The organism is Clostridium thermopalmarium DSM 5974 (assembly GCF_002995795.1).
Taxonomy (GTDB): domain Bacteria; phylum Bacillota; class Clostridia; order Clostridiales; family Clostridiaceae; genus Clostridium_H; species Clostridium_H thermopalmarium.
Map to the genome: position 1 here is coordinate 57,672 of NZ_PVXN01000005.1, position 57,671 is coordinate 115,342.

48 protein-coding genes (2 of these 48 cut by a window edge) are annotated in these 57,671 nt (G+C 30.9%); 9 read left to right on the plus strand and 39 right to left on the minus strand.

The window, feature by feature from the left end; translation table 11 throughout:
* A protein-coding gene (locus tag CPAL_RS00880) for a glycosyltransferase family 4 protein (RefSeq protein ID WP_106023891.1) crosses the window boundary here: on the minus strand, positions 1-1,082 show its 5' portion. 13 nt of this gene lie to the left of the window's left edge; the window shows 1,082 of its 1,095 coding nt (coding positions 1-1,082); the start codon lies at positions 1,080-1,082; its stop codon lies off the left edge, out of view.
* 228 nt (positions 1,083-1,310) lie between these two features.
* Here CPAL_RS00880 and CPAL_RS00885 point away from each other — a divergent pair, with 228 nt between their 5' ends.
* On the plus strand, positions 1,311-2,528 hold the full coding sequence (locus tag CPAL_RS00885; RefSeq protein ID WP_061859248.1) for a transposase: 1,218 nt from the start codon (positions 1,311-1,313) through the stop codon (positions 2,526-2,528).
* Between the two features lie 514 nt (positions 2,529-3,042).
* Here CPAL_RS00885 and CPAL_RS00895 read toward each other — a convergent pair.
* The 21 genes from CPAL_RS00895 to CPAL_RS00995 all read right to left on the minus strand — a co-directional run bounded on the left by CPAL_RS00895 (position 3,043) and on the right by CPAL_RS00995 (position 29,308).
* Positions 3,043-4,194: a glycosyltransferase family 4 protein gene (locus CPAL_RS00895; RefSeq protein WP_061859162.1), complete on the minus strand. Its 1,152-nt coding sequence runs from the start codon at positions 4,192-4,194 to the stop codon at positions 3,043-3,045.
* A gap of 19 nt (positions 4,195-4,213) precedes the next feature.
* Positions 4,214-5,305 (minus strand): mannose-1-phosphate guanylyltransferase, encoded by a 1,092-nt coding sequence (locus CPAL_RS00900; protein ID WP_061859161.1) that lies wholly within the window; start codon positions 5,303-5,305, stop codon positions 4,214-4,216.
* 90 nt (positions 5,306-5,395) lie between these two features.
* Positions 5,396-6,058, minus strand: coding sequence for a sugar transferase (locus tag CPAL_RS00905; RefSeq protein WP_106023893.1), 663 nt, complete (start codon positions 6,056-6,058; stop codon positions 5,396-5,398).
* A 119-nt stretch (positions 6,059-6,177) separates the two neighbouring features.
* On the minus strand, positions 6,178-6,960 hold the full coding sequence (locus CPAL_RS00910; RefSeq protein WP_106023894.1) for a tyrosine-protein phosphatase: 783 nt from the start codon (positions 6,958-6,960) through the stop codon (positions 6,178-6,180).
* Positions 6,957-7,661: a CpsD/CapB family tyrosine-protein kinase gene (locus CPAL_RS00915; RefSeq protein ID WP_106023895.1), complete on the minus strand. Its 705-nt coding sequence runs from the start codon at positions 7,659-7,661 to the stop codon at positions 6,957-6,959. Before CPAL_RS00915 ends, CPAL_RS00910 begins: the two co-directional genes overlap by 4 nt.
* Positions 7,662-7,675: 14 nt before the next feature.
* Positions 7,676-8,365, minus strand: coding sequence for a YveK family protein (locus tag CPAL_RS00920; protein WP_106023896.1), 690 nt, complete (start codon positions 8,363-8,365; stop codon positions 7,676-7,678).
* Between the two features lie 118 nt (positions 8,366-8,483).
* Positions 8,484-9,542 carry a hypothetical protein gene (locus CPAL_RS00925; protein WP_106023897.1) on the minus strand — a complete coding sequence of 353 codons (1,059 nt, stop codon included), beginning with the start codon at positions 9,540-9,542 and terminating at the stop codon, positions 8,484-8,486.
* Between the two features lie 190 nt (positions 9,543-9,732).
* Positions 9,733-10,221 (minus strand): hypothetical protein, encoded by a 489-nt coding sequence (locus CPAL_RS00930; RefSeq protein WP_106023898.1) that lies wholly within the window; start codon positions 10,219-10,221, stop codon positions 9,733-9,735.
* Positions 10,222-10,366: 145 nt separating this feature from the next.
* Positions 10,367-11,266, minus strand: a complete 900-nt coding sequence (locus CPAL_RS00935; RefSeq protein WP_061859154.1) for a hypothetical protein — start codon at positions 11,264-11,266, stop codon at positions 10,367-10,369.
* Positions 11,267-11,371: 105 nt separating this feature from the next.
* The gene (locus CPAL_RS00940; protein ID WP_061859153.1) at positions 11,372-11,926 is read right to left on the minus strand and encodes a sigma-70 family RNA polymerase sigma factor; all 555 of its coding nucleotides are present in this window, start codon (positions 11,924-11,926) and stop codon (positions 11,372-11,374) included.
* A 143-nt stretch (positions 11,927-12,069) separates the two neighbouring features.
* Positions 12,070-13,203: a TolC family protein gene (locus tag CPAL_RS00945; protein ID WP_106023899.1), complete on the minus strand. Its 1,134-nt coding sequence runs from the start codon at positions 13,201-13,203 to the stop codon at positions 12,070-12,072.
* Positions 13,204-13,226: 23 nt separating this feature from the next.
* Complete coding sequence (locus tag CPAL_RS00950) at positions 13,227-14,717, minus strand: TolC family protein (protein ID WP_106023900.1); 1,491 nt, start codon at positions 14,715-14,717, stop codon at positions 13,227-13,229.
* Positions 14,718-14,730: 13 nt separating this feature from the next.
* A complete protein-coding gene (locus CPAL_RS00955) occupies positions 14,731-17,859 on the minus strand; it encodes an efflux RND transporter permease subunit (RefSeq protein WP_106023901.1) in 3,129 nt (1,042 codons plus the stop codon).
* Entirely contained in the window at positions 17,860-19,332 is a 1,473-nt protein-coding gene (locus CPAL_RS00960; RefSeq protein WP_106023902.1) for an efflux RND transporter periplasmic adaptor subunit, read from the minus strand. It lies immediately after the preceding gene.
* Between the two features lie 45 nt (positions 19,333-19,377).
* Positions 19,378-19,827 (minus strand): MarR family winged helix-turn-helix transcriptional regulator, encoded by a 450-nt coding sequence (locus CPAL_RS00965; RefSeq protein ID WP_061859148.1) that lies wholly within the window; start codon positions 19,825-19,827, stop codon positions 19,378-19,380.
* A gap of 243 nt (positions 19,828-20,070) precedes the next feature.
* Positions 20,071-21,003 (minus strand): SLAP domain-containing protein, encoded by a 933-nt coding sequence (locus tag CPAL_RS00970; RefSeq protein WP_061859147.1) that lies wholly within the window; start codon positions 21,001-21,003, stop codon positions 20,071-20,073.
* Positions 21,004-21,028: 25 nt separating this feature from the next.
* Positions 21,029-21,418: a hypothetical protein gene (locus CPAL_RS00975; protein WP_106023903.1), complete on the minus strand. Its 390-nt coding sequence runs from the start codon at positions 21,416-21,418 to the stop codon at positions 21,029-21,031.
* A 148-nt stretch (positions 21,419-21,566) separates the two neighbouring features.
* A complete protein-coding gene (locus CPAL_RS00980; protein WP_106023904.1) occupies positions 21,567-23,555 on the minus strand; it encodes a chitobiase/beta-hexosaminidase C-terminal domain-containing protein in 1,989 nt (662 codons plus the stop codon).
* Positions 23,556-23,587: 32 nt separating this feature from the next.
* Complete coding sequence (locus CPAL_RS00985) at positions 23,588-23,815, minus strand: hypothetical protein (protein ID WP_106023905.1); 228 nt, start codon at positions 23,813-23,815, stop codon at positions 23,588-23,590.
* Positions 23,816-24,722: 907 nt separating this feature from the next.
* Positions 24,723-28,031 carry an Ig-like domain-containing domain gene (locus CPAL_RS00990; RefSeq protein WP_106023906.1) on the minus strand — a complete coding sequence of 1,103 codons (3,309 nt, stop codon included), beginning with the start codon at positions 28,029-28,031 and terminating at the stop codon, positions 24,723-24,725.
* A gap of 62 nt (positions 28,032-28,093) precedes the next feature.
* Positions 28,094-29,308, minus strand: a complete 1,215-nt coding sequence (locus CPAL_RS00995; protein WP_106023907.1) for a hypothetical protein — start codon at positions 29,306-29,308, stop codon at positions 28,094-28,096.
* Between the two features lie 835 nt (positions 29,309-30,143).
* On the opposite strand from CPAL_RS00995, the gene CPAL_RS01000 reads away from it, so the two are divergent.
* Positions 30,144-30,971 (plus strand): YihY/virulence factor BrkB family protein, encoded by an 828-nt coding sequence (locus tag CPAL_RS01000; RefSeq protein ID WP_061859010.1) that lies wholly within the window; start codon positions 30,144-30,146, stop codon positions 30,969-30,971.
* A gap of 182 nt (positions 30,972-31,153) precedes the next feature.
* Positions 31,154-32,374: a S1C family serine protease gene (locus CPAL_RS01005; protein WP_106023908.1), complete on the plus strand. Its 1,221-nt coding sequence runs from the start codon at positions 31,154-31,156 to the stop codon at positions 32,372-32,374.
* 105 nt (positions 32,375-32,479) lie between these two features.
* On the opposite strand, the gene CPAL_RS01010 is transcribed toward CPAL_RS01005, so the two are convergent.
* Together CPAL_RS01010 and CPAL_RS01015 are read right to left on the minus strand one after the other, a co-directional pair.
* A complete protein-coding gene (locus CPAL_RS01010) occupies positions 32,480-34,009 on the minus strand; it encodes an ATP-binding protein (RefSeq protein WP_061859008.1) in 1,530 nt (509 codons plus the stop codon).
* Positions 34,006-34,686, minus strand: a complete 681-nt coding sequence (locus CPAL_RS01015; RefSeq protein ID WP_061859007.1) for a response regulator transcription factor — start codon at positions 34,684-34,686, stop codon at positions 34,006-34,008. Before CPAL_RS01015 ends, CPAL_RS01010 begins: the two co-directional genes overlap by 4 nt.
* A 345-nt stretch (positions 34,687-35,031) precedes the next feature.
* On the opposite strand from CPAL_RS01015, the gene CPAL_RS01020 reads away from it, so the two are divergent.
* A complete protein-coding gene (locus CPAL_RS01020; protein WP_061859006.1) occupies positions 35,032-37,032 on the plus strand; it encodes a fructose-bisphosphatase class III in 2,001 nt (666 codons plus the stop codon).
* Positions 37,033-37,115: 83 nt separating this feature from the next.
* Here the strand turns inward: CPAL_RS01020 and CPAL_RS01025 are convergent, their stop codons facing one another.
* The 3 genes from CPAL_RS01025 to CPAL_RS01035 all read right to left on the minus strand — a co-directional run bounded on the left by CPAL_RS01025 (position 37,116) and on the right by CPAL_RS01035 (position 40,839).
* Positions 37,116-39,107 carry a glycoside hydrolase family protein gene (locus CPAL_RS01025; RefSeq protein WP_242976271.1) on the minus strand — a complete coding sequence of 664 codons (1,992 nt, stop codon included), beginning with the start codon at positions 39,105-39,107 and terminating at the stop codon, positions 37,116-37,118.
* 168 nt (positions 39,108-39,275) lie between these two features.
* Complete coding sequence (locus CPAL_RS01030; RefSeq protein WP_106023911.1) at positions 39,276-40,553, minus strand: glycoside hydrolase family 18 protein; 1,278 nt, start codon at positions 40,551-40,553, stop codon at positions 39,276-39,278.
* A gap of 112 nt (positions 40,554-40,665) precedes the next feature.
* Positions 40,666-40,839 (minus strand): aspartyl-phosphate phosphatase Spo0E family protein, encoded by a 174-nt coding sequence (locus CPAL_RS01035; protein ID WP_106023912.1) that lies wholly within the window; start codon positions 40,837-40,839, stop codon positions 40,666-40,668.
* Between the two features lie 211 nt (positions 40,840-41,050).
* On the opposite strand from CPAL_RS01035, the gene CPAL_RS01040 reads away from it, so the two are divergent.
* Positions 41,051-42,181 carry an amidase domain-containing protein gene (locus CPAL_RS01040; RefSeq protein ID WP_106023913.1) on the plus strand — a complete coding sequence of 377 codons (1,131 nt, stop codon included), beginning with the start codon at positions 41,051-41,053 and terminating at the stop codon, positions 42,179-42,181.
* 78 nt (positions 42,182-42,259) lie between these two features.
* On the opposite strand, the gene CPAL_RS01045 is transcribed toward CPAL_RS01040, so the two are convergent.
* Genes CPAL_RS01045 through CPAL_RS01055 form a run of 3 tightly spaced genes read right to left on the minus strand, consistent with a single transcriptional unit; the run spans position 42,260 to position 44,686 of the window.
* Positions 42,260-43,084, minus strand: a complete 825-nt coding sequence (locus CPAL_RS01045; protein WP_061859002.1) for a TPM domain-containing protein — start codon at positions 43,082-43,084, stop codon at positions 42,260-42,262.
* 48 nt (positions 43,085-43,132) lie between these two features.
* Entirely contained in the window at positions 43,133-43,702 is a 570-nt protein-coding gene (locus CPAL_RS01050; protein ID WP_061859001.1) for a LemA family protein, read from the minus strand.
* A 57-nt stretch (positions 43,703-43,759) separates the two neighbouring features.
* Positions 43,760-44,686, minus strand: coding sequence for a lysylphosphatidylglycerol synthase domain-containing protein (locus CPAL_RS01055; protein ID WP_165815332.1), 927 nt, complete (start codon positions 44,684-44,686; stop codon positions 43,760-43,762).
* 224 nt (positions 44,687-44,910) lie between these two features.
* Between CPAL_RS01055 and CPAL_RS01060 the strand changes: the two genes are divergently transcribed.
* The gene (locus CPAL_RS01060; protein WP_165815331.1) at positions 44,911-45,489 is read left to right on the plus strand and encodes a zinc dependent phospholipase C family protein; all 579 of its coding nucleotides are present in this window, start codon (positions 44,911-44,913) and stop codon (positions 45,487-45,489) included.
* 122 nt (positions 45,490-45,611) lie between these two features.
* Here CPAL_RS01060 and CPAL_RS01065 read toward each other — a convergent pair whose 3' ends face one another.
* From CPAL_RS01065 to CPAL_RS01075, 3 genes are all read right to left on the minus strand, one after another.
* Complete coding sequence (locus CPAL_RS01065) at positions 45,612-46,025, minus strand: hemerythrin domain-containing protein (RefSeq protein ID WP_106023916.1); 414 nt, start codon at positions 46,023-46,025, stop codon at positions 45,612-45,614.
* A gap of 146 nt (positions 46,026-46,171) precedes the next feature.
* Positions 46,172-47,431 carry an HlyC/CorC family transporter gene (locus tag CPAL_RS01070; RefSeq protein ID WP_082787900.1) on the minus strand — a complete coding sequence of 420 codons (1,260 nt, stop codon included), beginning with the start codon at positions 47,429-47,431 and terminating at the stop codon, positions 46,172-46,174.
* Positions 47,432-47,638: 207 nt separating this feature from the next.
* Positions 47,639-48,877 carry an HlyC/CorC family transporter gene (locus CPAL_RS01075; protein WP_061858996.1) on the minus strand — a complete coding sequence of 413 codons (1,239 nt, stop codon included), beginning with the start codon at positions 48,875-48,877 and terminating at the stop codon, positions 47,639-47,641.
* Between the two features lie 82 nt (positions 48,878-48,959).
* On the opposite strand from CPAL_RS01075, the gene CPAL_RS01080 reads away from it, so the two are divergent.
* Positions 48,960-49,439 (plus strand): DUF2935 domain-containing protein, encoded by a 480-nt coding sequence (locus CPAL_RS01080; protein ID WP_061858995.1) that lies wholly within the window; start codon positions 48,960-48,962, stop codon positions 49,437-49,439.
* Between the two features lie 138 nt (positions 49,440-49,577).
* Here CPAL_RS01080 and CPAL_RS01085 read toward each other — a convergent pair whose 3' ends face one another.
* The 4 genes from CPAL_RS01085 to CPAL_RS01100 all read right to left on the minus strand — a co-directional run bounded on the left by CPAL_RS01085 (position 49,578) and on the right by CPAL_RS01100 (position 53,448).
* Entirely contained in the window at positions 49,578-50,474 is an 897-nt protein-coding gene (locus tag CPAL_RS01085) for an HD domain-containing protein (RefSeq protein ID WP_061858994.1), read from the minus strand.
* 111 nt (positions 50,475-50,585) lie between these two features.
* Positions 50,586-51,053, minus strand: coding sequence for an MORN repeat-containing protein (locus CPAL_RS01090; RefSeq protein ID WP_106023917.1), 468 nt, complete (start codon positions 51,051-51,053; stop codon positions 50,586-50,588).
* A 108-nt stretch (positions 51,054-51,161) separates the two neighbouring features.
* On the minus strand, positions 51,162-52,286 hold the full coding sequence (gene mnmA / locus CPAL_RS01095; protein ID WP_106023918.1) for a tRNA 2-thiouridine(34) synthase MnmA: 1,125 nt from the start codon (positions 52,284-52,286) through the stop codon (positions 51,162-51,164).
* A 193-nt stretch (positions 52,287-52,479) separates the two neighbouring features.
* Positions 52,480-53,448 carry a YceG family protein gene (locus CPAL_RS01100; RefSeq protein ID WP_061858992.1) on the minus strand — a complete coding sequence of 323 codons (969 nt, stop codon included), beginning with the start codon at positions 53,446-53,448 and terminating at the stop codon, positions 52,480-52,482.
* 318 nt (positions 53,449-53,766) lie between these two features.
* Between CPAL_RS01100 and trxB the strand changes: the two genes are divergently transcribed.
* Both trxB and CPAL_RS01110 read left to right on the plus strand, forming a co-directional pair.
* The gene (trxB, locus tag CPAL_RS01105; RefSeq protein WP_061858991.1) at positions 53,767-54,702 is read left to right on the plus strand and encodes a thioredoxin-disulfide reductase; all 936 of its coding nucleotides are present in this window, start codon (positions 53,767-53,769) and stop codon (positions 54,700-54,702) included.
* Between the two features lie 3 nt (positions 54,703-54,705).
* The gene (locus CPAL_RS01110) at positions 54,706-54,942 is read left to right on the plus strand and encodes a glutaredoxin family protein (RefSeq protein ID WP_061858990.1); all 237 of its coding nucleotides are present in this window, start codon (positions 54,706-54,708) and stop codon (positions 54,940-54,942) included.
* A 109-nt stretch (positions 54,943-55,051) separates the two neighbouring features.
* Here the strand turns inward: CPAL_RS01110 and CPAL_RS01115 are convergent, their stop codons facing one another.
* Positions 55,052-56,272, minus strand: a complete 1,221-nt coding sequence (locus tag CPAL_RS01115; RefSeq protein ID WP_061858989.1) for a NupC/NupG family nucleoside CNT transporter — start codon at positions 56,270-56,272, stop codon at positions 55,052-55,054.
* 135 nt (positions 56,273-56,407) lie between these two features.
* Positions 56,408-57,671, minus strand: the 3' portion of a protein-coding gene (locus tag CPAL_RS01120) for a pyrimidine-nucleoside phosphorylase (RefSeq protein WP_106023919.1). 62 nt of this gene lie beyond the right edge of the window; only the last 1,264 of its 1,326 coding nucleotides appear in the window; its start codon lies off the right edge, out of view; its stop codon occupies positions 56,408-56,410.

Genomic DNA, 57,671 nt, shown 5'->3' on the forward strand with positions numbered 1-57,671 from the left:
TCAATAATCTTTTTTGCTGTTTCTATCCAAGAAAATCTTTTAACATTATCTAAACCTTCATTAATAATATAATTTCTATATATATCATTATACAATAAAAATTTTATTTTTTTGCTTAATTCATCCTCATCACTTGAATATACCAATAATGCTCCTTTCCCAACTACCTCTGGTAAAGAAGATTCATTTAAAACAATTGTCGGACATCCACATGCCATGGCTTCTAAAGGTGGTAACCCAAAACCTTCATAGTATGATGGATATACAAACAAACTTGCATTCTTGTACAATAATTTAAGCTCATCATCTGTTACAGCTCCAGTAAACCAAACCCTATCATTTAATTTTAATTCATCTACCAATCTAAAAACATACTCATAATTCCAACCATTTTTACCTGCAATAATTAAATTATGTGGTATTTGTTCTTTCAACAGATTAAATGCCTTAATTAGCCCATCTATGTTTTTTCTTGGTGAAATTGTACTAACTGTCAAAATATATGGATTTGATATTATTTCATTAAAACCATTTCTCAATTTTTTTTCATTTATTGGTTCTTGAGAAAAATCATTAAAGCCATTATAAATAACAGTAGTCTTATTTTTGGCATAAGGATAATATTTTTCAATTTCACTTTTTGTAAAATTTGTAATAGCAATTATTTTATCTGCTTTTTTAACTGATAAATCTGTAATAAAATTCTTCCATAATCTTGTTTTAAATGTAAATTCATTTTTTAAAGTTTTAAAAGCTAAATCATGTATAGTAATAACAACTTTATTTTTCGAAAATATTGGTGCCATAGTATCTGGATAATGTATTATGGCATCAGGATATTTTTTGTATATAAGTTTTGGCAATACAAATTGTTCAACATAATTACGTTGTTTGCTATTGTTAATATTTTTTATAATTATTAAATCTTCATTTCTTGCAAAATCAAATCTTTCTTTATCTTGCTCTCTTATAACTATTTTAAAATCTACTTGTCCTAATTTATAAATTCCTTTAGCCACTTCATAAGAATAACGTCCAATACCTCCACTTAAAGAGGTTTGCAAAGCATTAAAAATAATCATAACATCACCCTTAACTTTAAAGTAAACTACAAATTATTTTAGTTAATAACTAAATATACATATATAATATAACAAAACATCATCTATTCTCAAATATATTTGAGCAAATTGCATATTTTTTAAGCCTTGAAAATACTTAATTTTTATTAATACAAAAAGGAAATTCACCCCAAATGTCGAATATATATAAGTAAGATCAAAATACCAACAAAGGGGTGAATCCTACTTATGTATATTCGACAAGAATGTCTATTTTCCTTCGAAGAAATATTAAAATTTCAAAAAGAAAGTAGACTCCAAATGATATTATCTCAACTTGATTTTAGTAACTTAATAAATAAGCTCAATAAACCTTCTCATAAAAGAGGTCCGAAAGGACATAATCCTGTTTCTTTAATTAATGCATTAATTGCTATGCAAGTAGAAAAAATCAATGATTTTAATAGATTAAAACAGAGATTAGATTCAGACTTATCTCTTAAATATAATTGCGGTTTTGATATATTAAAGCCTGCACCTTCTACATCAACATTTAGTAGATTTTTATCTAAAATATCATCTATGCCTGAACTCGAAGTTGAATTTAAAAGACTTATACTTAAGGCTAAAGATTTAGGCATTATTGATGGAACAAATGTTGCTATTGATGCTACTAAATTAGATTCCTTCGAAAAAGCTAAACCTAAATCCAAAATCTCTGATGATGGAGTATCTCCTAATTGGGGCAAGAAAAAAGATACTGATGGTAATGATATAAAGTGGTTTGGTTGGAAAGCACATATAATAGTAGATTGTAAAAGTGAATTACCACTTTATATAGACATTACTCCCGCAAGTTTTAATGATTGTAAGTATGCTATTCCTTTACTTAAAAACTTTAAACAATATTGGGGTTCTATATTAAATCCCCAATATTACATAATGGATTCAAGTTATGATATTGAGGAAAATTACAACTACATTATAAATAATACTAATGGTCAAGCAATTATAGCATACAATAAAAGAGGTAGTTACGCTCCACCTGAAGGATTTAATGATAATCTGTGGCCTGTTTGTTCTATGGGATATCCTCTTTCATTTTGGGGAATAGACGGAAATTATATAAAATTACGATGCCCCCATGCTACCGGAAAAGTTAACTGCCCTTACGGGCTAAATTGGTGTAGTAATTCAAATTATGGATATTGTTTAAAAGTAAATTATAAGAAAAACCATAGGTTGTTCAGCTATCCATTAAGAGGTTCAGAAAAATGGAATAAATTATATAATTTAAGAACCTCTGTTGAAAGATGCAATAGTAGATTAAAAGAATACTTAAATTTAGATAATATACGCTCCGCAGGAATAGCCAAAGCTAAAACATGGGCATTATTAAATTGCATAGCGTTAGTTGCTGGCACAATAGCTGTAAATAAATTAAACACATTATCCACAAGTGCTTAGTGGCAATAAAATATAATATTTACCATAAAATCACAATATTTGCTTGTGGTTTATTAAAGTGCGTCAAAAACACATATTTAAATCAATTTTTATTTAAAATCAAACAAATCAACATTACAACCTGTGGATAAATTATACAGTTTTAAAATTTCTTAATTGTGCAATTTCCTCAAATTATTAACTAGTATTAAGTACATTATTATAACTAATAAGTAAAGCGATACCTTTATAGTTTTGAAAAAAACATTTTCTCCTAATATAACTACATTTTTATCAAGTATAAAAACATAAATTAGTAAAATGACTGCATTAATGATTTGCATATATAAAAATAAGTTTATTAATTTTTTAGTCCACTTGTCTATTTTCAGTCTTCTATAAATCATCATATACAAAATAAAAAGTATAGGAGTAATAAATCCAGTTAATGATTTACCAAACATTCCTATTTTATAGCCCAATATAAAATCTTGAAAAATAGTTGTGATTATTAAAATACAATATATTAAATAGTTCATTGTAATAACTCCGTGCTATTCTTTATTATTTTAATGTATAATTCTTCATGTTCTCGTACAACTCTTCTTATATCAAACTTTTCTCTAACGTCTTTATAAGAATTAGTAATAAAACTATCTCTTAATTCTTTATTATTTTTTATCTTTAGTATTCCATCTACAAATCCATCTATATCATTACTATCAACTAATATTCCATTTCGATTATTTTCTATTACAGTTGGTATGCCGCCTACATTAGATGCTACTATTGGCTTACCACTAGCCATATATTCAGCTAATACAAGCCCAAATCCTTCCCACTTTGAAGTTAAAATCCCTATGTCAAATACAGAAATATATTCAGCGACTTCATTTGTCCAACCAGTTATTTTAACTTTATTAGTCAATCCTTTTTCTACTATTGATTTTTCTACATCCTTTCTTAACTCACCATCTCCAACAAGAATAAAAAAAGAATTTTTAACTAACATTGATATTCTTTCTGCTATTTTTAAGAACGTTTCTGGAGATTTTTGTTTTGCTAATCTTCCAACCATACCTACAATAAATGCGTCTTTAGGGATATTAAGTTCACTTAAAATTGTATTTTTATCGAATTTCCCATTATACTTATCTACATCAATGCCATTATAAATTGTAATCATTTTAGATTTAGGTGCTATATTATATTGAATAGCTAGCTGTTGTTCATAATCTGATATATTAATTATTTTTTTTGTAAGTTTAGCACAAATACGTTCAATAGTAGCATAAAATTTCTTTTTTTTATTGCTGATATTCATAGAAAATGACCAACCATGAGCGTTATAAATACAAGGGACTCCAGTTACATAGGCAGCAATTCTCCCTAATACTCCAGCTTTGCTACTATGAATATGAATAATATCTGGCTTTATCTTTTTCACTAGTTTAATTAGTTGTAAACACGCTCTTAGGTCACTTATTAATGAAATTTGTCTTTTCATATAAACATCATGAACTTTTATACCCAATTCTTCAACTTGCTTTTTCATAGGGCCATAGCTTGGGCATGCTAACTCTACTTGAAATTTGCTTTTATCTGTATTATTAAAAAATAATTTTATATACTCTAAAGTACCACCTATGGTAGCCTGAGTTATATGCAAAACCTTTATTTTTTTCAATTATTTCACCTACACATTTTTATTTTTTATTGGATACGTGATACTTTTCCCTTATCTCCTTTATATTATCAATACTTTCTCTATTTCCAATAAAAATTACATCATCACTCTCAACAACAAATACATCACTAATTCCAGTAACTATTATAGGTTTATTATTGCCTACTACAATATTATTGCAACTATCTATATTTTTAACATCTCCAACACAAATGTTATTATTTTCATCCTTCTCCCTATATCTCTCCAATGCATACCAAGTTCCTATATCATCCCATCCGAAGTCACTTGGGATAACATAAATATTATTTGCATTTTCCATTATTCCATAGTCTACTGAAATTTCATCTACCTGATGATACTTTTCTTCTAAGACTTCATTGAAATTTTCTTCATTTGTTACTGCAATCTCATTTAAAATATTATATGTATTATTTAAGTACTTCTCTGTAAGATTTAATATAGTACTTGTTTTCCATATGAACATACCACCGTTCCATAGATAATTGCCATCTTTTAAGTATTCTTCAGCCTTTTCTATATTAGGCTTTTCTACAAACTTTTCAACTTTATAAATGTTTTCAAATTTCCTACTTGAATTTTGTTTTTTAACTTTCCACTCTCCACTTTCATCCTTTAACTTTATGTATCCATACCCGGTTTCTGGCCTATCTGGTCTCATTCCTAAAGTTACTATAGCATCTTTTTCTTTTTCAACAAATTCATAAGCAGTATTCAAAGTTTTTATAAATTTATCATCATTTGATATTAAATGATCTGAAGGTAATACTGCAATAGTTGCATCTTTATAGCACTTATCTATTATAAAAGCTGAAAGCGCAATACAAGGAGCCGTATTTTTACCTACTGGTTCAACAATTATATTTCTCTTTGGGAGCATTGGTAATTGCTCTTCAACTAAATTTACATATTGCTTTGCTGTAACTATAAATATTCTATCTATAGGAATTAAGCTTTCTAATCTTTTTACAGTCATCTGTATCATAGTATCTTCACTTAATAATTTTAAAAATTGTTTTGGTTTTTCCTCAGTAGAAAGAGGCCAAAATCTTGTCCCCTTTCCACCAGCCATAATTAACGCTGTTAACATTTGTTCACCACCACTTGAGTATTAATCTATATGTAACCTAAATTATCTTCCTAAGTTCTTATTCTTTTACATTTCAACTTTCCTTAATCTTCACGCCGCATTCTCATCCCCAAACAACACCCCTACTGTTTTAAAGATAAGCTTTAAATCGATCCAAATATTTCTCTCTCTTATATACTTAACATCTAATTCCATCCACTCTTCAAAACCTATGCTGTTTCTTCCGCTTACCTGCCAATAACAAGTGAGACCTGGTTTACCGAGTAATCTTAACTTTTGATAAGGTGTAAACTGAGCGACTTCATTTGGAAGGCTTGGCCTTGGTCCAACTAAACTCATTTCACCCTTTAGCACATTGTAAAGTTGAGGTAGCTCGTCTATACTTGTCTTTCTTATAAACTTGCCCACTCTAGTTATTCTAGGATCATCTTTTATCTTAAACATTGGTCCAGATACTTCATTTTTATCTTTAAGTTTCTCTTTGAGTTCTTCTGCATTTACCACCATGGAACGAAACTTATACATTTTAAATATCTTACCGTCTTGTCCTACTCTATCTTGCTTGAAAAATATAGGTCCCTTTGAATCAAGTTTGATGCATATAGCAGTAATTATATACACAGGGGATAGAAGTATAATTCCAAGCAATGCTCCTAAAAAGTCTATAATTCTCTTCACAATAAAGTAAGCTTGACTTTTTTGATACTCAGTTGCCTTTTCTCTTATTTCAGTAAAATCTAATTTTTCCTCCATACTCATCCCCCTTTTTTATATTTGTTTATATCTTGTCATATCGTACCAATATTATAACACAATTTTCCTTACAGTTTATTTATAAAAGTTCCAATAAAATCTAATATATTTACTATATTTTAGTTAGCAGTAATTTTTCTCCTAAATATACTAAAAATGCTTTTTCTTTCTACAATTTTCTTATTTATATAAGGCAACTCTTCCTTTTCTGCCAAGGCCAAAGCATTATTAATCACTCTATCATAAACCAGTTTATTTTCTTTCTTCAGTATTTCTAAACTTTCTTTTATTTTAGGAGACCTTCTTCTTGTGGAATGAGCATCTGATGCAACAAAATCGCATATTCCATGTTTTATAAGCTGCATGGATGTTTTTTGAATCTTTTTGCCGAAAATTCCAGTTATGCTTCCAGAGCTTAATTGAAAAAAGCATTTTTCTTCTATAAATCTATTGAGCAATGTTATATCATCAATAACATAGGAATATCTTTCTGGATGAGCAATAATTGGCTTAATGCCTTTAAGCTTAAGCTCATATATAATGTCTATGGCATTGCTTGGCAAAGTATTCGGTGAAAACTCTATAAGCATGTAATTTGTATCGTTTAGTCCTTTTACAATTCCATCTTTATAATATTGAAGAGTATAATTGTCTAAAAATATTTCTTGCCCGGGTAATATTTCTACTCCTATGTTTTTCTCTTTAGCTACAGTATTTAATTCTTCTATCTTTTTTAATACTTCCTTATAGTCATTTTCAAAATATCCTCTATAAAAATGAGGAGTGGCAATAACTTTATTTATACCATCCTCCTCAGCTATTTTTAACATTTCAAGAGACATTTCTATGTCTTTGGATCCATCATCAATACAAGGAAGTATGTGACAATGAATATCTATCATTTTCTCTTCTTTCTCCTTTTTTTATGATTATCATCACCATCGCCGTAGTAGTAATAATAAGTATATCCATAACTTTTACCACTATCTTGAGGTACCCTAGTTAAAATCACTCCTAATATGTTAGCTTTTACTTTAAGCAAAAGTTCTTTTGCTCTAATTAAAGCTTCCTTTTCTGTCTGCCCTGAAGCTGCAACAAGAAGAACTCCTTCTACTTCTGTAGATAGAATTTGAGCATCTGTAACCGCTAGAACAGGAGGACTATCTATTATTACCGTATCAAATTTTTCTTTCATTAAATCTAAAAATTCCTTCATTTTTTTAGATGAAAGCATTTCTGCAGGGTTAGGAGGGATTGTCCCAGATGTAAGCAAGTAAAGATTTTCTGAATACTTTACTATAACATCATCTAAATCCACTTCCCCTATAAGATAATTTGATAATCCCTTTTCATTTGATATGCTAAACTTTTTATGTACAGCAGGTTTTCTAAGATCGCAGTCAACAATCAACACTTTTTTATCAGACTGAGCCATGGTTAAAGCTAAATTGCCTGTAGTTGTAGACTTGCCTTCTGAAGGTCCTGAACTTGTTACAAGTATGGTTTTTATGTCTTTATCAAAGGATGAATATTGTATATTTGTTCTTAAAGTCCTATAGGCCTCCGCCGCTATGGACTTGGGTTCTTTTTCTACAATAAGCATTAAAAAATTTCCTCCTATTCTGCTAAGTGATCTGGTATAATTCCAAGTACAGGTATTTCTAAATACTTCTCTATGTCCTCTTGAGTCTTTATTGTATTATCCATATATTCTAAAACAAATACTACTCCCACAGATACCATAAGCCCTAAAAAAAAGGCAATAGCTACATTTAATTTTTTATTAGGCTTTACAGGTTTTTCCGGCAATCTAGCCTTGTCCAGTATTTGAACATTTCCGTTTGGTATTATTTTAGCAGATTTCTCTATAAATAAAGCTGTAAGCTTCTCAGCTATATCTTTAGCTTGATTCGGATCCTTGCTTTGAACCTTTATGTCTAAAATCTGCGTATCCTGCTGTGGAGTTACCTCAATCATACTTTGCACTTCTTTTGCAGTTAAGTTTAATTTTAAATCTTCTGATAATTGTTCCGCAATATCAGTTCCTTTTGCTATGGTTGCATAGGTTTTAACCAATTTTTGATACATAGCTATATCATTGCTATCATAAGATATATTATCATTTTTAGATTCTGAGTTTTTTCCAATAAATACACTTTGGGTAGCTTCATAAGTTGGCTTTATCATAAAGAAACTTATGATTGCCGATAGTAAGGTTGCTATTAAAGTAACGGATATTATAAGTTTCATCCTTTTTCTTAATATACCCAAAAGCTCCCGAAGATCTAAGGTTATTTCTTCTTCCATTGTATTTTTTTCCTCCGTTCTAGTTTGTCTGTAAATCTACATACATTATACCATCTTAGTAAAACAATTCCCATAGTTTATGAGTTAATATTTGCTTGATTTAGATTAATTTAAAAAATTATAAGCCTATATTATACATATCTGCAAGTATGAATATTACACTTAAAGTTACATTGTTTAAAATTTTTTCTTTTAGTTCGTCCTTTTCCTTGCTTGATAATTTTCCGTATAATTGTCTTAATTCCTTCTCGTCCTTTGAAGGATCATAATTTTTATCATTAATAGCCTCCGTAAGACTTGAAAGCATCTTTGAAACTATTTCTTTTTCCTTTTCATTATTTAAAGCTCCATAAACTTTAGTTAATTGAGTTTTAGCCTTAGTTAAAAGAGCTATTCTTTCAGCTTCTTCCTTCGTTTGTGTAGAATCGCCGTTTGATGAACTTCCACCGTTTGATGAGCCACCCCCTGAGCTGTTTCCTGGAGCATCACTTTCATATTGTATTTCTATATCAAGCTTTCCATCTATATTTAGCTTCTTATTTTCTACTTTATTAAACTGTATTCCTTTTTTATCCCCTGATAGTATAGTAATAGCATTACATTTTACATTTTCTAATTTAACCTTTCCCATAGTACCTGGATCAAGAACTATATCACCGTCTATTTGTAAATTCGAAACATTTACACTGCTTGCTTTTACCACTATTCTTTTATATCTATCCTTTGAAAGTTTACTTCCATCTAAAGAAGTGCCTTCTTTTAAAACCATCAATTCTCTTACTATTTCTCCATTTTCTTTTTTTATGTTCTCCATTAAGCTTGGCTTGTCAGCTTCCTTAGCTTTCTTTACTTCACTGTTTAAATCAAAAATTTCTTCTTTTAAAGTTTTTTCTATAAGAATATTTTTCACTTCATCATAGCTCACATACTTGCCTTCACTATCATGAAGAAGATAAATCTTACCGCTGCTGAGCTGTGCTTCAAATTCCTTATAAAGCTTGTCTTGCTGACCTAATGTATTGTTTATTAATGAATCGCTTAACTCATTGAGATTATACTGATATGTATTTGTATTATCTTTCAAAACATATGCATCTACTGCTGCAAAGGCTTTTATTGAAGCAACTGATGTAATAGTTAATGCTGTTAAAAGAGTATATATAAATTTCTTTTTCATGAGACTCCCTCTTTTCTATTTATTATACATTTGCTCAAAAACACTATTATGCTTATCGGTATATTTATTTTCGTGCATATTTCAGAGTTTCTTTACAGGAAAAAACATACAAAAAACATCTATCCTTAAATATTCTTAAAGAATAAATGTTTTTTGCAGAATTATTCTTTAACCTGTATATAAAAAAATCTTATTCTATACTTATTACTTCAAGGTCTCCCTCTTCTTCAACTGGAGTTTGTCCTTTAGACTTATCTACGTATTTAACTTGTCCATTTTCAAGTTGTACACTTTTTATTGGTGCTGTTATGTTAAGTGATGGTGTAGAGGATAAGTCAATAAATGTATCTAAGTTAAATTCTTTCCCTTCTAATGTATAGTTTATAAGAGCAGAACTTGCTACACTAAACTCTACATATTTTCCTGAACTGCTGTGAAAAGCATAAATAGCATATTTATTCTTCTTTCCATCAAATTCTTCATAATATGGATCAGAGCCTGAAATAGTGTAATTAACAGCTGCATTATTTAGAGTAGTCTTGTCGTATTCGTACACAATCCCTGTTGACTTATCCTTGATTAAGTATGCATCAGTTACTGCAAGGGCAGTTATTGTTGTACCTAATGAAAGAGTTACTCCAAGAACTAGAGCTGATAAGCTTTTGTTGAATCTTTTCATAAATTTCCCTCCTATGTTTTTTATATGTATTACTACTTATATTGACAAATTTAAGTTTATATCGTTTATTATACCATTATGTGTACATTAATGTAAACATTAGCCTCTATACTTAATTAAGTATAGAGGCTAATGTTTATGTACCTTATTTTACCTTTTCTATTTTTATAAGGCTGTTTACTTCATCCTGAGTGTAATCCTTATTTATTACATTTATAAAAACTTTTTCTCCTGTTTTCTTCTGTCTTAATTCAAGCACATCACTTCCAACTGAGACTTTATAATTTTCTGGAGTTTTTGTGTCTAAATAAACAGCTACTAATGTAGAATATGGCAGATTTTTACCTATCTCAACTGTATATTTAGGCATACCTTTATTTGCAGTTGCATTATTAGCAGTTCCATTTTTGCCATTTGCTTCTGCCTGTGCTTTAGCTTCGGATTTGCTATAAGATAAGCTTAGTTTTAAGTCTCCGCTTATTGCTTTTCCCCTTTTTGATTTAATATTATTTGATATTTCAAGAGTGTGAGGAGCATTAACCCCTTTTAAGTATCCATTAGGAAGTTTTATTGTTAACTTATCTTTTAGTGTACTGTCATCATATCCCTTTATTTCTGGAGTAATTACAGTTCCCTTTGGAAGAGGCTGTCCATCCAACTTATAGTTAGAAACCTGCAATGCACTAGATGCACTTTTGTCATCAAGAACTTCATCTGTAAACTTCATAAAAATATAGTCTGCACTAGTATCTCCATCACTTGAATCCTTTGCTTGTATCATAAAATCTTTGTCTATATCAGCAAAAGCCCATAGCACTCTAAATTCCTTGTCTTGAGCTGTCTTTTGAGTAGAATCTCCTTTTGCATTTGTTTCTTTTGATTGTTCTTTTGATTGCTCTTTTGAAGTTTCACTTTGTTTAGTTTGTTCTTTTGTGTTTCTTTGTTTAATTGAGCCTAACTGAGTTAAAAATATAGAAGATATCATGGCAATTGTTACTACAGCAATTACGATTATTGATAGCTTTCTCTTTTTTTGATTATTCACCTTTCTTCCTCCTTATCGTTAAAATCACATACCTAGTATATCATTATTGCTTATTTTTGAAAATACTTATATACCTTAATAAAGATGATAATCAAGTATATAGAATTATAATAGCTTCCTTAACTTTTTTAATATACTTTTCTTTCTTTTTTGAAGGGTTACATACTTTATTCCTGTTATGATGCTGTATTCTTTTAACCCTCCATATCTTTTATATGCAAAAGTTATAAGTTCTCTTTCTTCCTTTGTAAGTTTGTTAAGAGCCTTGTTAAGATTTTCATGCTCCTCTTTTTTTATAACTCTTTCTTCTACACTATCTTTTAAGGCTTCCTCCCCTTTTAAAGCTTTTCCCTCATCTAAAAGTTTTTCATAGCTTGTATCATAATTTTCTTTACTAACTTTTCTTATACTGTAGTAATAATTATTTTTAATAGCATTGGATACATATGCTGTAAAACCAATTTTGCTATCTATTTTATATCCCTCTACAGCCTTCATTATAGTGAGATATCCAATTTGAATCAAGTCCTCTCTATCACTTCCCTTTATATAAATACTGCTTGTCATCTTTAAAATTAAAGGAGTAAACCTTTTTATAAGTTCATTCATTGCCTTTTCATCTTTGGACTTCGCTTTTTTAACTAACTCTTCTATTTCCATATGGGCACCTCCGAACATAAGTTTGTTTACATTTTTATTATATACGAACACATGTTCATTGTAAATATGTTTTTCCTTATTTTCCAAAAAATAAAAAAGAACCATCTTTTTAGATGGTTCTTTTTTGATTTTCACCTCAGATTCTAATAGCTTTCAATATAGTTTTTAAATTCTTCAACAGCAATATAATAATTAAGTTTTGCTGTGTTATACTCATATAAAGCTGAATCTACATTTTCCTTTGCTATATCAACATTCATTTGAGTGCTTTTGCCAGCCTTATATTTAGCTTCTTCTGCTTTTAAATTTATATTGGCATTTTCATAGGTAAGTTTTTTCATAAGTACTTCATTTTGCAGATTTAATATGTTGTTGTAGTCCGTTCTGATTTTAGCTTCTATATTCTTTTTCTCATCTTCTATATCATATTTAAGTGTTAGAAGTTCATCCTCCAGCTCCTCTACTCTAGCTTCATAATCTATAGATGCTAATTTTTCAAGTTCGCTTGCATCATCATCCACATAATCTTCCACAATATCTTTCTCTTTTATATCTATTTTTTGCTCCTCTATAAGTTTCTTTATAGTATAAGACTTCTCAAGTTTTGTAGATATAACTTTATTAATATCATCTAAATTGTACTCATTATATGGAATTTCTACTTTCTTAAAATCAAGCTTTTGAGTTACTTCATTGCCAATGTTTATGTTTAACTCCATTCTAAGGTTTTGCTCTTCATTTTGAAGCTGTTTTAGTATCACTTCAGCTTCCTTTAGATTTGCCTCATCTTCTATTATTGTATATTCAGCATCAATTCCAGCTTCAATTCTCTTCTTTTTATTCTCCAAAACCTTTTTCAATCTTTCAATCTTTTTCTTTTGATTTTCTATCATAGCATCCTTATTTAAAATCTCATAATACATTTTAGTAGTATTTAATACTACCTCATCCTGCTTTCTACTTCTCTGCCATTCTAAATCCTTTATCTCTAAATCTCTTCTAAAAGGTGTAACATATTTACGTATGTCTTCCTCGTATGCCGATTCTCCGTCCTTATCCTTTAATGAATCACGATACCACTTTTCCTTAACTTTAATTTTTTGTTCAAATAGGTTAAGCTCTGAATTGTTACTTGTAGTAAGACGTATTAAATCATTTAAATCTACTGTACCAGTTACATTATTAGAAGCACCAAATACAGTGGCAGCACCTGCTGCAATAACCAGGGCTGCTATTATTAACAGGGATATTTTTTTAGCTATTTTATTCTTTTTCATTTACACTCATTTCCTCCTTTATTCTAGTACCCTGGACCTATTTTGCTTGCTGCCTCCAGCTTTTTTAAGGCGGTTTTATATTTTATCACTGCATTATCATAATTCATCTTTGCACTATTCACCCCAATCTCTACGTTCCAAAGCATAGGTAGTGCTACTCTTCCAGCCTCATAATTCTTTTTAACAGCATTATATTGAACTTGTGCTGCTTCTAGCTTTTTATGGGCCAAATCTATTTCAGCCTTCTTCTGCGTCACGTCTAAATAAGCATTTTTTATATTTTGTCTTACTTCCTTTTCAGCCTCTAACAGTGCAGTCTGTGCTTCATTAAGAGTTCTTTCAGCATCCATCCAATCGTAATCATCCTCATCAAGATAATCTTTAATTATATCAAAAGTTCTTTCTGCTTCTTCGCAGTCTAGCTTAGCAGCAATGATTTCATTTCTGTTTAAAAGAGCTGAAGATAGGTACTCATCATAGTCCTTTGGCTCATTTATATTAGTATCAATGCTTTCAGTAAGTTCCACTGTTTTTTCTAAGTCTATTCCAAGTAACTGCTTTAATTGAATCTTTCCATTTTCTATTTGCCTAGTTAAATTCTCCACCTGAAGTTTTAACTTCTCAAGTTCTTTTTCTGCTATATTTTTATCATTTTCAGACACTCTTCCATTTTCATACTGAGCCAAAATATTATTGTAATCTTTTTGCTGTTTTTCATAAAGCTGCTTTTGTATTTTTAACCCTTCCTGTGCAAATAGAATATTATCGTAGGCTGTTTCTACTCCATATTTAATGCTCTCACTTACAGCTTCTTTTTGATACTTCATTTTTTCTAAATTAGTCTGAAGGTTATGCCATATAATATCTCTTGCTTTTACAAATCTATTATATTCCTGCTCCTGAGTTAGCTTTATTGGAGTACCATCTGCTGGAGATGCTAGCCCCATTGAAACATATAATGCTTTTTGTTGTTCAAACTTGGCTAATTTTTTCTTTATCTCATCGCTTTCCTTGTCTAAGGATTCCTTATCTAAAGATTGAAGTTCCTTATTCACTTTATCTATATCAGCTTTAATTTCTTCTTCTGTCCTAGTACCGCTTGATTCACTGCTGCCATTTTTAACTTCCTCTAACTCCTTTTTTAAGTCTTCTAATCTTTTAGATAGCTCATTATACTTTTCAAGTTTATCAGATATCTCCCTTTGTTTTGCTTTAAACTCTTCACTGCTTATTTCTTCATATTCATCTTTATAATCTTCAAAGCCATCTAAAAGCTTAGTGATTTCATCACTTAATTTTTTGTATTTTTTAAAATTTCTAAGCATTGTATTCATGCCTGCATCTAATCTTAGAATATTATTATTATTTTCCAGGGCCATATCTAAAGCCTGAGTTCTTGTTAAAACTACAGTTTCTTTTGAAACCTCAGCACTTGTATTAAGCGCTGAGGTTATGAAAATAGTAGAAGCCACTATAACTCCTAGTATTCCCGAAAGATATTTCTTGTTTATCACAGGTACCACTCCTTTATGAGCTCTGGCTTACAGTCTCAATTTTGCTCTTTTTCTTTCTATTTGCAAATTTACTTCTTAAGTCATCAAATAAACTGTATACAACTGGAATATATACTAGAGTTAAAACAGTAGAATACAAAAGTCCACCGATAACTGTTGTTGCAAGTGGTGCCTCCATTTCTGCTCCTTCCCCTATACCAAGTGCCATTGGTATAAGACCTAATATTGTAGTTAAAGTTGTCATGAATATAGGTCTTAATCTTCTTGGCCCTGAATTTAAAATGGCTTCTGTTCTGCTTTCTCCTCTGCTCCTTCTGATATTTATATAGTCTATTAAAACTATAGCATTGTTAACAACTATACCAGCTAGGATTATAACTCCTATAAAAGCGATTACAGATACATTTCTTCTTGTAATGGCAAGAGCTAATGCCCCTCCTGCAATTGCCATAGGCACTGTAAACATGATTATAAAAGGATTTAGTAGAGATTCAAACTGTGATGCTAATATCATATAAACAAGGGCTACGGCAATCAAAAGAGCCTTTGCAAGTTTAGTAAAGGATTCTACCATCTGCTCATTTTCTCCGCCCATGTCATAGCTGTATCCTTCTGGCAATTGTATTTTTGAAATTCTTGCCTCTATGTCTTTAACTACGCTGTTAAGATCTCTTCCATAAATATCACTTGTAACTGTTACAAGTCTTGACTGGTTATCTCTGTTTATAGAAATAGGTCCCCTTTCTATTTTAACATCTGCTATTAGATTTAGTGGAATGCTGCTGCCTGAATTTGTTGAAATCATTATGTTTTGCAGATTGTTAATACTTTCCTTGTACATATCGTCCCCTTTTAAAACTACATCTATCTCATCACCATCAGTTTTAAATGTAGTGACAGTTTTTCCTTTTATAGTTGAGCTTATCTGTGATGATATTTGAGCAGCTGTAAGACCATATTGAGAAGCTATGGCTCTATTTAAATTTATTCTGATTTCTGGTTTACCATCTGACATACTTGTCTTAACTTCTCTTGTACCATCCACCTTTGCTACTTCAGCTTTAAACTGTTCTCCTATTTTCTTAAGAGTTTCTAAATCATCTCCCTTAATTTCTATGGATATAGGAGATCCCATTCCCGCCATAGACATAGAAGATGTTTCACAGCTTATCTTTGCACCAGCTATATCACGTGTTTTTTCTCTAATCTCATCTGCTATATCACTATCGCTTCTTTTTCTTTCTTTAAGAGACTTTAATTTTACAGTTATGTTAGCTGAATTTGTACTTCCACCCATAATACTTGAGATTCCAGAACCTCCTATTTGGGTGAAAATAGTATCTATTTCCGGAATTTTTTCTACTTTTTTTTCTACAACCTTAGCCATTTCTGCAGTTTCTTCAATACTTGCTCCATCTGGAAGGGTTACGGTTACAGAAACTTGTCCTTGGTCCGTTGTTGGAAAAAACTCTGCCCCAACAGTAGCTAAGGTTGCTGTGCTTAAAATGGATATAACCAAACCTAAAATAACCGTTTTTTTCCTGTGTAAAATTGCCCAAGCTAAAATTTTTCTATATTTCTTTTCTATTTTACCAAATAAAGCATTAAACTTACCGCTTAACCAGAATATACCTTTTCTATGCAAAAGCTTTTCCTCTTCATTTATTATCTCTTCCTCATGAAGCACTTTTGATGCCATCATAGGTGTAAATGTCAAAGACACCACAAGAGAAGTCATAAGAGAAAATACTATTGTCAATGAAAAATCTCTAAATATTTCTCCCACCATTCCACTAGTAAGGGCTATAGGAAGGAAAACTACAACAGTGGTTAAAGTTGAACCTAAAACTGATAGTCCTACTTCTTTTGTAGCTTCTATGGCCGCTTCTCTTCTATCATGTCCTTCTTGAATATATCTATATATGTTTTCCAGTACAACTACAGAGTTATCCACCAGCATACCTACTCCAAGGGCAAGTCCACCTAATGTCATAAGGTTAAGAGTTATATTTGCAAAGTATAAAATTGCAAAGGTTGATATGATTGAAACCGGTATAGCTGTACCAATTACAAAAGTACTTTTTATATTTCCTAGGAATAGGAAAAGTATTAATACTGCAAGTATACCTCCTGATACAGCACTGCTTGCAACATTAGATATAGATTTATTTATATATTCTGCCATATCTATTAAAACATTTATTTTTACATCTGGATATTTAACCTTTAATTTTTCAATCTGGTTATTAACTTTTTTTGAAACTTCTACGGTGTTGGCATCAGATTGCTTCTGTATGCTTATGCTAACTCCGTTTTTACCATCAATCATAGCAATAGATTCTATATCTTTATTATTAATAGTTACATTAGCTATATCCTTAAGTAAAACTACTCCTCCAGTCTTTAGAGGTATAGGAATATTTTGAATATCCTCTAATGAGGTGAATTCTCCCATGGTCCTTACCAATAATTCTTTGTTTCCTTTATTTACATTACCACCTGGAGAATTTAAGTTTTCTGCTGCTAAAATCTGTCCTATGTAATCTAAGCTTAATCCATAACCTTGAAGTTTTTCCTGGTTTAAAGCTATTTGTACTTGTCTTTCAAGCCCACCGCTAATATCAGCTGAAGCTACTCCTTCAATTTTTTCAAGCTCAGGCTGTATGTTATCCTCTACATAGGCTTGAAGTTGCTGCAAATCCTTTTTCCCTGTTATACTAATGGTCATTATAGACTGAGCGTTAGGATCTATTTTTAAAACCATAGGGCTTCCTGCACCATCTGGAAGTAACCCTTTAACCATGTCAACTTTTTCTCTCATGTCTAATGCAGCAAAGTCCATATCTGTTCCATCATTGAACTGAGCTATAACAATGGAATTACCTTCAACTGTTGTAGATGATACTTCTTTTATGTTTGGTGTAGTTGCAATAGCTTGCTCTATAGGCTTTGTAATAAGCTTTTCAACTTCTTCCGGGCCTACATTTGAGTAACTTGTGGATACAACTGCAACGGGTATATTCATGTTTGGAAGTAAGTCTATAGATAAGTCTGTAATGGAAACTATACCAATAAGGAGTATTGCAATTACTCCCATTAGTATAGTTACAGGCTTTTTAACTGCAAACTCGGGTATTCTCATCTATTTTGCACCCCCAACTACTTTTACCTTGTCTCCATTTTCAACAAGTTCCTGCCCCTTTACTATTACTCTATCATTAACCTTTAGTCCACTTTTAATTTCAACATATTCTCCATTATCAAGACCTGTTTTAACTTCCTTTGCAACAGCCTTACCATTTTCCTCAAGATATACAATTTGCTTTTCATTATCAACAGTAACTGCTTCGCTGTTTACTACCATTACATTTTTCTTCTCATCAGTATTAAATTCAACCTGAGCAAACATTCCTGAATTTATTTTATGCTCCTTATTGTCTACTTCTATTTCTACTTTATAAAGGTTGTTTTGTCCATTTGCTACAGGGTTTATCAATGTTATAACTCCTGTAATCTTCTTATCAGAAACAGATGGTATTTTTAAATTTATTTTGCTTCCTGTTTGGAGTTTAGTTACAAGCTTTTCTGTTACATCTACCTTTACATAAACCTTATCAACAGATTTTATTGTAACAATAGGTTGAGCATTAGATGCTATTTCTCCTTTTTCTACGTTTACAGCATAAACAACACCCTCTACTGGAGAAGTTATTACAGCATCCTGAAGAGCTTTAACTGCCTGATCATAAGCAACCTTAGCCTGATTATATGCTGCTTGTGCTTGCTTTACTCCAGTATTAGCCTGATTATATGCTGCTTTAGCTTGTTCTACTCCAAGCTTTGCCTGTTCATATGCCTTTTGGGCTTGTTTTAATCCAACTTCAGCTTGGCTAACTGTGTGACTTGATTGATTATAGCTTTCTTTAGCCTGGGCTAATTGTGCTTCTAATACCTTAATAGAATTATCTGAAGCTGCAAGCTCTGCCTGCTCTAATTCTACCTTTGAAATAATTCCTTGCTCATATAGTTTTTTGCTTCTTTCTAAATTTAATTTTGCATTTTGAATTTTTTCATAGTTAGCATCATAATTTGCTTTAGCAACATTATAAGCGGCTTCAACGGATTTTATGCTGTCCTTTGCTTGTTTTAAAGCTGTCTCTGCCTGTTCTACTCCTACAGCTGCTGTAGATACTGAAGCTTGTGCTTGTTTTATAGCTATAGATGCATTGTTTACACTATCCTTAGCCTGCTCTACCCCAACGGCTGCTGAATCCATAGATGCCTTTGCTTGGTCTACTCTATTTTGTATGTCTTGCTTATCCAATACAGCTATTGTCTGTCCAGCTTTAACATGCTGTCCTTCTTTAACAGAAAGTTCCGTTACCTTTGCAGCTACCTTTGGAAATACTCCTACATCGTTCTTTCCATCAACCTTTCCAGTAATTGTAGTTGAATTGTAGATTGTATCCAGTTTAACTTTTGCAACTTCAACTGGAGTGTATTCCTCTTGAACAGATGCTGCCAATGTGTCACTGCTTGATTTTAATTTGCAGCCTGACAATAGCAGTCCTGCAAGCAAAGAAGCTGAAATTATTCTTAAATAACTCTTTTTCACAAATCTTCCCCCCTGAATAAAATTATAATTTTACCAAATATGATTTTATGTATTATCTGATTCATTGTGAGCATCTAAAAGTTCTTGCATATTTTCAAGTCCATTAATTATTAATTGAACTTTCTCATATGACGCCTTTTTTATTATGCTCTCTAAATAATCCTCTACTTTTTTATTAATCTGCTCTGCAATTTCCTTATATTCGTCCTCTAGTTCTATATAAGTTACCCTTCTATCTTTATCAGATTTTTCTCTTTTTATAACCTTTCTTTTTTCAAGACCATTAAGCATAGCTGACATGGTACTGTTTGAAAGCTGCATTGCTTTGCTTAGTTCTGATATCTTCATTTTTTTATCTTGGGATAATAGCGTTCCAATGACCATCATTTGGGGTACCGTAAATCCAAAGTCATTAAGCATACCTCCCATATTTTTGTGTATTGTTTTATTTACTGATGCTAAGAGTCTGGCTATCCTAACCCCATCTTTATGCAATTTCTTTTCTCGCCCCTCCATTCTTTAAGATATTGAATATAATAAGTTATATATTAACAAATTTATCCTATAATGTATATAATTCGTATTCAAACATTTCGAATACGAACTAACTTATATTTTACCATTGTTTGGCTAATAGTCAATATCCATTTAATATAAATAAAAACCATGCATATAAAGGAACATATTTTCCTTATATGCATGGTTTTTTAATTTTACATTATGAAGATCTAAAATCTATTACATGAAGTCAACAGTACACTCTTTTAGATTAACATTTTCAAGAGAAATTGTTCCTGCTGGAAATATAAATCTATGGAGTCTCGCTTTTGCTGATCCTATTTCTATTCCTTCATTCTCCAAGTCAAATTTTGCTTCAATAAGCTTATTTCCTTCTTTGTCTGAAATCCTTATAGGAAGTTTTTGAACCTTTATGTCCTTATTCATACCATTTCTAAATAGTACAACTAAAGTAACATTGTTTTCTCTATCTTTCTTTAAGCTGTATGATGAGATACTCACTTGTCCAGGTTTTATTGAAGGAAGGTTATTTAAAAAATTCTCATATTTTTGTTTTTCCTCATAACTAAGGTTTTCTGGCAAGCTCTCAAATTCCACTTTAATAACCTTTTCTGCATTAGTTCTACTATCAAAGGCAACTCTATACTCATCTTTCTTTAATGTTTCTATCTTTACATTAGCTTTATCAAAATAAACCTTCCACGGCCTTACACTTCTTGGAGGAATTTCTCCCATTTCTCTTAAATCAATTAATTGACTTCCTACTATATTGTTATCTTTGTCTATTATATGTAATAAGGTTTTTTCAAAAGTTATGGGCCTACTTAAAGCACTTCTTATATATACACTAGCTTCATATCTGTCTCCATCATCAAATATATAAGCAGTTCTAATATCTACTCCTCCAAAAGTAAGAGGTGGAAACTTTTCTATCTCTTCCTTTATTAAATCCTTCTGAAAGTCTGATGCTGTAGCTTCTGATACTGGATCAAGAGAAAGCTTAGCATTTGTAAGCTTTGTTTTATCTTCTAAGGCTTCTTTAGTTTCATTTTGTGACTGCTCTTTAGCTTTTTTGGACTTTTCTATTAAATTAATTACATTATCTTTTTTAGCCTTATTTCCTCTAAAAAAGTTATTTATAAACTTTGCCATATGGTAACTCCCCTTTATGTTATCTTTATTTTTCAATCAGGATATTAGCTACATTTTTGCCGCTTTGAACTGCTTGAACATTTATTGTCATGCCAGCATAATCTCCTTGAAGATTATTATATTTTTTCTTTAATTCTTGAGCATATTGATTTGCTACCTTTTCTATGTCTTCTTTTTTAGCTTCTTTTTTTATAACCATAGTGGCTATTATAGTTTTATCCTGTATGTATACCTTACTTCCAGATACTATACTTTCCTTTTGTATCTTCTCTGTCATAGCTTTATCTTCAATCTTCGTGCCTGACTCCTTTGGAACTTCTACCGGTTTTTGTTTTCCGCAGGCAGCAAGAGATGCTGAAATAACTAAAGCCGAAACTATAAGTGATACTTTTTTATTTAATGATTTTGTATTCATTGTAAAAAATTCTCCTCCCACTTTAATGCTTTTTCACTTATTTGTGACTATAGTTCTTAACTAGTATAGTATATCATATTTTCTATGTAATGGCATTAGTTAAAAATGAAAAGGATAACTATAAAAGTTACCCTTCTCATTTAATCAATTAGTTTGCAAATTTTACTGTATAATCCACTCCATTTATTGACACAACTAATTCTGATACTTGTGATTTTAATGTATCAAAGTTACTATTAAAGTAACAATCAATCATACCGCTATAAACCATAATCTTCCTATCTATTTTTTTATTCATCCATTCTATAACATTTTGATTTTTTAAAGTAAATCCATCAGCTAAAGTTACAGATTTAAGTTCATAGTGTATTGGCATATCAATATTTTCCCAAATATATCCTATAGCATCATCATTTTCTTTTGTTATAGTCACAATTTGGTTTTCTTCTGTAATATCAATACTAGTATTATCTTCTGATATTCGATTTAAGATTTCTGGAACTCTGCTTTTTGTAAATTCTTCAATGGACTGAGTAGTTATATTGACATTTGAATATTGACAAATAATTGCGTCATATTTAGCTGCCATTGCTGTAAGTTTAAAGTTTTCTTTATCTACTGTAATTGGACCTGTATAAAGAGTGCTATTTAAATTTGTTTTTGAACCATCAGTAGTATATCTTATCTTAGCAACTTTACCAATCTCTGTTACATTTACATTTTGTCCTTGATTACTTACAGTAAGTTTAAATACAATCCAATCTGTTCCGTCAGAACTGCCTTCTGGAACATTAAATGAATTATCTGCAACTGTACTATTTCCTTTAAATATTTGAACCTTTGCAGCAGAATTTCCTAATGGAGTTGTTGACGCAAATTCATGAGCATAGAAGTAATATTCTCCATCTATAGGTCTATAGATTGTTGTAGTTTCTATTCCATATCTATTGTACGCTCTACCATTCTGCTCTAACTCAGCATATTTTATTCCATTATACTCATATTTCCTATTTGCAAGGGAAATGGAAAATTTGCTTGTTCCATCTAGTGATGGTGCTACAAGATATGAATCCAGATCACTTATTACTTTATCATTCCAAGTAAGAACTATTTTTATCTGTTCCAAACTTACTGCTCTAATTATAATTTCATTTTTGTCTGTCAAAATAGAATCTGTAGGTACAACTGCATATAAATATCCCGTTACGTATCCTTCACCTGATAATTCACCAATGTATTGACCTGCTGGCAAGCTAACAGAATAGTATCCATTTTCATCTGTTACTGTTTCAGCTACTACTTCTCCATCCTTATTATTAACTCCAGATCTAAATTTGATAGTTACTCCTGAAGCACCTAAATGGGATACATCATCAATTATTCTTCCACTGATTCCTGTTGATTCCAAAGTTATTTCATTAGAAGTTTTTCCTTCTCCTTTAAGTTTTGTACTTCCTTCTCTTGGTGAAACAGTAATTTTAAATTTCTTTCCTGATGAACTTGCGCCTACTACACTTGAAAAGGATAATGTTTGTGATACTTCGTCATAACTTAAATTTTGCAACTCAATAGCTTCTCCGTTTAAAGTAGCTGTTATTACAAAATCATTTATTGATAAGCCTTCTATGAATTCATTAAATTCTATATCTACACTTGTTGGTGTAAGATTTTTAACATTTTTTATAGAAGTAGTTGTTTCTTCTGGCATATTTTCGCTAATAATTTCGCCATTGATCCATATACTAACACCACTGTCTAATACAATATTTTGAGGTCTAATAGATAAATTAGAGCCTGTTCCTCCAATATGCACTCTTGCAGTATTAATAGCACCATTACCAAGAATATTTGCTGCTGCATTTAGCACAAGAGTTTCTATTCTAGCTCCTTCTGGAATTTGAAGTATTGCTGGTGTTTCTAACTGAACTTCTATAACTTTTGTATCTCCTTCAGCTACTATTCTTACTTGCCCATCATTTTTATTAACTATTATAGTGGCAAGTGTTGAATTTCTAAAATGTATACTATTATTTTCACTACCCCTTACATATGTGTCTCCAGTTACTGTAACATTCTCAAGTATTATATCACCTTCACCTATACCTTCTGCAAGTATTAAGCTCCCATTTATCGCCATATTTTTCAAGGTTACTCCAGCTGCATTAACTGTTACATTTCCACTAACCTGTTGTATTCCTGAAGCTGGTCCATAAGTTCCTGGAGCATTATATACGTTTTGCGTATTATCGTCTTCATTATTATCATCTTCATTATTATCGTCTTCATGATTGCCATCTTCATCATTATCATCTTCATTATTGCCATCTTCATTATTGCCATCTTCATGATTACCATCTTCATGATTGCCGTCATTATTGTTTTCATTATTGTTTTCATTGTCATTCCGCGACTAATTAACTTATTTTTGTTGGGAAGAAATAAATTAATTACTTTTCTATTAAATTTAAAATAAAAGAAAAGGCTGCCATAGAAAGTCTCTATGACAGCCTCTTGATTTGAAGTGACTTATTAAGTTATGAAAATTATAGATTTGAATAAATTGAATTGAATTGAAATTGTTTAGAAATGTTTCCGTTCATATATTTTAATATATCAGTAGAAATGCTTCCCTCAATTCTACTAAAATACTTTTAATTGCTTTATTATACCGACTAGGTTCCTTCGCTACCTTCTGTTTTATCCTCACACTATGTTACCATAATGCTACAAGCGGCCAGAAGATCATCACTACTATGAACCTGCTGAGCCTCTGTATACATCACTGGAACTGCATTTCCTATTTATACAGAGCATCAAACGTTCCGTTTTGTATATCCCTTATTTTGAATGCCTTAGGCCTCCACTAACGAATTAAGAAGATTGAGTTTAATAACCTGAATTTTTCTCAATCCAATATATTATTTAAAATATATTGTTTCATGCCAAGCTCAAGACAATAATATTTTAACAGCATGAACTAAACTTAATACGCATTAACATGGATTAGGTTACCCTGACCATAGCAAACTTTTAAGGAACCCCGCATAGGACTTTCACCTATTACGGCTTCACCTGGCTTCACCTATGTTATAAATGCAGTATAACATAGATGCAGGAGTATTAGACTCTAAGCTAAAAGGTTATTGCTTAGCATAGGAATTTCACCTGTGAAATCTACAAAACAGTTAGAATTTATATTTTTTTCACAGAAGAGAGTATAGATGAAAGCATCTATACTCATTTCTTCTTAAATAAATTCCACTCTTTTCGTTACGAATAACTTATAGAGTAACGTTTCGCACTTTTATTGTTGAGCAGGTAAAACTAGATTTAAAACATAAGTTACTGTTTCCTTACCGTTTTGAACAGTTACTTTAAGCTTTTCACCATCTAAATCTTCAAGAGTAATTTCATTAAATGATTCTTTTCCTGCTAAACGACTTATTTCATTCTTAATACCTTCAACTGTTGTCTGTCCATTTACATCTGTTACTAAAGCTCCATTAAGCTTTATGAACTTATCAATTGGAAGAACATCCTTTAGATATGCACCTGTTTTTCCATCCTTAACAGTTGCTGTTATTATATTTGTATTTGTATTTACAGTAACATATTCGCTAGCTAATTCTTCAATTTGATCTTCTATAGCTTTAATTCCTCTTATAGCTAAAGGTACATATTCTACATCAGTATCAACTACTGCACCGTTAGCATCTGAGTTACCATCCTTATCAACTGCCAAATCATATACTTTATTTGTTTCAGTAGTAATTCCTAATCCTAAGAAATCAAGTGCTTCATCATAATCGCTTTCTTTTGCACTAAGTGTTAATACAACTTTATCAGAGCCATTTGTGGTAACGTTAGTTATTCTTACATCCTTATCATCAACCTTGAATAGATTAATGTTTTTCTCTATGTTAGTCGTATCTAGTGCTTCTTCAAATGTTAATTCAACAGTAGCTGTTACGATACCATCCTTTGTCACAGGATCTCCGTCTGGATTAGTAACACTGAAGCTAGTTAATACTACTGCATCATCATAGTCATCTCTATCATCTATCTTAGTATTCTTTACAACAACATTATTATCATCAATTTTAGCTAATTCTGGAGCTATTTCATCCTTAACTGTATAAGTAGCCTTAAGTAATGTATCACCATATTTGTTTTCTGATTTATTACCATCAACTACAACTACAACCTTATGTCCATTATGTTTTCCGTCATATGATAATTGATCAGCTTCTTTTAATGTATAAGTTACAGTTGTCTTTCCATTAGCTTTTTCAACCTTTGTAGAAGCTGGTATTATCTCATTTCCAGTTCCTTGTTCCTTAAGTTTTACATCATCTCCGTCAAACTTAACTTCATCATCAAATACTATCTTAATAGTTTCTCTATCTACAGCTACTGGCTCATCATTATCTTCATCTAATCCAATTGAAGCAGCAGATCCATTAACTGTAATATCTCTTAGTAATCCAGTTCTATTTCCATTAGCATCTTCAACTTTATTTATATCTAATGTAAGAGTTGCACCTGTAAAATTAAATTGATCATCAAGATCCTCCTTATTTCCTGGAAGTCTTAATTCAGCTTTAGTAGCATTATCTACTGCTTTTACGCTAGCTCCATCATAATCTGATAAGTTAATCTCATAAGTCTTTCCACCCTTAACTATTGTTAAATCATAGTTATCAAGATTATTGATAGCATATCTGCTTCCATCTGCTAACATCTTAGTACCAAAGTCAACAACAATCTTTTGGCTACTCTTTGATGCATCATAGAATTTTGCACTTATATCATCTTTAGTAACGGCTTGAGTATCTTTTGCTGTGAATTTCTTAGTAACCTTTTCAATCTTATTTCCTGCTTTATCTTCAACATCTTCTATAGTTACTTCATATTCTTCTCCGTCTTCTAAATCTTTTGATAACTCTAATGTAACTTCATCACTATCTGTTAATTTTGCTTTAGATACTCTTACTGCTTTTCCGTCTTTATCTTTAACTGTATAATTATCTTCATCTGTAGCTGAATCTAAATCTAAATCTTCAGAGAAAGTTAAGATTATCTTTTTATTTGAATCATCATCTTGTTCAACTTTCTTTATTTCTGGTCTATCTTTATCTTTAGATACATTAGCTTTTATATTTAAGCCATCATTTTCTTTTTCCCATAAGTCTTCTAAAACATCAGCATCTACAAAAACATAAGCTGTTTCTGGAAGTGAATGATCAGAATCGAAATATAAAGTAAGTTCATTTCCATCAATAACTACTGCTTCTGCAGCATTTTTGCTTGTAGTATGATAGAATGATTCAAAGAAGTCATCATCACTTACATAAGTATATCCTTTACTTTCAGGATATTTTTCGCTAATCTTATCTACTTTAGCATTTGCAATCATAGTATCATCTTTATGATCAGCAAATTTAATATCTTTATTAAATACTAAAGTTATTTCTTGGTCTTTTGCCTTCTTATAGCCTACAATAGCTAAATCTTCTGTGTTAAAGTCAGCTTTTAAGTCTAATTTAGCTTTCTTTAATGAATATCCAGCATAATCTTCTGCTTCTGATTTAACATTAAGAGTTAGCTTTTCTCCATCTTTTAATTTGCTATAAAGAACGATATTTAATTCTTTACCATTGTTGATAGGTTCAACTTTTTCTATTGAATATCCTCCCTCATTAACTTCAAAAGCATCTTCTAAATCTTCGTATATATTTTGTGGTGTTCTATTTTTAGATACTATTGGTTCACTTAAATGTACTTTTATTGTTCTAATACCAACAACTTCTGCAGATGTAACTTCTGGAATTTCAAAGTCAGAAACTTTAAATTCTTTGCTTATTTCTGTTCCAGTGATGTTTTCATCAAGAACTAATTTATAAGTAGCTTGGTTTTGATATTCATCATCATCATCACCAATTTTGCTAAAATCTACTGTTAATATAGCTTCATTTGAACCTTCTTCTACATCAACTGACTTGAATACATCTTCTACTTCATCATCATCTTCATTGTATAGAGTATAGTTATCTAAATCTTCAGCTTCATCTTTAGCATCCCCATCTAAAGCTTTATTAAATGTAACTTTAACTTGAGCAGCATTTATAGATTCAACTGAAACAACCTTTAAATCCTCATCTTCATCATTATCACCGTTAGGTTTAACTTCGTCACCCTTAACAACTACTCCATCCTTAACTACTGCTTTGTAAACTGTTCCTGGAAGAGCTGTTTCTTTAGAAGCTTCTGTAAATTTATTTACATCGAATTCTTCTCCGCCTAAGATTGCATCTTTAGCTGCTTCTGCTATAGCATTAGCATCGATAAATCCAGTTTTATCATCGTGATAAGAAACTAAAGTAGCTCTAGCTGCATCAAAGCTCTTATATAGAACTGCACCTTTTTCGTTTCCTAAGTAATTTTCTACTGCTGATTCTTGTAATTCTGTTAAATCATAATTTAAATAAGTTCCTTCTGCATTTTTAACTACTAATCCATCAACCTTTGCTAATGCAGTTGTTCCAACTGCTGAAGCGATTAATGTTCCTATAGCAGCTGTTGATAAAACGCTAACTACTTTTTTATTAGCCATCTATAATTCCCTCCTAAAATCTTTATATTTAAATCTTTATATTTAAATCTTTATGATTTCAATTATTTTATTACTAATTGTGCTTCAACTTGCTCTTGTGTTAAAGTCTTGTTAACAACTCCGATGAATACTTTTTCTCCATCTTTGTTTGTTCTAAGTTCTAATGCTGTTCCAGCAACTTCTACTGTGTACTTTTCTGGAGTTGTAGTATCTAACTTAATTTGTACTAATGTTTGCATTGGAATTGCATTAGTATCTACTGTTACTATTTCATGTGCTGGTATTTCTTTATCTTCATCTCCAATTTTAGTAACTTCTGTATTTTCTATAACTTGGTCTTTTGTTAGAGTCTTGTTAACAACTCCGATGAATACTTTTTCTCCATCTTTGTTTGTTCTAAGTTCTAATGCTGTTCCAGCAACTTTAACTTCATAGTTTTCTGGAGTTGTAGTATCTAATTTGATTTGTACTAATGTTTGCATTGGAATTGCATTAGTATCTGCTGTTATTACTTCAAATGTTGGGATTTCATCAACTGGTGCTTCAGTTACTGTAACGATCTTTAATTTAAATCCATCATATCCTTGTTTCTTAACAGCATCTGTTGGGTTATCATTCATTCCCCAAACGTCTATCATATAAACACCTGGTTCTACGAATTTAATATCATCTGAAGAATCTTCAGCAGTTTCATATCCATCTGGATCGTATTTCCATTCACCCTTTGAATTTAAAACATGAATTTTATAGTTGTCTTGTCCAACAATCTTTGCAAATTCGTTAACTGTGTAGCTATCTTTTATTTCTACATTATCTAAATTTACTCTATTAGCGAAATATCCATCTTTTTGGATTGAGAAATTCTTTGTGAAGTAGTTGTCATAGTCTCCATTTTTGTTTTCCTTAGCACCCTTTTGTCCTGCTCTCTTTACCCAGATAGAAGCCTTATATTTTCCAGCTTTTAACTTAGCAGCAGCTTGTGGCATAAATGGTTGACCAGCTTCAACAGCTTCTGAATATCCATTTGTTAATTCAGACCATTCTTTTGTTTCAAGGTTTTGAACCCAAATTCTGTATTGAACTTGTCCTTGGTAATCTTTAGCTGTAACAGCGAATGTAAAATCATCCCCTTCTTCAGCCATTGATATTGATGGTACTGCACGATAAATGCTTGGTAAGTTTTGTGCAGTTGTTTCAGCAAATGCTGGTGTAACTGTTCCTACTCCTGTAGCAACTACTACTGCAGCAAGAAGTAAACTCATCTTTCTTTTAATCACTTGTGTTCCCTCCCATTTTGATAGTTTATTTTTTAAATTTTTATAATTATTAACTTTGTGTTGAATAATATATGTAAAATCGGGAAATATAAATATAAGTAAATTATATTTCCTTGATATTACAATCTTTTAGAACCTAACTTAAATATTCTATAAGGATGTTACATTTCCTTTTTTATATTAATAAAGCATTATCATTTTACTAATATATTCATGTAAATGTATATGTAGGATTTGTTACTATCATTAATATATTTTTTATTATATAGGTTTTTGTCCCATTTATCAACTATTAACAAAGAAATTGTTTATGGTAATTGTTACTATAATATTAATTATTTTTCCATTTTAAATTGATTAATATGGGATTATATCCATCTACAACTATATTTACGAATGAATTTAATAAAAAGTTCGAATAAATTTAATATTTTTTTTCATAAATTTTGCCTTATCGAATTGATTTTAAACTATTTTACCACAAAATGCAATATAATATAGTATATTTTTTGTATTATGGAACTATATTCCTAAAAGTCTACTTTTTAATAAAAGCTTATTATGAATTATACATTTCTTATAATATATTTCCTATCTTCTAAAATATTCATATTACCTTCTGTGAACTATTCTATATAATATATGACTTTATTTTTAACTTATTCCAACAAATCTATTATTTTTCTAATGCAAATACTATGCTTTCTATTTCTGTCTATTTTTCTTATACTAAAGTTTTAAATTTTCTTCTAAAGAATATTAATATTAGTAATTACAAAAAATACTTCATATGTAAGTATTCATTTAAACCATGTATTAAAAAGGAGTTGTGGCTTTGTATAAACAGGAAGATAGAAATATTTTTCTTAAACTCATACATAAACTTATAAGAGATGATATTTTTGCCTTAGCTTCTCAACTTGCATATAGCCTTTTATTGTCCTTTTTTCCCTTTTTAATTTTTTTGTTTACTATAGCAGCATACAGCTCTGTGAGAAGCCAAGATGTTCTCATAAGTTTAAAAAATATTCTTCCTTATAATACTTATAGTCTAATTTATACTACTGTAATTGAAATATTTGATTTTAAAAAAAGCAATCTATTATCTTTTAGCTTTATAGTTACAATATGGGTGGCTTCTAATGGCTTTAATGCTGTTATTAAGGCTCTTAACAAGGCTTATGAAGAGGAGGAGTGCAGACCTTTTTGGAAGCTTCATCTCATAGCTATTTTATGCACATTTGCACTTACTTTTTTGATAATACTTTCTCTTTTTATTCTTGTGCTTGGAAATATAATAGGATATAAACTCAGTGCTTGGTTTTCTCTTTCTATAAGGTTTCATTTTATATGGAACTTTTTAAGATACTTTTTAACTCTAATAATTATGACTTTTATTTTCGCCCTGCTCTACAAATTTACTCCATGCAAAAGGCTCACCTTCTGGGATGTACTGCCTGGATCAGTCTTTGCCACCATAGGATGGATACTATCATCAATGGGATTTACTTTTTATGTAGATAATTTTGCTAACTACTCCAGACTATACGGCAGCATAGGGGCTGTAATTGTGCTTATGGTATGGCTCTTTTTGACATCAGTCATTATTTTAATTGGAGGAGAAATAAACGCCTTATTAAATAAAGAGTGGAAGCACCTGTAGGCACAGTGGAGAAAAAGGCAGTTTAGAAAGCTTAGAGAGTGTAGGAAGCTGAAGCACTAAAAAACTGCATTTTGCAGTTTTTTTAGTGCTTTGTCATTAAATTGTAACAAAAGAGAGATAATATATAATTAAATCAAAGGAAATTGTAAAGTTTGTTTATATATATCAGGAGGGAATTGTTTATGAGTAACTTTAATGATGATTTTAATAAAAATGATTTTGTAGAGGTAAAATCTTGGAAGGAAGGTGAAGATATTTCTTATAGCTCTGATAACATCAAGAAGAATAAGCCCAAAAAAGGCATGGGAAAAAAATTTTTTTCTTATTTAATAGTTGGAGTTTTATGCACTTCTTTAGGAGGTGTGGCTTCTTCAATTGCTACTATAAAGTACTTTAATAATAAAGGTATATCTTCACCAAGTACTGTTCAATCTAATTCCGAAAAAACAAATAACAATACGGTTAAGACTAGTTCTAGCTCAGTACCTCTTTCTGTGGCAAATATTGCAAAACAAGTAGGGCCTGCTGTTGTAGGGGTTTCTACTAAGAGTATAACTTCTATAGATATGTTTGGACTTCCTGAGACTCAAGAAGGCATGGGATCTGGAATCATATTTAATGAGGATGGATATATATTAACCAATTATCATGTAATAAACGGAGCAAAACAGATAACTGTTATCTTTAATAATGGAAAAGAGGGCAAGGAAATACCTGCTAAAGTTGTTAACTATGATTCTTCTTTGGATCTTGCTGTTATAAAGCTAACTGAAGATGTGGAGATCCCTGCTGTAGCTGAGTTTGGAGATTCTGACAGCATTGAGGTTGGAGAACCTGCTATAGCAATAGGTAATCCTCTTGGAAAGCAGTTTTTAGGAACAGTAACTGCTGGAGTTATAAGTGCAGTTAATAGAGAGGTAACTGTTGATGGCCAAACTCAGAAGTACATTCAAACCGATGCTGCTATAAATCCTGGTAATAGTGGTGGTGCTTTGGTTAATACCTATGGTCAAGTAATTGGAATAAACACAGCTAAAATCGGCGGAAGTCAAATAGAAGGACTTGGCTTTGCAATTCCTATAAATACTGTTAAGCCTCAAATTGAAAAACTTATAAAGCCTCTTTTAAAGATTGGTATTAGTGCCTCTAATATAACCCAAAATATTGCTAAAAGAAATAATCTTCCTATTGGAATCTATATTCACCAAGTAGAAGAATTCAGTCCTGCTGAAAAAGCTGGCTTACTCCCTGGAGACGTTATTACAAAGTTTGACGGCAAAACCGTTAAAACCGTTGAAGAAATGAACGCTCTAAAACAAAAACACAATTCTGGAGATAAAGTAGAAATACAAGTAATTAGAGATGGAAAAACCAAAAAAATCACGCTTACACTTTCTGAATAAAAACATTATATAAATATTTTACGAAATAAAATGTTTATAAGTGGAGGTGCCTATAGGCGCCTCCACTTTACCTATTATAAAAATTTCAGTGAATTGATTAGATACTTACATATAAGAAAAATTCTGCGCATTTTTCTTATATAGTGAGAAGTAAAACTTCACTCCATTTTCTGTGTTTTCTACTCCAAAATCGCTGTTGTGAAGCTGTAGAATGTGTTTGACTATACTAAGACCAAGTCCTGTGCCTCCTAGGCTCCTATTTCTGGATTTGTCTATTTTATAAAATCTGTCCCATATCTTTTTCATATCTTCTTCTCTTATTTGCTCTCCTTCATTTTCAATTTCAACAAAAATCTTATCATCTTTAGTTAGAGTTCTTACATATATATTACCCTTATCTTTAACATGCCTTATGGCATTGGTAAGAAAATTAGTTATTACCTCTTCAATTCTGTCCTCATCACCTAGAACTTCTAAATTTTTATCCACGGAGCTTACAATAGTAAAAGTTCTGTCTGTGTCTTTATCTCCTTTTATTTTTTCTAATCTTTTTATGGTTTCATTTATTGTCATATCCAGATAAAATTCATTCATTTCTATTTTGAAGTTTCCTGATTCAAGTTTTGAAAGCTCCAACATATCCGATACCATATTTGCCATCTTTTTGGCTTCATCTATTATTACATCTAAATAGTAATCCCTGTCTTCTCCCTGTACAATGTTGTCTTTTATGCCTTCAGCATATCCTTCAATTAAACTTATGGGAGTTTTTAATTCATGAGATACTGCTGCTACGAATTCTTTTCTCATGTTTTCAAGTTCTTTTTCTTTTTCAATATCTCGTCGAAGCTGTTTATTGGATTCTTTCAAAGAGGATAGAGCATCACTTAAATTTTTAGCTAAAAAGTTCAGGGTTTTGCCTAAGTTTCCTATCTCATCTTCTGTAGTTACTTCGCATTTTTCCGTAAAATCAAGCTTTGCCATCTTTAAAGCTGCATTATTAAGTTCTACTAACGGCTTTGCAATCATCTTGGAATATATAAACGCAAGTATTAAAATGATAATTACAGCAGCTATATATACATATATGTAAAGTTCCTTCATTACTTTTACAGCTTCATCCACTGGCTGGAGAGAAGATACTGCAAATATTACCTTTACAGGAATATTATTAAAAGATACTGGAGCAATAGCTACTATGTTTTTAATATTATAACGGGGATCATTAAATATATAAGTTACAGTCTCACCTTTCATCTGCATATCTATAAAGGCTCTAGGATTAGATGTCCATTCTTCTACTACTTTTTTTATTATACTGACTCTGTTTGAATCCTTAATCTTATCTTGTGAATCTGTTATATAACTTAAAAGTCCATTGCTCTCTAATATAACTATTTTTGCATTATTATCATCTTCAAAATCCTTTATATTACTGAGGTTTTTTTCCATATTACCAATATTCTCTACGTAGCTTTTTTCAAAGTTTTCAAGATTATTCTTTAGATTTTTAGTCTTTCTATCTATATAAAAGTTTTGGAAAAATATAGATTGAAATAACATCTCTATAGTTATAAAAGCTGTAAAAAAAACTACGGTTATTACAAATAACTTTAAAACAATGCTTTTTTTCATTCTTTCACCTCGAATTTATACCCACTTCCCCTTACAGTAACTATATAGTCAGCTTTATGCTTTAATTTTTCTCTCAGTCTCTTTACATGAGTGTCAACGGTTCTAAGACCCCCATAGTAATCAAACCCCCATACTTTATCTAAAATTACATCTCTGCTTAAGGATATTCCTTCATTTTTAGCAAAAAATAATAATAAATCATATTCTTTAGGAGAAAGTTGTATTTCCTCACCATCTATTTTTACTTCATGAGAAAGAGGATTAATTTCAAGTCCATTGAATTTTTTTGTTTCATTTTCCAACTTATTTTTTCCATTGCTCCTTTTTAAAAGTGCCTTTGCTTTAGCCACTAAAACCTTAGGACTAAAAGGTTTTGTCACATAATCATCAGCTCCAAGCTCATACCCTAGAAGTTTGTCTTCCTCCTCACTCTTTGCTGTAAGCATTATTATAGGTATATCTGAAACTTCTCTTATTTTATTACAAACTGTCCATCCATCCATATAAGGTATCATTATATCCAGTATAACTAAATCAACTCTATTATTTTTAAATAAATCCAAAGCCTTTATTCCATTGTCACATTCCAATATATTAAATCCACTATCTTTAAAATAATCTCTTAAAAGCTTTCTCATTCTTTCTTCATCTTCAATTATTAGTATGGTTTCATTCAAAATATTCATCCTCCTCATTTTCTATGTGATGCTTACTAGTTACTTTATGCTGAGTAAAGATTTAAAACATATTATAATTCATATTGTAATCATACAATGCAATTTCTTCAATATTTGAAAAATCACCTTAAAAATTTACTTGATGTGGAATTATATTTTTCATGATAGAATAAATTTATATAGTGTAACTTCAATAAAACGCACTTTTCTTTAATTATTGTATACTTTTTATGCTTTTAAGAGAAATATTGTAGCATTTTTATTTAATATGAATAATAATATATGGTATAATATAATAAAAATACCTGGCATTTTATTAAGTGGAGAAATAAAAGGGGGATAATAATGACCTTCTGTGATGAAAACAACTTAGATATGATAAAAAATGATTTAAGATATTTGCAGCTACTTGCAAAGCAGTATCCAAGCATATCTTCTGCTAGTACTGAGATTGTAAATTTGCAGGCTATTTTGAATTTGCCTAAGAGTACAGAGCATTTTATAAGCGATGTGCATGGAGAGCATGAATCTTTTACTCACGTCCTTAAAAATGCTTCTGGAGTTATAAAGCGCAAAATTGATGATGTCTTTGGCAATTCTCTAAGAGAAAGTGAAAAGGCTGCTTTGGCTACACTTATATATTATCCAGAGCAAAAAATCGAGCTTATAAAAAACACTGAGGAAGATTTAGAGGACTGGTATAAGATAAATCTTTATAGACTTATCGAGCTTTGCAGAGTGGTTTCTTCAAAGTATACCCGCTCCAAGGTTAGAAAAGCTCTTCCACCGGATTTTGCTTACGTAATTGAGGAGCTGCTTCATGAACATGATGGCACTATAAACAAACATGAATATTATAATGGAATTATTTCTACTATAATAGATATCGATAGAGCCGCTGAATTTATTATAGCTATTTCCAAAGTTATTCAAAGACTTGTCGTAGACAGGCTTCACATTGTGGGAGATATTTATGATAGAGGTCCAGGGCCTGAAATAATTATGGAAGCTTTGATAAAACACCATTCTGTAGATATACAATGGGGAAATCACGATATTCTATGGATGGGAGCTGCTGCTGGTTCTGAAGCTTGTATATGCAATGTGCTTAGAATAGCATTAAGATATGCTAACCTATACACCATAGAGGACGGTTATGGAATAAATCAGCTTCCTCTTGCTACATTTTCAACAGAATTTTATGATGATGATGCTTGCAAAAGCTTTATGCCTAGGATTATTGATAAAAAATTAAGCGAAAGAGAGATTGCTTTAATCTCAAAAATGCACAAGGCTATAGCTATTATACAGTTCAAGCTTGAAGGACAGATTATTAAGAAGCATCCTGAATTTTTAATGAACGATCAGCTTTTGCTGGATAAAATAGATTATGAAAAAGGCACAATTAATTTGAATGGAAAAACTTATACTCTTAATGATAAACACTTTCCAACAATTAACCCTAAAGATCCTTATAAACTAACTCCTCAAGAGGAAGAGCTTATAAAAAAATTAAAACATTCCTTTATTCACAGCGAAAAGCTTCAACGCCATATTCGTTTTTTATATACTAAAGGAAGTATGTATTTGATTTATAATTCTAATCTTTTATTTCATGGGTGCATTCCTCTTAATGAAGATGGTTCCTTTAAAGAAGTAACCATTTCTGGAGTTAAATATAAGGGTAAGGCATTATTAGATAAATTTGATCATCTTGCAAGGGAAGCTTATTTCTTTAAGGAGGGCTCTAAAGCAAAGGAATATGCCATGGATATGATGTGGTATTTATGGTGCGGCCCGGATTCTCCTGAATTTGGAAAACACAAAATGACTACTTTTGAAAGATATTTTATAGATGATAAGAAAACTCATGTAGAAAGAAAAAATCCTTACTATAAATATAGAGATAATGAAGAAATAGTTATTAATATTTTAAAAGAATTTAACCTAGATCCAAATACTTCTCACATAATAAACGGACATGTTCCTGTAAAAACTAAAAGTGGAGAGAATCCAATTAAAGCCAATGGAAAACTTTTAGTTATAGATGGAGGCTTTTGCCGAGCATATCAACCTGAAACAGGAATTGCAGGTTATACTTTAATTTATAATTCTTATGGTCTTTTGCTCAGCTCTCATGAACCATTTGGTTCTATAGAAAAAGCTATTAAAGAAGAAAAAGATATTGTATCCTCTACCGTAATACTTGAACATTCTCTCTCTCGAAAAAGAGTTGCAGACACAGATATAGGAAGGGAAATAAAAAAGCAAATTAAGGAACTTGAAATGCTTTTGATTGCTTATAGAAAAGGTCTTATAAAAGAAGAATCTACAGTAAGCGAATAATTTTTATATAGAAAGTGGCTGTGGTTTTTTATAGCTCAAAACCGCAGCCACTTTTTCCCTATTTACTACTCCATATACAATTTTTATATTATCCAATCCACCTTATAATTTACAAGATAGGCTGGATATTCAAACTCATACCACTTATCTACTTTAACTTTGTTTCCTATTAATTTATATTTAGGATATACCTCTTCCGTAAGATCCATATCGTTTAAGGTGTTAAATAGGAAAAGTCCTTTTACTCCTTTTTCATAGGCCTCATGTGCTCTAAATAGATATTCTTCTGCGGACACATATTCATTGTTTGGAATATATTTTCCTTCCTTCATTAATTTTTCTGTTTCAGGAGTTAAATCTTGTCCTTTAAGATTAGCTGTAACTCCTAGGTAAAGTTCTACATTAGTGCCCTTCACCATCTCTACATATCTATCAAAGTTAAAAAAGTCTTCATAACTTATAACAGATGGCACAATTCTGTCAACCAATCCTTCTTTTACCCAAGCTTCTATGTCTAATCCATAGGATTCAGGATTTAGATATGGAAATCTTACTGTTATTTTCTTATCTGGAATTTCTCTTCTAACCTCTCTAATAAATGATGTCATTATATATATTTTTTCTTCATGAGATGCTTCATCTCCCATAACATTAGGGTATCTACAAAAGTCTAAGGTTATTCCATATAAGTTTTCTGTCACAGAAACTTCTTTTAACACATTTAATATGTATTCTCTAAATTTAGGATAATAATAGCTTAATGACTTTCCATTGCTCTGAAGGCAATCCCCATAATTATCAAATAAAGCTCCATTTAAGAATTTTGTAGAATTTGATGAATAAAAGGCTGCCATTCTTAAGGATGCACTTGTCTTAATCCCCATTTCATTAGCTTTTTTAGTTACTATCTCTAAAGGAGATTGACCTGAAATTAATATATTTATAATCTGCTTTTTTGCCAAAATATCTCCATGTCTAACAAAGGATTCATATTTATAAAAATCCTTAAAAGGTATTCCAGCATATTTACTGTTATAGGTTAAGAGTCCTGTAGTACCTAATGTCCAATTTATCTCCTTAGCCCCTGTCTTAGAATACAAGTTTACAGGAAATTGCTTCAAGCTAGATACATCTGGATACTTTCCCCAAAAGAAATCTGTGTATCCATCATTATCATATATTACTCTCGAATATGTAGTATATTCATTCTCTTTATTATATAGCTTAACCTGTTCATTGTTTAGGGCTACTACCTTTATATAGGTTATTTCTGCCTTTTTCCCACTTATTGGAACTATACTTATGCTATCTCCGTCAAAATTATCTGCAAAGGCAAAGCTTTCATTTATATATTTTGCCTTGTTGTTTGAGTCTTTTTCATATGGTATAATAGTTTCTTCTTTTTCATTATGCTTTACTCTAAAACCTTCTGTATCACTTGAATACCCTATATAAACTCCAAACCAGCCCTTAAGCTTTACTGGAAGCTTTATCTCTTCAGCATTTTCCTTATTAGAAATAATAACATATGAAGCATCTATATTAGCCATCTTATATACAGTGTAATTCCATCCGCTTTCTTTTATATTTTTATCTTCTAATCCTATTAACTTATCCACCCTGTTAAATACATACTTTTTATTTCCTTCAGCATTTATACTATCTTCAGGATTTAAAATCTGCATATCCTTAAAAGGGCCATCATTTCTTATTGTAAAGCTGATTTCTTTTTTATTTTTTAACCTTGTATTAAGCTTTGAATAAATGTTTCTTTCCACAATTAAAGTATACTTTTCACCTTCAGTATATCCTCTGATTGGTGGCTTTACTAAAATAGTCTTTTCATCCTTTGCAAATTCCAGTCTTACTCTTACCTTCTCACCTTTCTTGTCTAATACTTTTATAGAATCAACTGCTTCATCATCATATCGTATTTTTTTATTGAAAGTTATCTTCCAAACCTTATCTTTTCCTACCTCTAGGTTATCTGCTGCTCTAGCATCTATTTTTATACCAATTACTAATAGAATCAACATCACTAAAGGTAGTATAATTTGTTTTCCTCTAATACTCACGTCCATCTCCTACTTTCATTGTTTGTTGTCTTTGTCATCTCTTGTAAATGACTTATTATTATTTTACCATATTTTAATAAAAAATTTGCACTAATTTATCATTTAAAACGCTTCGCTTGTAAATTTTAATTTACTAAGCGAAGCGTCTAAACTTTTAAAATACATTTTCTATATCACTTTTGTAACATTGAAAAGTGCATTTAATACAAGCCAGTTTTGAGGGAACCATCTTCCTATTGTCCAATAGCTAACTCCTCTAATTCTAAACTGCTGAGCAAGCCTTAGTTTAACTTCTATGCTCCTTGCGTCCTCAAACCACACTACATGGCGTCTTCCATCAGAGTCATAATAGTTAAAGAATGGTGCTTGAGCCTCTTCATCATATTGTATTACCGCTCCTGTTCTTGCTGCTAAATCCACAGCTCCTGTATTAGATATGGTTCTGGCTGCTGTTCCTCTCCTATATGGAAGAGTCCAATCATAGCCATAATTAGGTATTCCCATAAATATTTTATCCCTTGGTATTGCTGTTACAGCATAGTTAAGAACTCTTCTAACTTCATTTATAGGAGCTACTGCAAGAGGTGGACCATAGGTATATCCCCATTCATAAGTCATAAGTATTACATGATCAGCTAAGGCTCCATGAACTGGATAATCGTGCCCTTCATAAAGCAAGCCTGGCTGATTTGCTGCTATTTTGGGTGCTAAAGCTGTGGTTACTTGATATCCTAAAGGTTTTAATCTGCTTGTAACCCTTCTTAAAAAGTCATTATATTTTTCTCTATCTTCTGGATAGATGTACTCAAAGTCTATATCTAGCCCATAGTAGTTCTTACTTCTTAGCATTTCTATAGCATTATTTATTAATGTATCTTGAAGCTCGGTACTATTAAATATAGTTCTTGCTAAATCGCTGCTAAAGCTACCTCCTTCTTCTATATTGGTAATAACTAAAAGGGGCGCTACATTTGCTGCTCTTGCTGCACTTATTAAAGGAGTGTCATTTATTGAAGATAGACTGCCATCTGGTCTTACCTCATGGCTGAATATGCTTAAATAAGTCAAGTAAGGAAGAGTTTTTCTTAAAGTTTCCATATCTATATTTGGAAAAGCGTAACCATCTACCTCAATGGTTCCAAGCCTTCTCGTAGGTGGGATATTTATTATTTGCCCTATAGAAATTGATGATGGATCTGTTATTTCAGGATTAGCATCTAATATGCTTTGCACAGTAGTTCCATATCTTCTAGCTATGGTATAAAGCGATTCCCCTCTTCTTACGATATGTCTTATGTTCTCTCCCAGTATTACTAAACTTTGACCTATTACTAGCCTTTCGGGATTTTCTATTTCGTTATCTGAAATTATTTTATCCGCGGAAACTCCATACCTTCTGCCAATGTTGTATATTGTATCACCTGCTCTTACAACATGTATAATCAAAAGCCACACCTCCAAATTCATACTAGTTTAATATATGATGGAGTGCTTTGATAGGTGATACTAAATAGCAATTATTATCAAACAACTAACAAGCAATATTATTTTAATATATTTATATAATTTGCCCTTTATAGTACTGAGTTATAAGCTTGTCTAACCTTTGGCTTATCGTCAATACATACTCTGGGGAGGCATCGCTGTCTATAACAGCTTTATTTAATACTTCCCTCAAAAGTTCAATTTCTTTATCAAGGGCTTCTAAGTCTTTGATTTGCTGTTTAGACATAGCATCCCTCCTTATATTTTAATTTATTTTTTTGTTAATAATTATAATTATATCATATATATTATTGTATGTAAATTTTTTCTATAGTCCTTTTGTACACATTAGTTATATAAAATTATTTTGTTGTATAAAATTATTTTAATTAAATATTCTATATTTTTATTGTTATTCATATAAATTTTTATATAGTAATAGCGAGGTAGAAATTGTTATGTTTGTTGTAATTAAAAAATCAAAGCTTATTTTAACTCTTTTAATTATTACCTTTTTATCTTTTGGAGTATATTTTTTATTTCTCCATAACGCCCCTGTAGTTAATACGGATAACAATGATGATGAAGTCACTAAAAAAATTGAAGAAATCTTTGAAATAAGAAACACTGCAATACTTAATGGAGATAAAGAATCTATAAAAAAAATATACAATTTAAAGACAAAGTATGGCAGTTGGGCATACGAACATGAGATAAAAAAACTAAAATACCTTAACAACTGGTCTGAGAAACAGGGAGTAAAATTTATAGGAGTAAATCCTAAAGTAAGGGTACGAAAAATTAAAGGAGGAGAAGGTGTTTATTCTGTTAACCTATTTTGTACTACAGAATATATGTATGTGTATGAAAATGAAAATCCTATAGGTGAAGACACAGATAAGATTAACAAATTCAGAATTGGAACCTCTCACTCATTGACCTTGGAAAACAAAGATAATAACTGGTATATAACCCGTGAATGGTATACAGATCCTTTTGCAGACTCTTTAAATTTAGACAACATAAAGGCTGCAGATATAAAACAATACATATTGTCACAACCTGCCCGAGATCTTTCGGCAATAAATAAGAGAAGAATATCTGCTGTTGAGTATGCTGATAGATACTGTGGAACTGCCAGTGAAGAAAAGTATGGTTTTAAATATAATACAAACTATAAAAACTTCAATCCACAGGGGGGAGATTGTGCAAATTTCGCTTCTCAAATCCTATTTGAAGGTGCAAATTTTAAAAAGAACAGGATTTGGAACTATTCTAAAGGTAATGGAACTAGAGCTTGGCTCAATGCCCAAGGATTTAAAGACTATATGATAAACAGCGGCAGGGCCTCTGTAATTGCTTATGGAACTTACAACCAAGTATATAAAGCTTCTTATAAACTTCTCCCTGGTGATTTTGTAGCCTATGAGAAAAAAGGCAAAGTAACTCATATATCTGTTGTAACCGGAGCTGATTCCCGCGGCTACTCCTTAGTAAACTGCCACAATACAGATAGATACAGAGTACCTTGGGACCTTGGCTGGAGTGATAAAAAAATTAAATTCTGGTTAGTTAGAGTACACTTTTAATTACTAATATGCTGAATTAAGCTTTTCTTAATTCAGCATATTCTTTATTTCTCCACTTTCCATTCTAAACTTTTTTAATTACCATCCTCCTGATGAGCCGCCGCCTCCGCTGTCTCCACCACCGAAGCCGCCAAAGCCGCCTTTTCCACCAAAACTTCCTCCTCCAAAGCCTCCATGACCTCCACGGTTTCCTCTACCGCCTCGTCCTCCGCCAAAGAAGGAGTTCCAAAATATAATGTTTAATAAAAATCTAAATACCCTTCCTCTATTCAATATCATATCTATTAAAAACAGTCCTATTATAAAAAATATAGGGATAGGAGTTCCTCTTCCTTCCTGTATATTGTAATCATATTCTATTCTTTCATTTTTTTCTAAGGTTACTCCATATTCTTTTGCTATAATGTCTGCAAATATAGAATATGCTTTTTTTAATCCTTCTCCATAATTGTCATTTTTAAACTCTGGAACCGCTATATTTTCCATTATTCTATTGCTAAGAATATCTGGAATGGCTCCCTCAAGTCCCTTTCCTACCTCTACTCTCCATCTCTTCTCATTGATGGAAAGCAAAATTAAAAGTCCATTGTTCTTATCTTTTTGACCAATTCCCCAAGTTCTAAATAATTCATTTCCATAACTTGATTCATCATTTCCTTCTAAAGAGTCTATAATTACAATTACAGCTTGCGCTCCTGTCTTATTTTCGAGCTCATTACCTACGGACACCAAATATTCTTTTGTGTCCATATCTAATACACCAGCGTAATCATTTATATATTTTAAATTTGTAGGGGCAGGAAACTTTACCTCCCCTTTAGCACAACTAAAAGGAATAACAATACTTAATATGATTATCAATAAGGGGAGCAAAAACCTTATTATTTTCTTAGAACATTTCATAAATTCACCCCCTTTTTATTAACTACCTTACCATGTATTTACTAATCCTTACTTAGTGAAATCTACCTTCGGTACTTCCTTTGCTCCTTCTGCTGCTTTGTAGTATTGTTTTTCGTCAAATCCAAAAATTCTCGCAACTATACTATTTGGAAATCTTCTTATTGTGGTATTGTATTCACTTACTGCATTATTGTAGTCCTGTCTTGCTATTTTAATTCTATTTTCAGTTCCCTCTAGAGCAACAGTTAAATCTCTGAAGTTTTGATTTGACTTTAGTTCTGGATATCTTTCAACAACTACAAGAAGTCTAGATAAAGCTGATGAAAGTTCAGCATCTGCATTAGCTCTATCTTCTACAGTTTTAGCCCCTCCAAGCTTTGCTCTTGCCTCCACTACATTTCCGATAACTTCGCTTTCTTGTGAGGCATAGCCCTTAACTGTGTTAACAAGATTAGGAATTAAATCATTTCTTCTTTGAAGCTCTGTATCTATGTTTGCTTCTACTGTCTCTACCTTCTGTTCTAAGCTTATTATTTTGTTATAACCGCTTATTATTGGTACAATTAATATTAAAATTACAGCTATTATAGCAATTAAAGTTTTTGAAACTTTCCCCATTTTTTAATACCTCCTAATTTATTGTATAATAATATATTTTATGATATATAGAAATCCTTAATGTTCATTTATAACAATTTCACTTATGCCCAAAACTACTCCTATAAGCCAAGGAACTATATAATAGCAAACTCTAAAAGTTACTAATATAGCTGCAGCACTTTCAAAGGAAGCTCCAATAGTTTGCAATCCTAAAATGCATATTAAGTCATAGGATCCAATTCCTCCTGGTATAAAGCTCATTATTCCAGCTATAGCTGATATGGATAGGATTCCTATGGCTTCAAAAATTGTGATTTTTTTATTAAAAGTTATGCATATAAAAAAGAATAATAATCCTACAGATATCCATTCTATAAGGGATGATGCTATTAATTTATTTCTTAATTCCATTGTATCCCTATTGCATCGATTTATTCTAGCCATAACTTTTTTATTTAACCATTCCCATTTATATAGAAGAAAATATATAGGAAGATATATTGCAAACCATATTACTCCAATCCATAAAATCTTATATTTCATTAATATAGCTTTTCCTTTTAATATATTGAAAATAATGAGCCATGAAGCTGCAGAAATCCCTATTACTGTTGAAGGAGCTAAAATCACGCTGGCATATACCGCTTCTTTTGAAGATATATTATTCTTTTTATAAAGCAATGTTCTTATTGCTGCTCCAGTCATTCCTGCAAAACTTAAAAAATTGTTAAAAGTATTAGCTATCCAAGATATCTTCCAAATCTTAAAAAGAGAAAATCTGTATTTAAGATGTTTAATTAAAAAGTAATCATATAAGGTCATGCTACTTACAGCCATTAATCCTAGAACAAACAAAACTATTATTTTGCTTATGCTTAGGCCAGATAGTAAGTATATAGCCTGATTTATATCATAGTTTTTAAACTTTTCCTTTGCCTCAAAATAAACGAATATTAATGCAGCAAAAGCTATAACTATCCTTACTAAATTCCCCCTTTTCACTATAATATCACCTCCATATAACTCCTTTATTAAATTCACCTTAATACTTTCTTTTTTATACTTAATCATATTAAAACTATTTATTCAATTATATTTTTTATTAACATTTTTATCCCACAGTACTTTTTTATTCATTAATAGAATTTAATTTATATTATTATAAATTTTCTTAACAAAACACATAATAACATAGCAAGAATATAAAAGAAAGTAAGTGAATTTATTTGTTACCTTTAAGCCACTTTTATATAGCAAAATCTCTATATAAGAGTTTTTTAAAAAATCTTAATATCAAATTAGATTTAAATAGTTTTGTATATGGATGTGTTAAACCTGACTTTACTCCAAGCCTTATAAGGATATCTCATTATAAAAATAAATCTTTTCATACGATATGTAATAGAATAAGTCTATTGGAAAGTGAACCTTTTCCCAAAACAAGAAAGGATTTAAAAAAATTTTCCATGGAACTAGGCATAGTTGCTCACTACCTTATAGATTATTTTTGCTACCCTCATAATAATAAAAAATATGATTTTACACCTATCCATTTTATATACGAAAATATATTAGCTTATGTTTTAAGAAAAATTAATATAGAAAAACTATCTTATACATTTTTAACTTTCGCTGAAGACTCTCTCATAAATTCAAGCGAGGATTTAATTAATTTTATAAATAAAAAGCATATGGATTATTTAAATAAGGATGGAAAGGTGTTTAAAGATATTGAATTTTCAGTAGAGATATGTGCTACTGTGCTTTACAATATTTTAAAGAAAAATACACGACAATTTTCTTAAGTGGAGAAATGGAGTCGCCTACGGCGCCTCCACTTAGAAATATTTCATTTGATAAAATTATATAAATATGAATAATGTTTTTAATATTGAACTAGAATATGAAATTTGCATTGTAGAAAACGTTAAACTAATATTAGTGGATATAGCTCTTTGTCTTCCTTTTCGAGCCTATTTAATAGTACTTTAAATACTTCATGAGTTTCCTTCTTAAACCCATCTATATCACTTAATATTTTGGTTTTAGTATTAAATCTATTCTTATAATCATTGAACACCAAAGCTATATTTCCCATTTCATTAATATAAGTAGATGCTATATTTTTTATTTTTTCGTTACCTTCTTTCAATAGACCTGGATACAAAAATTTGTCCTCTGAATCCAAATGAATTTTTACTTTTCCTGATAAAATATTTATGTTTTTGGCTATTTCACTAGCATCATTTTCAATATTATTCTTATTTATAAGATTACTTATAAAATTTACTAATTCTCTAATTTCAATATGTTGTCTTTTTAAGTTTGATATATTTCCCATATCGTGTCCTCCAATCTAACAAATCCTTAATCTGTTTATATGTACATAATACTACTATGATAGGGAAATATATGTAACGTAGGTTACTACATATAAGATTTTTATAGAACAAAATTAGAAGTAAATAAAAAGGGCTTTCGCCCCTTTTATATTCCATTTAAAGTTAAGATCTTTAATTTTTTAATTCTATTCTTATCTATATCTTCTATTATAAACTTGATATTGCCACACTCTATTGTTTCACCTTTCTTAGGGAATCCCCCTATTTCTCCTATTACATAGCCTCCTATAGAGTCAAAGTCTTCTGATTCTATGTTTGTTCCAATCATTTCATTAACTAGTTCTATCTTAGCACTTCCATCAACTATATACTCGTCTTCTTTTATAACTTGAATTTCATCATGCTCCTCATTATCATATTCATCTTCTATATCTCCAACTATTTCTTCAACTAAATCTTCCATAGTGACAATTCCTGCAGTACCACCATACTCGTCTAATACCACAGTCATAGCAACTCTGTTTTTTCTCATTTCATCAAATAGCTCTGTAGTTGGCTTATATTCATAGGTAAAGTAAGGCTTAATCATATATTTGTTTATATCAAACTTTTCCTTCGAATTATCAAAGAAAACTAAACTTTTAACGTGTAAAATACCAATAATATTATCTGTAGTTTCTTTATAAATAGGCAATCTTGAAAACTGCTCTCTTTTGAATACATCCATAATTTCTTCATAAGTTGAACTTACCTCAATTGCTACCATATCAGTTCTTGGAACCATAACGTCTTTAACTTGAGAGTCTCCAAACTCAAAAACATTATATATCATCTGCTTTTCTTCAACCTCTAAGACTCCTTCTTCATGGCTCACATCAACCATAGTTTTTAGTTCTTCTTCGGTTATATATGGCTTGCCCATTTCTACCTTGCCGCCGAGCAACCTAACAATTCCATTTGTCAAGTAATTAAATATAATAGTGATAGGATTTAATATGGTTGTAATTATATTGATTATCCCTGAAACCTTTAAAGAAATGCTTTCAGAATTTCTAGCCGCAATAGACTTTGGAGTTATCTCACCAAAAATTAACACTAGAATAGTCATCATTGCTGTAGCAATACCTACTCCTTTTTCTCCAAAATAATCTATTGCAATTGAAGTTGCTAGAGCTGATGCTCCAATGTTTACTACGTTATTTCCTATAAGAATAGCACTTAGTAATTTACCTGGATTTTCTACTAATTTGCTTACTAGTTGAGCTCCTTTAACTTTTTCATCTACCATATGTCTTATTCTTATTTTACTCAAGGACATCAGTGCAGTTTCTGATGCCGAAAAGAAAGCAGATGAACATAAAAGAATAAGCAATATAATTAACTGCCACGTACTGTCTGAATCCAATGAAAACACACTCCTATATTTTTTATTTTAAATTAATTATATCATAAAATTTCGATAATTATAAACTAAGATTAAATTCATATATATTGATAATTCATCTTCTCCATAGTTTATAATTATGTAGTTTAGCAGCTTGTAGCCTTATTCTTTCTTAAATAGTTTTTTATTGCAATTAAAAAAGGAATTCTTTTCACAAAAATTCCTTTTTCATGTCAATACTTTCATCTTTTTTATTCTATTTCTATCTATATCTTCTATGATAAATTTTACATTCCCTACTTCTAGGACTTCTCCTTCTTCTGGAAATCTTCCCATTTCTCCTATAACAAAGCCTCCAATGGAATCAAAGTCTTCTGATTCTATTTCCGTTCCTATCATCTCATTTACTACATCTATTTTTACATTTCCATCAATTATGTACTCATCTTCTTTTATTACCTGTATTCCGATATCATCTTCATCATATTCGTCTTCAATTTCACCTACTATTTCTTCAACTAAATCTTCCATAGTAACTATACCAGCAGTACCGCCATATTCATCTAATACTATAGTTAAAGACTCTCTATTTTTCCTCATTTCATCAAATAATTCTGCTGTTTTTTTAAATTCATATGTAAAATAGGGTTCTCTCATAACTTTGTATATATCAAATCCCTCTCTATCTACAAAAGCTAAATTTTTTATATGCAATATTCCTATAATATTATCAATGCTTTCTTTGTATACTGGTATTCTTGAAAATTGTTCCTCTTTAAATATATTTACTATTTCATCATAAGTTGAAGTTACTTCTATTGCAACCATATCTGTTCTAGGAACCATTACATCTTTTACTTGAGAATCCCCGAATTCAAATACATTATTAATCATATTCCTCTCTTCAATTTCCAGCACTCCTTCTTCATGACTTACGTCAAGCATGGTTTTTAGTTCTTCTTCAGTTATAAAATGTTTCACTTTATCAATTTTAATGCCGAATAATTTTAAAATCATATTTGTTATGTGAGTGAATATTATGGCAATTGGACTCAACATTATTGTAAGAAATTGTATGTACTTTACTACTCCTAAAGACACCTTTTCCGGATTTCTTGTTGCTAAAGACTTAGGGGTTATTTCTCCAAAAATTAATACTAATATGGTCATTATTGCTGTAGCAATTCCTACACCTTTCTGCCCAAATTGATTTATAGCAATAGATGTAGCTAAAGCAGATGAAGCTATATTTACTACATTATTTCCCACAAGTATAGAACTTAACATCTTTCCTGGATCCTCTATTAACTTTTCTATAATTTTTGCTCTACTAATATTTTCATCTACCATTTGTCTTATTCTTATCTTACTCAAAGATGTTAAAGCTGTTTCTGAAGCTGAAAAAAAAGCTGATAAAGCTATAAGAACTATTAAGACCACTAATTTCATTAGAGTATTTGAATCCAAAATATAATACACCTCCAGTGACTTTTAGTAATCACATTCTTTATCATATTTTATCCATTTATTAATATAATAAACTGTATTTATGTTAAAGGAGGATTATTTACGTATTCTTAGCTTTATAACACAGGAAGAGATATATTCTATAAACCCTATTTATCATCATCTGCTATGGCTTCCTGATGCAGCAGGCCATGCTGGAGCTATCAGTGATAGTTTAGATAAGATTGAAAAAACTCTAAAAGAAATAAGTAATGGATTTGTTGAAACTTTTGACAGTATGCATATACGTGCTACTGAATTATATGGATATATGAGAACTGGTGTTATGGAGTTTCCTGCTCTTAATAGGCTGAATATGGATGTAGAAAAAGAAATGACATTATTCAAAGGCTTTTTAAAAGAGTTAGAAGAATTGATTAAAAATAAAGAGGTTCTTGGAACATTAACTCCTCTTTTTATAGATCATATGTATAGAGAAGAGTGTTACTATTTAACTAAACTTTCTCAAGTTTCTGGCGTCACTCAACCTAAATGCGACCCTACTAAAGAGAGAAATGAATAGAACTTAGTAAAGAAATCATGTTTATTTTGCTAGTATTTACAAATAAAACTCTCCATTATTGAAAATGTTATTCCAACATGGAGAGTTTTTATATTTACATATATGAGTTTTTTAATTGCTATATATACTTTTTAATTTCTATATATACAATCTAGTTCCAATTCTCCTATCATATTCAGACCAGGTATCTGGTGCTGTAATTTCCTTAATTGAAGCTACTTTGTTCATTGTTGCATCTACATAGTCAGCATAATGGACTATATAAGCTTCCTCTGTATTAGTAGTCTTTGGAGAACCAAACTCTGGTTTTCCATGATGTTGAACTATACATCCTCTTAATCTATGTTTGAAATCATCGCTGTATATACTTCCTCCTGCTTTAAAGGCTTCTTCTATCATACTCATTCCTATGACTATGTGGCCTTCCATCTCTCCACGCATTGTTACTGAAAAAGGTCCGTCGCAATAGTATTCTTCTATCTTTCCAATGTCATGAAGTTTTGCTGCAAGAATTGCAATTTCTTTATATCTGCAATCATATCTATATGCCATTACTTTTGCCATATAAGTCACATTTAATGTATGTTCTGCAAGTCCTCCTCTATAATTGTGATGCTGTCTTAATCCTCCTATACCTTTTTTAAACTTCTCAACAAACTCCTTATTTTTAAAGAAGTAGTCATTCAAAGCTATTGCTTCTTTGCTTTTAAATTCTTCCTTAGATATCATTTCTAGCTCATTCATAATATCATCTATAGGTCTTTTTACACATGGAAGATAATCCTCTATATAATATTTTTCTTCTTTTCTAAATTCTTCTACTATTAGTAGGTCGTCAAATACTCCTTTAACCCAAATTACATCTCCTACTTCTAGTGTTCCTTCTCTATCTAATATAGATGCTTTTAAATCTCCAGTCTTATCTCCTATAAATGCTATAAGATTATCTCCGTCTGTACCAACCTTTTTCATTATCATAAAACTTGTTTCTAAAACTGCATCTCTATTTACATCTTTAGTAAAAATAGTCTTCATGTATTAATCCTCCTGTTGAAAATTATTATAAGTCTATTCATACCGTAACATATACTTATTTTTTCACTAAATACAGCTTTTATCCTTATATTAAACTTTAAACTTGTTCTATTATTCTATAAGTTCATTATGTTTAAATGTTCCTTCAAGCTCTAACTCTCCACTAGCATTATAATACTTTCCTTTTCCATTTGCATTTCCGTTTTCAAGTTCGCCCTCATAATTTATCTTTCCGTCCTCATAGTATATGATACCTTTTCCATGATATAATCCGTCTTTCCATTCACCATCATAATTTAATTTTCCATTTTCATAATAAGATTTACCCTTTCCATTAGGCTTTCCATCCTTAACTTCACCATCATAGTAGAGCTTCCCATTTTCTAAGTATATCTTACCTTTTCCATTAGGCTTTCCGTTTTTCATTTCTCCCTCATAGTTCACCTTATTATTGTCATAATATATTTTTCCATAGGTTGTTTTGTTATTTCCTATGATATGGTTATTTTTGCTAACAAAAATAACTACAGCAATCAACATACATAAAGCACCTAATATTATTAATATTTTACTTTTCATGATTCTCTGTTTCACTCCCCATTAGAAAACCTAAGTTATTCAAAAACCTCATGCAAATGCATGGGGTTTTTGAACAATTTAAGTCCACTAATTTTAATAAATCTTAATTTAACTTAATTTATTTTTTAACGTGTTTTCATCTTTAAATATATAATCAATAATACCTCCACCTAAGCATTCTTCTCCATCATAAAAGACCACAGCCTGCCCTGGAGTTACAGCTTTTTGAGGTTCATCGAAAACTACTGTACATTTATCCTTATCATTTACTATAACTGTTACTCCTTGATCCTTTTGTCTATATCTAAACTTTGCACTGCATTTGAAAGTCCTAGGTTTATCTTTTTCGCTTACCCAATGAACTTGTGAAGCCTCCAAGCCGTAAGAATAAAGTGCTGGGTGTTTTTCTCCTTGTACTACATAAAGAATATTTTTCTCTAGATCCTTGCCTGCAACAAACCAAGGTTCTCCTGTACCTATGCCTCCAATTCCTAGTCCTCTTCTCTGTCCTAAAGTATAATACATAAGTCCATTATGTTTTCCTATGACTTTTCCATCCAAAGTTCTTATTTCCCCTGGTTTAGCTGGCAAATAATTACTTAAAAATTCATTAAAGTTTCTCTCTCCTATAAAGCAAATACCTGTACTATCCTTCTTTTTAGCAGTTTCAAGTCCAGCTCTTTCAGCTATTTCTCTTACTTCCTTTTTGGTTATGTTACCTATTGGAAACATAGTTTTAGAAAGCTCCTTTTGTCCAAGCATACACAAAAAATAAGTTTGATCCTTTCCCTTGTCAACTCCTTTTATTAATTTGTATTCTCCATCTTTATATTCCACCTGTGCATAATGACCTGTTGCTATATAATCTGCTCCAGCTTTTAGTGCATAGTCTAAAAATGCCTTGAACTTTATTTCTTTGTTGCACATTACATCTGGATTTGGAGTTCTTCCTCTCTTATATTCATCTAAAAAGTATGTGAAAACTCTATCCCAATATTCTTTTGTAAAGTTTACACTGTAATAAGGAATTCCTATTTGATTGCATACCATAACCACATCTTCATAATCCTCTGTAGCTGTGCAATTTCCATCTTCATCATCTTCTTCCCAATTCTTCATGAACACTCCTATAACGTTGTAACCCTGCTCTTTAAGTAAAAGCGCAGTTACTGATGAGTCTACTCCACCTGACATTCCAACAATTACTTTTGTATCCTTTGGTTCTTTATTCATGTATATCAACAGCCTTTCTTCTGCAAACTTTATTCTTATTTTATAAGTTCTTAATCTATTATAATACTATTTTTTGAGTACAATCAATTTCTAATATGCCAATTTTCAGCAAAATTTAAAAGACCAGCAAGTCACTGGTCATATATTTTACTATAATTAATCTTTCGTCTAGAATGTATTCATTACAATCTATTTACTTACGAGCTAATCTATAAATAATATTCCTTCTGTAAGGCAAATTCGGATGAATTTCTTCTAATCTATGGGTATCATAAAAATCTTCCTTAACATAATTTTCAATATCACTAGTACCGCCGGGGTTAAATATTATAATATCTACTCCCATGGAGTTCATGAACATAAGAGTAACAGCATCAGCAAAAGTAAGACTTTTTCTTTCATTATTATTATAAATAATAATTTTAGGGACCTTTAATGGATAATCAAAATTTTGCAGGAGATCTAAAAGTTCTTCATCTAGGTTGGTCAGTATTGCAAAGATAGATATTTTCATCATGTCCTCGTCTTTTGATTCTTTATATATAAGACTATAGAAGAATTCGATTATTCTATTAATTAAAGAGAACCTTAACTTCACTTTATAAGTTTTATATTTCCAAAAAGAAGATATTTTACAAAACTCTATGATTTTATCTGCTATAGACTCTTGAAGAGCCGAATTAAGTCTTTTATATTTCCAATACTCTGATGTTAATAACTTTCCTTTATCAATTTCCCCATTTTTTTTTAGCATCTTTGAATAAATTTTATTAACATCTTTAGGAAGTCTTTGTTTATATAAAGGAAACTTTTTAAAGAATAATGTATTTTCTTCTTTTACTAAAGCAGATACTTGTTCTCTATATAATTTTACATCACGATGAACTCCACTTACTTTTGCAAATATATTAGGTATAATTACACCTTTTCCCTTTACTTGCCAGCCCGGCCTTATCATTGCTTCTTGTTTTCCCCATAAAATTACTTCATCATAGGTTGTCTTTAATGTATCTGCATGAACTTTATAATTTGCAAATTGCCATGGCACATAACAACCTGATGATTCATCATGCAGCATCTCCATTAGTTCTTCATTTATCTTAAAAGCTTCAGTTTCTGTCCTTTTTCTCTCCAGAGTTTCTTCTTTATTAAAGTTGGACATTAAATTATCATCCGCCTTTCTCATTATTGCTTAAACATCATATATACAGAATTTAATAATTTCCTAATACTAGTTTATTCATATTGACCATAAACTTAACTAATATTATTGTAAAGTAATATTAAAAAACCAGCAAGATATTTTGCTGGTTTATTTTAAAATATAAGTTTCTTCTACTGTTTTGCATTTTTTACCTTTCAATACTTTAATATCAAAGTATTATTAAGTTATATTTGAGTTATTATAAATTTGAATAGTAATTAAAATTTTGCTGATATGTTTAAATCTAAGGACTGAAAAAGGAAGTTGGTGTTAAATATGAGCAAACAAACAGAGGAATTAGACCTAGTTATTATAGGTTCCGGTCCTGCAGGATTGACTGCTTCTATATATGCAACAAGAGCAAAGTTAAATAGCATAGTGTTAGAAAATGAAGTTATAGGCGGTCAAATTATTGGAACTTATACTATAGAAAATTATCCAGGATTTACAACCATAGGCGGAGCAGAGCTAGCTGAAAAAATGCACAACCATGCAATAAATCTTGGAGGAAAAATAGACGAATTTGACCCTATTGTATCTGTTAAACTTTCTGATGATGAAAAAATAATAGAGACAGAAAATAAAATATATAAGCCTAAAACAGTTATAATTGCTACAGGTTCCAGGGCTAGAAGACTTCCTATTCCAGAAGAAGGAAAGTTTCATGGTAATGGAATTCACTATTGTGAGCTATGTGATGCAGCAATGTATGAAGAAAAAGATGTTGTAGCTGTTGGAGGTGGAAATTCAGCTCTTGAAGGAATAATATTTTTAGCTAAATATGCTAAAAGTATTACAGTGGTTCATCAATTTGATCATTTTCAAGGAAATAAAAGTAATCAAGATACAGTATTAAATAATCCAAAAGTAAAAATTATATGGAACAGCGAAGTTCGTCATGCTATAGGAGAAAATAAATTAGAAGCTATATCTATAGAAAATACACAGACGAAAGAAATTTCCGAAATAAAAACAGATGGAGTTTTTGTGTTTATAGGCAGAACACCTGCAACTGATTTGTTTAAAAATACTATAGCTTTGAATGAATGGGGATATATATTAACTGATGAAAACATGAGAACTAATATAAAAGGTGTGTATGCTGCTGGAGATGTAAGAGATAAGATGTTTAGACAAATAACTACAGCTATAGCTGATGGTACAATTGCAGCTTTAATGGCTGAAAGATTTATTACCAAAAAGGAGGATTAAATTATGATAAAGATATATTCAACTCCAACATGTCCATGGTGTAAGAAGGCAAAAGCTTATCTAGAATCTAAAAATATACCTTTTGAAGATATAAACGTTGCAGAGGACTTAGAAAAAAGAGAAGAAATGTTTAGAATCTCTGGTCAGTCTGGAGTACCTGTTATTGAAATATGCGGAAATATAATCCTTGGTTTTGATAAAAACGCTATAGATGAGGCTCTTGCAATTTGCAAGCAATAATTTTTATAAGCTTTAGATAATAACAAATTTAGATTAATATAAAAATAATATAAGCAGTGGATGTATTATCCACTGCTAATAATTGCATCTTGACCTCGCTCTTCATATTTTACATCAAAAGCCCTGCTATAGTTCCTGTCATACATGTAGTTATTAAACCACCTATTAATGCTTTTACTCCTAATTCAGCGATTTCTGAACGTCTTTCTGGAGCAAGACCACCTATGCCTCCTATTTGTATTCCAATAGAGCTAATGTTTGCAAATCCACAAAGAGCATAAGTTAATATTGTAGCTCCTTTTTGAGTTAGTGCCCCACCCTTAATCATTGGTGCTAAGTTTGCATAAGCAACGAATTCATTTAAAACTACCTTTTGACCTATTAATTCTCCTGCTTTGATAATATCCACACTAGGAATTCCCATTACATAGGCTAGAGGAGCAAATAATCTACCTAAAATCCATCCAAGGCTTAAAAAGTCAGCTCCAAATAATCCACCAACCCATCCGATTAATGAGTTTATAAAAGCTATTAATGCTATAAAAGCAAGAAGCATTGCTCCAACATTTAATGCAAGTGAAAGACCTTCACTAGCACCTGTTGCTGCTGCATCGATAATATTTGAATTTGTTGCTTCAAGATCGAGCTCTATTTTCCCTTTAGTTGCTGGCTCTTCAGTTTCTGGGAAAATTATTTTAGAAACTATTAACCCTGCTGGTGCAGCCATAATACTTGCTGCTAATAAGTGAGATGCACTTATACCCATAGCCACGTATCCAGCCATTACTCCACCTGAAACTGTAGCCATTCCACCAACCATTATAGTAAGCAGCTCTGATTTTGTCATTGATTTTATAAATGGCTTAATTAATAAAGGTGCTTCTGTTTGACCAAGGAATATGTTTCCTACTGCTGATAAGGTTTCGGCACCGCTTGTCCCAAGCATCTTAGCAATTCCTTTAGCTAAAAGTGAAATGATAGCTTGCATTATCCCTAGATAATAAAGAATACTCATGAATGCTGAAAAGAATACAATAGTGGGTAATACCTGGAATGCAAATATGGATCCGAATTTATTAGAATTTACCAAGTCACCAAATAGAAAGGCTGCACCATCACCAGTAAACTCTAGTAATTTACTTACAAGTCCTCCAACGTATTCAAATACTATTCTTCCTGCAGGTACTTTTAAAATCAAAAGTGCGAAAATTATCTGCAATGATACACCTATACCTACTAACTTCCAGTTGATAGCTTTTTTATTATTTGATAATAGATAAGCTATACCTAAAAGAATAATTAATCCTAATATTCCTACAAATTTACTCATCTTAGTTTCTCCTTTATATATTCCAATTGTAAATCGATTTTTTAATCATATGTGTTTTTATTTATATCTCTTGTATTAGGTGGCAAAACATATAAATATATCTTCTGCCACCCTTTATATTTGATTAATTTAAAGTTAGAATTTTGTTATTCCGTCCTTTGTCACAATGCCCTTTATTAATTTTTTAGGCTCTACTTTTTCATCTACTATAGTATAAGCTTTTAATAATATTTCTTCAGATGACTTTCTTTTTCCCTCGTCATTAGCATATATAGTTGCTATAGCTTCACCTTTCTTCACAAAATCTCCAATCTTTTTATGGATGATAACTCCTACGCCTAAATCTATTTTACTTTCCTTAGTCTCACGGCCAGCACCTAGCACAAGAGCAGCTATTCCTATATCATCTGCTTTTATACTCTTTACATATCCGTCTTTAGGAGCAGCAACCTGCTTTATTATGCTTGCACCTGGTAATAAAGATGGATCATCTACAGCCGCTGCATTTCCTCCTTGAGCTTCAACTAATTCTTTTAATTTTGCAAGACCTTTTCCTGATTTTATAATGTCCTTAAGAATTTCTCTTGCTTCATCAGAATCCTTTGCTTTTCCACCTAAAACAATCATATGAGATCCTAAAGTTAGACAAAGCTCAGTAAGATCTTCTGGACCTTCTCCTTTTAATGTTTCAATAGCTTCTTTAACTTCTAAAGCATTACCTACAGCAAACCCTAGTGGTTGATCCATATCGGTTACTACACCAATTGTATTTCTACCAACATGTGTTCCTATGTCAACCATTTCTCTTGCAAGCTCAAAAGCATCCTCCTCAGTTTTCATAAAGGCACCGCTTCCAGTCTTTACATCAAGCACAATAGCATCTGCACCTGAGGCTATTTTCTTGCTCATAATGCTTCCAGCAATTAAAGACATATTATCTACTGTCGCTGTAACATCACGTAGAGCATAAAGCTTTTTATCAGCTGGAGCAAGGTTTGCTGTTTGTCCTCCTATAGCAATCTTCTTCTCATTTACATTTTTTATAAACTTTTCGATTGGCATTTCCACAGAGAAACCTTCAAATGATTCAAGTTTATCAATGGTTCCGCCAGTATGTCCAAGTCCTCTTCCTGACATCTTAGCTACAGGAACACCAGCTGCTGCAACCATAGGTCCAAGTATTAGAGTCGTTGTATCGCCAACTCCACCTGTACTGTGTTTATCAACCTTTATTCCTTCAATTGCTGATAAATCTATAGTCTCACCACTGTTTACCATAGCTGTTGTTAAGTCAGCAGTTTCTCTTTTATTCATTTTTTGAAAGTATATAGCCATCATAAGCGCCGATACTTGATAATCTGGTATTGTACCATTTGTATATCCTTCTACAAAGAAGTTT

What these genes read in the sequence shown, in the direction of transcription:
- CPAL_RS00910 (WP_106023894.1), bottom strand. Translation starts at nt 6,960, where the DNA reads ATGATAGATATTCATTGTCACATACTTCCTTGTATTGATGATGGATCC.
- CPAL_RS01040 (WP_106023913.1), top strand. Translation starts at nt 41,051, where the DNA reads ATGTTTGTTGTAATTAAAAAATCAAAGCTTATTTTAACTCTTTTAATT.
- CPAL_RS01020 (WP_061859006.1), top strand. Translation starts at nt 35,032, where the DNA reads ATGACCTTCTGTGATGAAAACAACTTAGATATGATAAAAAATGATTTA.
- CPAL_RS00885 (WP_061859248.1), top strand. Translation starts at nt 1,311, where the DNA reads ATGTATATTCGACAAGAATGTCTATTTTCCTTCGAAGAAATATTAAAA.
- CPAL_RS01115 (WP_061858989.1), bottom strand. Translation starts at nt 56,272, where the DNA reads ATGAGTAAATTTGTAGGAATATTAGGATTAATTATTCTTTTAGGTATA.
- mnmA (WP_106023918.1), bottom strand. Translation starts at nt 52,286, where the DNA reads ATGAATAAAGAACCAAAGGATACAAAAGTAATTGTTGGAATGTCAGGT.
- CPAL_RS01100 (WP_061858992.1), bottom strand. Translation starts at nt 53,448, where the DNA reads ATGTCCAACTTTAATAAAGAAGAAACTCTGGAGAGAAAAAGGACAGAA.
- CPAL_RS01085 (WP_061858994.1), bottom strand. Translation starts at nt 50,474, where the DNA reads ATGAAGACTATTTTTACTAAAGATGTAAATAGAGATGCAGTTTTAGAA.
- CPAL_RS01065 (WP_106023916.1), bottom strand. Translation starts at nt 46,025, where the DNA reads ATGGGAAATATATCAAACTTAAAAAGACAACATATTGAAATTAGAGAA.
- CPAL_RS00945 (WP_106023899.1), bottom strand. Translation starts at nt 13,203, where the DNA reads ATGAAAAAGAATAAAATAGCTAAAAAAATATCCCTGTTAATAATAGCA.
- CPAL_RS00970 (WP_061859147.1), bottom strand. Translation starts at nt 21,003, where the DNA reads ATGGCAAAGTTTATAAATAACTTTTTTAGAGGAAATAAGGCTAAAAAA.
- CPAL_RS00930 (WP_106023898.1), bottom strand. Translation starts at nt 10,221, where the DNA reads ATGAAAAGATTCAACAAAAGCTTATCAGCTCTAGTTCTTGGAGTAACT.
- CPAL_RS00980 (WP_106023904.1), bottom strand. Translation starts at nt 23,555, where the DNA reads ATGGCGATAAATGGGAGCTTAATACTTGCAGAAGGTATAGGTGAAGGT.
- CPAL_RS00985 (WP_106023905.1), bottom strand. Translation starts at nt 23,815, where the DNA reads ATGAAAACAATAATGAAAACAATAATGACGGCAATCATGAAGATGGTA.
- CPAL_RS00900 (WP_061859161.1), bottom strand. Translation starts at nt 5,305, where the DNA reads ATGTTAACAGCGTTAATTATGGCTGGTGGAAAGGGGACAAGATTTTGG.
- CPAL_RS01045 (WP_061859002.1), bottom strand. Translation starts at nt 43,084, where the DNA reads ATGAAATGTTCTAAGAAAATAATAAGGTTTTTGCTCCCCTTATTGATA.
- CPAL_RS00975 (WP_106023903.1), bottom strand. Translation starts at nt 21,418, where the DNA reads ATGAATACAAAATCATTAAATAAAAAAGTATCACTTATAGTTTCGGCT.
- trxB (WP_061858991.1), top strand. Translation starts at nt 53,767, where the DNA reads ATGAGCAAACAAACAGAGGAATTAGACCTAGTTATTATAGGTTCCGGT.
- CPAL_RS00940 (WP_061859153.1), bottom strand. Translation starts at nt 11,926, where the DNA reads ATGGAAATAGAAGAGTTAGTTAAAAAAGCGAAGTCCAAAGATGAAAAG.
- CPAL_RS01110 (WP_061858990.1), top strand. Translation starts at nt 54,706, where the DNA reads ATGATAAAGATATATTCAACTCCAACATGTCCATGGTGTAAGAAGGCA.
- CPAL_RS00925 (WP_106023897.1), bottom strand. Translation starts at nt 9,542, where the DNA reads ATGAAAAAGAAATTTATATATACTCTTTTAACAGCATTAACTATTACA.
- CPAL_RS01035 (WP_106023912.1), bottom strand. Translation starts at nt 40,839, where the DNA reads ATGTCTAAACAGCAAATCAAAGACTTAGAAGCCCTTGATAAAGAAATT.
- CPAL_RS00920 (WP_106023896.1), bottom strand. Translation starts at nt 8,365, where the DNA reads ATGGAAGAAGAAATAACCTTAGATCTTCGGGAGCTTTTGGGTATATTA.
- CPAL_RS00990 (WP_106023906.1), bottom strand. Translation starts at nt 28,031, where the DNA reads ATGGCTAATAAAAAAGTAGTTAGCGTTTTATCAACAGCTGCTATAGGA.
- CPAL_RS00905 (WP_106023893.1), bottom strand. Translation starts at nt 6,058, where the DNA reads ATGGAGGAAAAATTAGATTTTACTGAAATAAGAGAAAAGGCAACTGAG.
- CPAL_RS01090 (WP_106023917.1), bottom strand. Translation starts at nt 51,053, where the DNA reads ATGAAAAGTAAAATATTAATAATATTAGGTGCTTTATGTATGTTGATT.
- CPAL_RS00915 (WP_106023895.1), bottom strand. Translation starts at nt 7,661, where the DNA reads ATGCTTATTGTAGAAAAAGAACCCAAGTCCATAGCGGCGGAGGCCTAT.
- CPAL_RS01005 (WP_106023908.1), top strand. Translation starts at nt 31,154, where the DNA reads ATGAGTAACTTTAATGATGATTTTAATAAAAATGATTTTGTAGAGGTA.
- CPAL_RS00955 (WP_106023901.1), bottom strand. Translation starts at nt 17,859, where the DNA reads ATGAGAATACCCGAGTTTGCAGTTAAAAAGCCTGTAACTATACTAATG.
- CPAL_RS01080 (WP_061858995.1), top strand. Translation starts at nt 48,960, where the DNA reads ATGTTAAAGGAGGATTATTTACGTATTCTTAGCTTTATAACACAGGAA.
- CPAL_RS01050 (WP_061859001.1), bottom strand. Translation starts at nt 43,702, where the DNA reads ATGGGGAAAGTTTCAAAAACTTTAATTGCTATAATAGCTGTAATTTTA.
- CPAL_RS01010 (WP_061859008.1), bottom strand. Translation starts at nt 34,009, where the DNA reads ATGAAAAAAAGCATTGTTTTAAAGTTATTTGTAATAACCGTAGTTTTT.